The organism is Parafrankia elaeagni, assembly GCF_000374165.1.
GTDB lineage: Bacteria > Actinomycetota > Actinomycetes > Frankiales > Frankiaceae > Parafrankia > Parafrankia elaeagni.
This window is the reverse complement of sequence record NZ_KB893794.1, coordinates 113,334-171,004: the sequence shown is the minus strand read 5'-3', so window position 1 is coordinate 171,004 and position 57,671 is coordinate 113,334. Positions and strand designations below refer to the sequence as shown.

The 57,671-nt window shown below is 72.6% G+C and carries 44 protein-coding genes (1 of these 44 only partly in view); 1 reads left to right on the top strand and 43 read right to left on the bottom strand.

Translation table 11 applies throughout. The features are described from left to right. From B207_RS0131460 to rimP, 27 genes are all read right to left on the bottom strand, one after another. A protein-coding gene (locus tag B207_RS0131460) for a competence/damage-inducible protein A (protein ID WP_018640673.1) crosses the window boundary here: on the bottom strand, positions 1 to 65 show its beginning. Its footprint begins 1,231 nt before the window's first position; only the first 65 of its 1,296 coding nucleotides appear in the window; the start codon lies at positions 63 to 65; the stop codon falls past the left edge of the window. A gap of 53 nt (positions 66 to 118) precedes the next feature. After that, positions 119 to 829 (bottom strand): CDP-alcohol phosphatidyltransferase family protein, encoded by a 711-nt coding sequence (locus B207_RS0131455; protein WP_018640672.1) that lies wholly within the window; start codon positions 827 to 829, stop codon positions 119 to 121. Beyond that, positions 826 to 2,505 carry a MiaB/RimO family radical SAM methylthiotransferase gene (locus tag B207_RS36520; RefSeq protein WP_051102731.1) on the bottom strand — a complete coding sequence of 560 codons (1,680 nt, stop codon included), beginning with the start codon at positions 2,503 to 2,505 and terminating at the stop codon, positions 826 to 828. The genes B207_RS0131455 and B207_RS36520 overlap by 4 nt, the downstream gene beginning before the upstream one ends. Before the next feature lie 70 nt (positions 2,506 to 2,575). Next, complete coding sequence (locus B207_RS0131445) at positions 2,576 to 3,394, bottom strand: helix-turn-helix domain-containing protein (RefSeq protein ID WP_230205336.1); 819 nt, start codon at positions 3,392 to 3,394, stop codon at positions 2,576 to 2,578. Positions 3,395 to 3,795: 401 nt separating this feature from the next. Next, positions 3,796 to 6,606, bottom strand: a complete 2,811-nt coding sequence (locus B207_RS0131440; protein ID WP_026311646.1) for an FtsK/SpoIIIE family DNA translocase — start codon at positions 6,604 to 6,606, stop codon at positions 3,796 to 3,798. Positions 6,607 to 6,778: 172 nt separating this feature from the next. Then, complete coding sequence (locus B207_RS0131435) at positions 6,779 to 8,464, bottom strand: ribonuclease J (RefSeq protein ID WP_018640668.1); 1,686 nt, start codon at positions 8,462 to 8,464, stop codon at positions 6,779 to 6,781. Further along, positions 8,461 to 9,486 (bottom strand): 4-hydroxy-tetrahydrodipicolinate synthase, encoded by a 1,026-nt coding sequence (gene dapA, locus B207_RS36515; RefSeq protein ID WP_035743202.1) that lies wholly within the window; start codon positions 9,484 to 9,486, stop codon positions 8,461 to 8,463. The genes B207_RS0131435 and dapA overlap by 4 nt, the downstream gene beginning before the upstream one ends. Before the next feature lie 466 nt (positions 9,487 to 9,952). After that, positions 9,953 to 11,641 (bottom strand): hypothetical protein, encoded by a 1,689-nt coding sequence (locus B207_RS0131425; RefSeq protein ID WP_018640666.1) that lies wholly within the window; start codon positions 11,639 to 11,641, stop codon positions 9,953 to 9,955. 155 nt (positions 11,642 to 11,796) lie between these two features. Next, positions 11,797 to 12,987, bottom strand: a complete 1,191-nt coding sequence (locus B207_RS0131420) for an acetate/propionate family kinase (protein WP_018640665.1) — start codon at positions 12,985 to 12,987, stop codon at positions 11,797 to 11,799. A gap of 14 nt (positions 12,988 to 13,001) precedes the next feature. After that, the gene (locus B207_RS0131415) at positions 13,002 to 15,410 is read right to left on the bottom strand and encodes a phosphoketolase family protein (protein ID WP_018640664.1); all 2,409 of its coding nucleotides are present in this window, start codon (positions 15,408 to 15,410) and stop codon (positions 13,002 to 13,004) included. 204 nt (positions 15,411 to 15,614) lie between these two features. Continuing rightward, positions 15,615 to 16,349 carry an FAD-dependent thymidylate synthase gene (gene thyX / locus B207_RS0131410; protein WP_026311644.1) on the bottom strand — a complete coding sequence of 245 codons (735 nt, stop codon included), beginning with the start codon at positions 16,347 to 16,349 and terminating at the stop codon, positions 15,615 to 15,617. 692 nt (positions 16,350 to 17,041) lie between these two features. Next, complete coding sequence (hisS, locus tag B207_RS0131405; protein ID WP_018640661.1) at positions 17,042 to 18,385, bottom strand: histidine--tRNA ligase; 1,344 nt, start codon at positions 18,383 to 18,385, stop codon at positions 17,042 to 17,044. A gap of 132 nt (positions 18,386 to 18,517) precedes the next feature. Further along, a complete protein-coding gene (locus B207_RS0131400; RefSeq protein ID WP_018640660.1) occupies positions 18,518 to 21,223 on the bottom strand; it encodes a hypothetical protein in 2,706 nt (901 codons plus the stop codon). 102 nt (positions 21,224 to 21,325) lie between these two features. Then, the gene (locus B207_RS0131395; protein ID WP_018640659.1) at positions 21,326 to 23,146 is read right to left on the bottom strand and encodes an Hsp70 family protein; all 1,821 of its coding nucleotides are present in this window, start codon (positions 23,144 to 23,146) and stop codon (positions 21,326 to 21,328) included. Between the two features lie 103 nt (positions 23,147 to 23,249). Then, a complete protein-coding gene (gene dapB, locus B207_RS0131390; protein WP_026311643.1) occupies positions 23,250 to 23,993 on the bottom strand; it encodes a 4-hydroxy-tetrahydrodipicolinate reductase in 744 nt (247 codons plus the stop codon). Between the two features lie 109 nt (positions 23,994 to 24,102). Then, positions 24,103 to 25,512, bottom strand: a complete 1,410-nt coding sequence (locus B207_RS0131385) for a M16 family metallopeptidase (RefSeq protein WP_018640657.1) — start codon at positions 25,510 to 25,512, stop codon at positions 24,103 to 24,105. A gap of 43 nt (positions 25,513 to 25,555) precedes the next feature. Continuing rightward, positions 25,556 to 27,745, bottom strand: a complete 2,190-nt coding sequence (locus B207_RS0131380) for a polyribonucleotide nucleotidyltransferase (protein ID WP_018640656.1) — start codon at positions 27,743 to 27,745, stop codon at positions 25,556 to 25,558. A 249-nt stretch (positions 27,746 to 27,994) separates the two neighbouring features. Continuing rightward, positions 27,995 to 28,264, bottom strand: coding sequence for a 30S ribosomal protein S15 (rpsO, locus tag B207_RS0131375; protein ID WP_018640655.1), 270 nt, complete (start codon positions 28,262 to 28,264; stop codon positions 27,995 to 27,997). A gap of 412 nt (positions 28,265 to 28,676) precedes the next feature. Continuing rightward, positions 28,677 to 29,606: a bifunctional riboflavin kinase/FAD synthetase gene (locus B207_RS0131370; RefSeq protein WP_018640654.1), complete on the bottom strand. Its 930-nt coding sequence runs from the start codon at positions 29,604 to 29,606 to the stop codon at positions 28,677 to 28,679. A gap of 115 nt (positions 29,607 to 29,721) precedes the next feature. After that, the gene (truB, locus tag B207_RS0131365) at positions 29,722 to 30,585 is read right to left on the bottom strand and encodes a tRNA pseudouridine(55) synthase TruB (protein WP_018640653.1); all 864 of its coding nucleotides are present in this window, start codon (positions 30,583 to 30,585) and stop codon (positions 29,722 to 29,724) included. A gap of 88 nt (positions 30,586 to 30,673) precedes the next feature. Continuing rightward, the gene (locus tag B207_RS0131360; protein WP_026311642.1) at positions 30,674 to 31,762 is read right to left on the bottom strand and encodes a DHH family phosphoesterase; all 1,089 of its coding nucleotides are present in this window, start codon (positions 31,760 to 31,762) and stop codon (positions 30,674 to 30,676) included. Further along, on the bottom strand, positions 31,759 to 32,310 hold the full coding sequence (gene rbfA, locus B207_RS0131355) for a 30S ribosome-binding factor RbfA (RefSeq protein ID WP_018640651.1): 552 nt from the start codon (positions 32,308 to 32,310) through the stop codon (positions 31,759 to 31,761). Before rbfA ends, B207_RS0131360 begins: the two co-directional genes overlap by 4 nt. Before the next feature lie 202 nt (positions 32,311 to 32,512). Continuing rightward, positions 32,513 to 32,854 (bottom strand): DUF503 domain-containing protein, encoded by a 342-nt coding sequence (locus B207_RS36510; RefSeq protein WP_018640650.1) that lies wholly within the window; start codon positions 32,852 to 32,854, stop codon positions 32,513 to 32,515. A gap of 77 nt (positions 32,855 to 32,931) precedes the next feature. Beyond that, complete coding sequence (gene infB, locus B207_RS0131345; RefSeq protein WP_026311641.1) at positions 32,932 to 36,048, bottom strand: translation initiation factor IF-2; 3,117 nt, start codon at positions 36,046 to 36,048, stop codon at positions 32,932 to 32,934. A gap of 228 nt (positions 36,049 to 36,276) precedes the next feature. Next, the gene (locus B207_RS42495) at positions 36,277 to 36,534 is read right to left on the bottom strand and encodes a YlxR family protein (protein ID WP_407671492.1); all 258 of its coding nucleotides are present in this window, start codon (positions 36,532 to 36,534) and stop codon (positions 36,277 to 36,279) included. Positions 36,535 to 36,664: 130 nt separating this feature from the next. Further along, positions 36,665 to 37,753, bottom strand: a complete 1,089-nt coding sequence (gene nusA, locus B207_RS0131335) for a transcription termination factor NusA (RefSeq protein ID WP_018640647.1) — start codon at positions 37,751 to 37,753, stop codon at positions 36,665 to 36,667. Further along, a complete protein-coding gene (gene rimP / locus B207_RS0131330) occupies positions 37,750 to 38,709 on the bottom strand; it encodes a ribosome maturation factor RimP (RefSeq protein ID WP_026311640.1) in 960 nt (319 codons plus the stop codon). The genes nusA and rimP overlap by 4 nt, the downstream gene beginning before the upstream one ends. Positions 38,710 to 38,985: 276 nt before the next feature. Between rimP and B207_RS42220 the strand changes: the two genes are divergently transcribed. Next, on the top strand, positions 38,986 to 40,131 hold the full coding sequence (locus tag B207_RS42220) for a DUF4439 domain-containing protein (RefSeq protein WP_018640645.1): 1,146 nt from the start codon (positions 38,986 to 38,988) through the stop codon (positions 40,129 to 40,131). A 38-nt stretch (positions 40,132 to 40,169) separates the two neighbouring features. Here the strand turns inward: B207_RS42220 and B207_RS0131315 are convergent, their stop codons facing one another. The 16 genes from B207_RS0131315 to rpsB form a co-directional block, all read right to left on the bottom strand. Beyond that, entirely contained in the window at positions 40,170 to 41,111 is a 942-nt protein-coding gene (locus B207_RS0131315; RefSeq protein WP_018640644.1) for an HAD family hydrolase, read from the bottom strand. A 20-nt stretch (positions 41,112 to 41,131) separates the two neighbouring features. Next, positions 41,132 to 41,587: an RrF2 family transcriptional regulator gene (locus B207_RS0131310; protein WP_018640643.1), complete on the bottom strand. Its 456-nt coding sequence runs from the start codon at positions 41,585 to 41,587 to the stop codon at positions 41,132 to 41,134. A 148-nt stretch (positions 41,588 to 41,735) separates the two neighbouring features. Then, positions 41,736 to 42,809 (bottom strand): ABC transporter permease, encoded by a 1,074-nt coding sequence (locus tag B207_RS0131305; protein ID WP_018640642.1) that lies wholly within the window; start codon positions 42,807 to 42,809, stop codon positions 41,736 to 41,738. Beyond that, the gene (locus B207_RS0131300; RefSeq protein ID WP_018640641.1) at positions 42,799 to 43,560 is read right to left on the bottom strand and encodes an ABC transporter ATP-binding protein; all 762 of its coding nucleotides are present in this window, start codon (positions 43,558 to 43,560) and stop codon (positions 42,799 to 42,801) included. The genes B207_RS0131305 and B207_RS0131300 overlap by 11 nt, the downstream gene beginning before the upstream one ends. Before the next feature lie 145 nt (positions 43,561 to 43,705). Then, on the bottom strand, positions 43,706 to 44,779 hold the full coding sequence (locus tag B207_RS0131295; RefSeq protein ID WP_026311639.1) for an ABC transporter substrate-binding protein: 1,074 nt from the start codon (positions 44,777 to 44,779) through the stop codon (positions 43,706 to 43,708). 297 nt (positions 44,780 to 45,076) lie between these two features. After that, positions 45,077 to 45,928 (bottom strand): GNAT family N-acetyltransferase, encoded by an 852-nt coding sequence (locus B207_RS0131290; protein WP_018640639.1) that lies wholly within the window; start codon positions 45,926 to 45,928, stop codon positions 45,077 to 45,079. Positions 45,929 to 45,945: 17 nt separating this feature from the next. Next, on the bottom strand, positions 45,946 to 47,103 hold the full coding sequence (gene ispG / locus B207_RS0131285) for a flavodoxin-dependent (E)-4-hydroxy-3-methylbut-2-enyl-diphosphate synthase (protein WP_026311638.1): 1,158 nt from the start codon (positions 47,101 to 47,103) through the stop codon (positions 45,946 to 45,948). A 222-nt stretch (positions 47,104 to 47,325) separates the two neighbouring features. Continuing rightward, positions 47,326 to 48,507 (bottom strand): M50 family metallopeptidase, encoded by a 1,182-nt coding sequence (locus B207_RS0131280; RefSeq protein ID WP_018640637.1) that lies wholly within the window; start codon positions 48,505 to 48,507, stop codon positions 47,326 to 47,328. Beyond that, the gene (gene dxr, locus B207_RS0131275) at positions 48,507 to 49,757 is read right to left on the bottom strand and encodes a 1-deoxy-D-xylulose-5-phosphate reductoisomerase (RefSeq protein ID WP_018640636.1); all 1,251 of its coding nucleotides are present in this window, start codon (positions 49,755 to 49,757) and stop codon (positions 48,507 to 48,509) included. The genes B207_RS0131280 and dxr overlap by 1 nt, the downstream gene beginning before the upstream one ends. Positions 49,758 to 49,895: 138 nt before the next feature. Further along, positions 49,896 to 51,368: an alpha/beta hydrolase family esterase gene (locus B207_RS0131270; protein ID WP_018640635.1), complete on the bottom strand. Its 1,473-nt coding sequence runs from the start codon at positions 51,366 to 51,368 to the stop codon at positions 49,896 to 49,898. A gap of 2 nt (positions 51,369 to 51,370) precedes the next feature. Beyond that, positions 51,371 to 52,513, bottom strand: coding sequence for a 23S rRNA (adenine(2503)-C(2))-methyltransferase RlmN (rlmN, locus tag B207_RS0131265; RefSeq protein WP_018640634.1), 1,143 nt, complete (start codon positions 52,511 to 52,513; stop codon positions 51,371 to 51,373). Positions 52,514 to 52,641: 128 nt separating this feature from the next. After that, positions 52,642 to 53,847 carry a phosphatidate cytidylyltransferase gene (locus B207_RS0131260; protein ID WP_035743226.1) on the bottom strand — a complete coding sequence of 402 codons (1,206 nt, stop codon included), beginning with the start codon at positions 53,845 to 53,847 and terminating at the stop codon, positions 52,642 to 52,644. Positions 53,848 to 53,957: 110 nt separating this feature from the next. Next, positions 53,958 to 54,515: a ribosome recycling factor gene (frr, locus tag B207_RS0131255; protein ID WP_018640632.1), complete on the bottom strand. Its 558-nt coding sequence runs from the start codon at positions 54,513 to 54,515 to the stop codon at positions 53,958 to 53,960. Continuing rightward, complete coding sequence (pyrH, locus tag B207_RS0131250) at positions 54,512 to 55,267, bottom strand: UMP kinase (RefSeq protein ID WP_195905385.1); 756 nt, start codon at positions 55,265 to 55,267, stop codon at positions 54,512 to 54,514. Before pyrH ends, frr begins: the two co-directional genes overlap by 4 nt. Before the next feature lie 399 nt (positions 55,268 to 55,666). After that, on the bottom strand, positions 55,667 to 56,281 hold the full coding sequence (gene tsf, locus B207_RS0131245) for a translation elongation factor Ts (RefSeq protein WP_018640630.1): 615 nt from the start codon (positions 56,279 to 56,281) through the stop codon (positions 55,667 to 55,669). A 233-nt stretch (positions 56,282 to 56,514) separates the two neighbouring features. Further along, a complete protein-coding gene (gene rpsB / locus B207_RS0131240; RefSeq protein WP_018640629.1) occupies positions 56,515 to 57,474 on the bottom strand; it encodes a 30S ribosomal protein S2 in 960 nt (319 codons plus the stop codon). Between the last annotated feature and the right edge of the window lie 197 nt (positions 57,475 to 57,671).

Below are 57,671 nucleotides of genomic sequence, written 5' to 3'. Positions count from 1 at the left end.
GCGTTGCCGTTCACGATGTCGCCGTAGAGAAGCTCGTCCCCCACGGCCAGCAGCTCAGCGCGCATCGGTCTCCCCCGTTCCGGGCCCGACGGCGGGCCCATCCACCCCTCGGACCAGCTCACCCACCGGTGCTCTGCACGGGCGCGGCACCGGCCTGACGGCGCAGTGCCAGGGCCCGGTAGACGTAGTCCGCCCCGGTCACGACCGCGACGACGACGCCACAACCGAGGATGGCTGCCCGCCCCGTCGCGGCGATCCCGTCGAGCGGGAGCACATAGAGGCCCAGCGAGATGTTGAGCAGCAGTGTCTTCGCCTTGCCTCCACGGCTGGCGGCGATCACGCCGAACCGGATCACCCACAGCCGCAGCAGGGTCACGCCGACCTCCCGGACGGCGACGACGACCGTGACCGCCCAGGGCAGCTCGTCCAGCAGCGACAGGGAGACGAGGGCGGCGCCGGTGAGGGCCTTGTCCGCGATGGGATCGACGAGGATCCCGAAATCGGTGATCAACCCGCGCCGACGGGCGACCGTGCCGTCGATCTGGTCGGTGACGGCGGCTATCGCGTAGGCGGCGAAGGCCGCGTAGCGCCAGCCGTCGGTGTCCGGGCCGGCGAAGAGGAGGGCGACGAACACCGGCACCAGCGCCAGCCTCATGATCGTGAGGGCGTTGGCGATGTTGAGCAGCGGAGGCTTCGGCTCCGCGCGAGGCGGCAGCGGCCCGGCGGCGGGCGCGGGATCCGCCCGCGGCGGACCGGCACTGGCGAGAGCGGCCTGCTCTGCCCACGCGGCGGAGTCGCCGGATGATGTGCCCGCACCCGGTCCGGTCACGCCGGACCCGGGAGCCGGCCCACCACACCCGCCAGATCACGTGACCGCGGGACGGGCTCCACCGCGACGGCACCGGCAGGACCGGCATCGGTGCCACCGGTGCCGGTAGCGCTGGTAGTGCCGGTAGTGGTACCGGGCGGCGCGGCGCCGGCCCGGTCGAGGACGTCGGTGAACTCGGCGACGAGATCGACACCCTCCGCCGCCACCACCCGGGCTGTGACGAGATCGCCGACGGCGACCCCGCCGGTCACCCCACCCGCGGGAAGCCGCACGGTGCAGGCGCCGTCGGCGTCGGCCTGCTGGTGGCCCGCGCAGCCGAACACCAGCCCGCCGGCCACCTCCTCGACCAGCACCTCCACCGTGGTGCCGACACGGCGCTCGGCGCGGGCCTCCGTCAGCTGCTCGACGAGGTTGGTGACGTCGACGCGGCGGCGCTCGATCTCGTCGGGGTCCAGGTGGCCGTCCATCCCGGCGGCCTCGGTCCCCTCCTCGTCGGAGTAGCCGAACACGCCGACGGCATCCAGGTCGGCGCGTTCGAGGAAGTCCATGAGGATCTCGACGTCCTCCTCGGTCTCGCCGGGGAAGCCGACGATGACGTTCGAGCGCGCGCCGAGGTCACCCAGCAGGGCGCGGCCCCGCCGCAGGAGGTCGAGGAAGTCGTCGGTGCCGCCGAAACGGCGCATCCGGCGCAGCACGGCCGGGCTCGCGTGCTGGAACGAGAGGTCGAGATACGGCGCCAGCCCTGGCGTCGTCAGCAGCGTCTCCAGCAGCGACGGGCGCAGCTCCGCCGGCTGGAGGTACACCGTCCGGACACGCACGATGCCGGGGACCGCGGCGAGCCGGGGCAGCAGCTTCTCCAGCGCCCGCAGATCACCCAGATCCTTGCCGTAGGACGTCGAGTTCTCGCTGACCAGCACGAGCTCCCGTGCGCCCTGCCCGGCCAGCCACTCGGCCTCGGCCAGCACCTGCTCCGGCGGGCGGGAGACGTGCGACCCGCGGAACGACGGGATGGCGCAGAAGGCGCAGCGCCGGTCACACCCGCTCGACAGCTTGACCGGAACGACGGGGCCGGCGGTGAGCCGCCGCCGGCCGGCACCACTCAAGCCCACCGGCTCGGCCCGCGCCGCCGAGGCCGCCCCCGCGGGCGGCAACTGGATGTGGCCGGGCAGATGGGGGGCGTGCGCGGCACCCGCGGCGCCCGCCCGCTCGACCGGCGTGATCGGCAGCAGCGCGCGCCGGTCCCGCGGAGTGTGCGCGGACGGCCGCTCACCGGCGAGGACCGCGTCGAGATGGGCCGAGATCTCCGGGTAGGCGTCGAAGCCGAGAACGGCGTCCGCCTCCGGCAGGCTCTCGGCCAGATCCCGGCCGTACCGCTCAGCCATGCAACCGACGGCGACCACCGCCCGCGGGCCGCCCGCCGGCCCGTCGGGCTCGGCCGCCCCGTCACCGTCAGCCTCGCGCAGGGAGTCCGCCGCGAGCAGGGCGTCGATCGAGTCCTTCTTCGCCGCCTCGACGAAACCACAGGTGTTCACCAGTACCGCGTCGGCGTCGGCGGCGTCGTCGACGAGCTCCCAGCCGTCGCCGGCGAGCCGGGCGGCGAGCTCCTCCGAATCCACCTCGTTACGCGAACAGCCGAGTGTGACGACAGCTACCCGGCGGGTCGGACGAGAGGACACGGGACCCAGGCTACCGGGACAGCCCCGGCGGACGCGCCGACGGGCCGGGCGGAGCCGACGTGCCGGCCGGTCAGCGGCCCGGCCGACCGGCCGGCGAGCGCAGGTTCGGCGCGGCCAGACCGGTCGCCTGGTCATCGCCGACGGTGCAGCCGCCACCGGACGCGGCGAGCGTCAGCCGGACGGTGACCACCTGGCCCGGCGCCCCGGCCGGGCCGAGATTCCGCCCGTTGCACGAGAGATCCACCGCGCCCGCGTTACCCATCCTGATCTCCAGCGCGCCCTCGGACGACACCTCACGGCTGTCGCCCTGCTCGAGGAGCTGCTGGAGGAGCACCCGCTCGCTCTCGTCGCGCACCTCCAGCCAGCTCTGCGCATCGCGGGCCTCGACCCGGACGTTCACACCGGGCGGCTGGGAGGTGGCCGGGGCCGGCGACGGTGTGGGCGGAGCGGCGACGGGGGCGGTGCTCGGCGGTGTGCTCGGGCGCTGGGCGACCGTGTCCTCGTCGTCGCCGCCGGACGGCAGCAGCAGGGCGACGAGTGCGAACAGGCAGACCACCACCAGCGACGCGATCATCGCGGGGGCCCAGCGGAACCCGCCCCGCCGTCGCCCGCCGCCGCCACCGCCACCACCGTGCAGCGGGTCGAACTCCGGCGAGGCGACCACGACCGGGGACGGAACCCGCTCGTAGCCGGCGTCGTAGGCCGCGAGCAGCGGCACCGGGTCCAGGCCGAGCGTGGTCGCGATGGTCCGCAGGTGCCCGCGGGCGTAGAAAGCACCACCGCAGTTGCTGTAGTCGTTGCGCTCGATCTGCCCGATCAGCGCCGCGCGGATTCTCGTCCGGTCGCTGACGTCGTCGATGGTGAGACCCGCAGCGTGACGCGCCGCCACCAGGGTCTGCCCGACCAAGTCCGGGGTCAACGGGCGGGGGGGCGGCGTTTCCGGGCCCGGCTGCTCAGGCCGGCCCGCGTCCGGGGTGCCGGCGGCACGCGGGGTGCCGGCGGCACGCGGCGCGGCGGCGGCACGCGGCGCGGCGGCGGCAGGTGGAAACGCTGCGTCCTGTGCCGGGACGTCCTGTGTCAGGACGTCCCGCTCTGGTGCGCCCGGCTCCGTCGCAGACGGCTCGGTCGCATCCGGTTCTGCGGCACCCGACCGAGGGGCCGCAGGTTCGTCCGCGGACTGCATGAGCGAACCTCCGCACCCGATATCCCGCTGGCGCCGTGGCGGCGCCTGCCGATATTACGGTTGGCCGCCGACGTCCGACAGCCGGCAACGGACCTGTCCAGACTTTCTTATCCGTTGCGGAGCGTCGTGAGAAGTCCCTCCAGCTCGTCCGGCATCACCAGCACGTCCCGCGCCTTGGAGCCCTCGCTCGGCCCGACTATGCCGCGGCTCTCCATCAGGTCCATCAGTCGCCCGGCCTTGGCGAACCCGACGCGCAGCTTGCGCTGCAACATCGACGTCGAGCCGAAGTGGGTGCTCACGACGAGCTCGACGGCCTGGAGGAACAGCGCCATGTCGTCGCCGATCTCCTCGTCGATCTCCTTGCGTGCCTCACCGCCGCCGTCGAAGACATCCGGCACGAAGGTGGGCTGGGCCTGCTCCTTCGTGTGATCGACGATCGCGGAGATCTCGTCCTCGGAGACGAACGCGCCCTGGATACGGGCCGGCTTGCTCGCGCCCATCGGCAGGAAGAGCGCGTCGCCGAGCCCGACCAGCTTCTCCGCGCCCGCCTGGTCGAGGATGGTCCGGCTGTCCGCCAGCGACGCTGTCGCAAACGCCAGCCGGGACGGCACGTTGGCCTTGATCAGACCGGTGACGACGTCGACGGAGGGCCGCTGGGTCGCCAGCACGAGGTGGATGCCGACCGCACGGGCCATCGCCGTGATCCGGCAGATCGCGTCCTCGACGTCACGTGGCGCGACCATCATCAGGTCGGCCAGCTCGTCGACGATCGTGAGGATGTACGGGTAGGGCGTGTAGACCCGTTCCGACCCCGGCGGGGCCACGATCTCGCCGTTGCGGACCTTGCGGTTGAAGTCGTCGACGTGGCGCACCCCGCAGGCGGCGAGGTCCTCGTACCGGTTCTCCATCTCCTTCACCACCCACTGCAGCGCGTCCGCCGCTTTCTTGGGATTGGTGATGATGGGCGTGATGAGATGAGGGATGCCCTGGTAGTTCGTCAGTTCGACCCGTTTCGGGTCGACCAGGACCATGCGGACCTGATCCGGGGTGGCCCGCGCCAGCACGCTGGTGATGAGCGTGTTGATACAGGTCGACTTTCCCGCTCCGGTCGCGCCCGCGATGAGGATGTGCGGCATTTTCGCGAGGTTGGCCAGCACATAGCCGCCCTCGATGTCCTTGCCGAGGCCCACCAGCAGCGGATGCGGGTTTCCCGTCGCCTCCCCGCTGCGCAGGACGTCGCCGAGAGACACCAGTTCGCGGTCGGTGTTCGGGATCTCGATACCCACGGCGCTCTTGCCCGGGATCGGGCTGATGATCCGCACGTCCGGGCTCTTGACGGCGTAGGCGATGTTCTTCCCGAGCTGGGTGATGCGCTCGACCTTCACCGCCGAGCCCAGCTCCACCTCGTACCGGGTCACCGTCGGCCCCCGGGTGAAACCGGTGACCTTCGCGTCCACCTTGAACTGTGTGAACACGTCGGTCAGTGAGGCGATGACACCGTCGGTGGCCGCCGAGCGGACCTTCGGCGGGGTCCCCGACCGCAGCAGCGTCGGCGACGGCAGCCGGTAGGCGCCATCCGTCGGCGGGACGAGGTACTCGATCTCGTTCGGACCGGGCGGCGAGTCGCCGGCCAGGTCGGACCCCCCGGCTCCGGCTCCGGCTCCGGCTGCGCCTGCGCCCGCGGCCGCGGGCGTGCCGGCCGCCGCGCGGGCCCGCTGGCGCCGTGCTGCCGGGCCGGCCGCACCGTTCTCGCCGGCGAGAAGGCCGGCGACGCCCTCGCTGTCCTCCCCGTCATCCAGGCCCGCGACGTCGGCGAACAGGTCGGCCGGGTCGGTGCCGTCACCCGCCGCCGCAGGGGGCCGCGAGCGGCCGGCAGCCGACCCGCGCCCCACACCCGCCTCCGTGCCCGGCGCGCCCGCGCCACCGGCGTCCAGGTCGTACACGCCCTCACGCGGGGACCGGGAGGCACCGCGCCGGCGTCGCGGCCGCGGCGGCTCCTCGTCGAGCAGCTCGTCGAGCGCGGTGTCCTCGGGGACGGCACCGTCCACGTCCGCACCCGACTCGTAGTCGTCGAACTCGTCGTCCTCGTCGGCGTAGCCACCCGGCTCGCGGATCGGGACGGTGAGCCGCTCGGCGAACTCGCGGAGCTTCTCCGGCACCTGGCGGATCGGCGTCGCGGTCACCACCAGGAAACCGAAGAGCGACATGATCAGCAGCAGCGGGACGGCCACGTAGACGGTCACCGCGCTCGCCAGCGGCGCGCCGCTGAGCAGCCCGAACAGGCCCCCGGCCGCGCGTATCCCGTCAACGCCCTGGGCGAGGTCCGGCTCGCCACGCGCGATGTGCAGCACGCCCAGGATGCCCAGCGCGACAGCGGCCCAGCCGATGACCACCCGCCCGCGGCTCTCCGGGTCCGACGGCGACCGGACGAGCCGCCAGGAAGCCCCGAGACAGAACAGCGGGACGGCCAGCGCCCCGGCCCCGACGAACAGCTCGATCGCCGCGGCGACGAAGGCCCCGACCGGGCCACCGGCGCCACCCCACAGAGCCGCGCCGAGCAGGATCGCGGCGCCGAAGGCGGCAAGCCCCAGGCCGTCGCGCCGGTGCTCGGCCTGGATCCGCAGATCCCGCGTGTTGCGGCCGAATCGGCGCAGCGCGCTGCCGAGCAGCCCGGCCGCGGCCATCCACGCGTGGTAGACCGCCTTGACGGCGATCTGCGCGATCAGCAGCTGGATCGGCGGCTTCGGCGGCCCTGACCGCCGGCGCGCGCTCGCGCCGCGGGTCGCGGCGCCACGGGTGGGCGCCGCGGTCTGCCTGCGCGCGGGAGCCCGCCCGGAGCCGCCCGCACCGGACCGCGCCGTGGCCGCTCGTGGTTTGGTCTGCGCCTGCGTACGGGCGCCGGACGTGCGTGTGGCCACGCGGAGAAGGTACCCGGGAAGCGACGCGAGTCGCTGCAACCCAGACTATCCGGGCGTGCCATGACGGTACCGACGGCATTCTTCCCCGCCTGAGCGGGCCACTCGACACATGGAAGAAAGCCCTGGGCCAGAGATTGACCCAGGGCTTTCGGAGCAGATCCGCGGAGCGCGCTCAGACTTCCAGGACGACCGGAAGGATCATGGGACGGCGCCGGTAACGCTCGTTCACCCATCGGCCGACCGTGCGCCGAACGAGCTGCTGCAGCGCGTTCGTGTCGGTCATCCCCGAACGCATCGCGTCGTTCAGGGCGTCGGCGAGCCGGTTCTGGACCTCGTCGAACGCACTCCGGACGTCGGAGAAGCCGCGGGCCGACAGGTCCGGGCCGACGACGACCTTCCCGGCGGCGGCGTCCACCACGACCGTGATCGTGATGAAGCCCTCCTCGCCGAGGATCCGCCTGTCCTTCAGGCTGGACTCGCCGACGTCGCCGACGGCGAGACCGTCGACGAAGACCATGCCGCACGGCACCGCGCCGGTGATGCTGGCCTGGCCGTCGATCAGGTCGATGACCATGCCGTCCTCGGCGAGGATCACGCGGTCCGGCGGGACGCCGGTCGCCTCCGCCAGGGCACCGTGGGCACGCAGGTGCCGCCACTCGCCGTGCACCGGCATCATGTTCGACGGCCGCGTCGCGTTCAGCACGTACAGCAGCTCGCCGGCCGGGGCGTGCCCGGAGGTGTGCACCATCGCCACGCCCTTGTGGACGACCTTCGCACCCCACCGGGTCAGACCGTTGATCACCCGGTAGATCGCGGTCTCGTTGCCGGGGATCAGGCTGGAGGCGAGGACGACCGTGTCACCCTCCTCGATCCGGATCGCGTGGTCCCGGTTGGCCATCCGGGACAGCGCCGACAGCGGCTCGCCCTGGGAACCGGTCGAGACCAGACAGATGTTGCGGTCCGGCAGGGAGTCGACGTCCCGGCTGTCGATCACCAGACCGGGCGGGACGCGCAGCAGGCCCAGGTCACGGGCGACGCCCATGTTGCGGACCATGGAACGGCCGACGAAGCAGACGGATCTGCCGTGCGTCTCCGCGGCGTCGAGAACCTGCTGCACCCGGTGGACGTGGCTGGCGAAGCAGGCCACGACGATGCGCCGGTCGGCCTCACGGAAGACCTTGTCGAGCACGGGTGCGATCTGCCGCTCCGAGGCCACGAAGCCGGGCACCTCGGCGTTGGTGGAGTCCGACATCAGCAGGTCGACGCCCTCCCGGCCGAGGCGTGCGAAGCCACCCAGGTCGGTCAGCCGCCCGTCGAGCGGGAGCTGGTCCATCTTGAAGTCACCGGTGTGCAGGACCAGGCCCGCGTCGGTGCGGATGGCGACCGCCACCGCGTCCGGAATCGAGTGGTTCACCGCGAGGAACTCGCACTCGAACGGCCCGAACGTATGGTGCTCCTCCTCGCGGATCTGCATCGTCACCGGCTTGATGCGGTGCTCGGCGAGCTTCGCGACCATGAGCGCGAGGGTCAGCCGGGTGCCGATCAGCGGGATGTCGCGGCGTTCGCGCAGGAGGTAGGGAACCGCCCCGATGTGGTCCTCGTGGGCGTGGGTCAGGATGACCGCCTCGATGTCGTGCAGGCGATCCCGGATGGCGGTGAAGTCGGGCAGGATCAGGTCGACGCCGGGCTGGTCGGTCTCCGGGAACAGGACGCCGCAGTCCACGATGAGCAGCCGGCCGGCGTGCTCGAACACGGTCATGTTCCGGCCGATCTCACCGAGCCCGCCCAGCGGGATGATCCGCAGGCCGTCGGCACGCAGCGGCGGCGGTGGCCCCAGTTCGGGGTGCGGGTGCGTCATGAAGCCGCCGTCCCGGCGGCAGCCGTGGCGGTGCCCGGTCTCGCGGCGCCTGGTCTCCCGGGGGCGGACGCCGACGGCGCCACCGACGGCCCACCCGCGGCGGGCTCCAGGACGGCCGCGGCGAGGTCGGCGCGCAGCCGCGCGCGCTCGGCCTCGGTGGCGTCGACCAGCGGGGCACGTACCGGCCCCGCCGGCAGGCCGGCCATCGCCAGCGCCGCCTTCGTCGTGATCACACCCTGAGTGCGGAAAACTCCCTCGTATGCGGGCAGCAAGCCCTTGTGTAGCGTGATCGCCCGACCCACCTCACCGGCCCCGAAGGCCTCGATCATCGCCCGGATGGCGGGGGCGGCCAGGTGACCGACAACACTGACCACACCACACGCACCAACGGACAGCAGCGGAAGATTGAGCACGTCCGTGCCCGAGTAGTAGGCGAGGCCCGAGTTGGCCAGCACCCATGACGACGCGGAAAGATCGTCCTTGGCGTCCTTCACCGCGACGATGCGCGGGTGGTCGGCCAGCTGCAGAAGCGTCTCCGTCGTGACGGGCACCCCGGACCTGCCAGGAATATCGTAGATCATGACAGGTAGGCACGTCGCGTCGGCGACGGCCCGGAAGTGCGCGAGCAGCCCGGCCTGCGGGGGCTTGTTGTAGTACGGAGCGACGACCAGCAGGCCGTCGGCGCCCGCCTTCTCGGCCGCGCCGGCCAGTTCCAGCGTGTGCCGGGTGTCGTTCGTGCCGACACCCGCGATGACACGCGCCCTGCCGCCGACCGCCTCGCGGACCACGCGCAGCAACGTGTCCTTCTCCGCGTCGGAGGTGGTCGGGGACTCCCCGGTCGTGCCGTTGACGACCAGCGCCTCGTTCCCGGCGTCGACGAGGTGCTCCGCGAGCGCCGCGGCACCCGGGACGTCGAGCCCGCCGTCCGGGGTGAACGGCGTGATCATCGCCGTGATCATCCGCCCGAACGGGGCCGGGGGCAATGCTGACATACCTGCCACGCTAGCGGGCACCTCCGACATCTCCTCCGACGGTCACCGACCGGCGGAGTCGGCGTCCCCCACCACGCACCCGTAGTTCCGCGGCGTGCCGGACGGAACCGACCGGACCGTCTCGTCCGGGCGTCCGCGGCACCGGCGGGCCGGGCAGGGAACGAAGAACTACTTCCAAGCGGCTTTCAGGACCCTGACACCAGCCCCGACGGCCCCGACGGACCCGCGGGCGGACGCCCTGCGGGCTCTCGACGGCCCCCGGCGATCATGTTCCGGTCAAGCCGCATCCACAGCTCACGACGGCCGAGACGGACGAACGACCGCAGGCCACCCACGCGCGCCGCGCCGTCGGCGACCCCCGCGCCGTAGTTTTTCGGCATGCTCACCGTCCCGTCTCGCACGACAGTGGGTTCAGGGTACCGCCACCGCCCCGGCGGCGGTCGCCGTTCGCCGGCACGGGAGGCGTCCCGCCCCTGCCAGCAGGCCTGATGGTCCGCTAAGGCCACAGTGCGGCCACAGCAGTCAGGGGTGTCGGCCCGGCCTGGGGCTGCCCACCCGCACCGGGAGTGATCGACGTGACCGGCTCGTCCGGCGGCCGGTGCCAGCCCAGCGCCCGCAGCCCGGACAGCACCGCCAGCACGACCAGCAACGCGAGCAGCGCCTGCTTCGCCGGGCCGAGCACCCAGGCCGCCAGGCTCGACCGCTCCCGGGTGAGCAGCACTGTCGCGGCGAACGACGACGGCACCGCCACCACCGCCACCGCGTCGGCGCCGAGCTCGAACGGCAGCGCCGACAGCGCCACGGTGAGCACCATGAGGATCATGATCGCGGCGGCGACCCGGCCGACATCCGGCGAGACGCTCAGGCCGACGACCAGCTTCGCGCGTGCCGCCCGCCGCGCGTCGGTGCTGTAGAACGCGTACACCTCGCGGTTCTGGTGGACGTCCTCCACATAGGTCCGGGCGATCCGCCGATGCTCCAGGTCGACCGTGATCGGGGTGCTCAGCTCGATGCTGGAGTCGTCGGTGCCGATGCTGACGTGGTAGCTGCCCGGACCGCCCGGGTCGATGTCCACCAGGGCGACCGGCATCAGCCACCGCCGGCGCAGCGAGGCGTCGTCGTCCCGCACCGGGCACCGGCGGGCGAGCACCGTCCGGCGCTCCTCCTTCATCTTGATCAGACACGGCCGGTAGGGGTCCGTGGTGACGGCGGCGAGCGCCTCCCAGCGCCGCCCGTACTCGGCGACCGTGCTCAGCACCGGTGTCGCGGTCTCGCCCACCAGGCTCAGCTCGTCCACCCAGCCGGTGAACTCGCGCAGGTAGTAGCCGATGTGCCCGATCTCCAGCGGGGTCGGGACATCCGGATCCCGCCACAGTTCGCCGACCGCGAGCAGCAGGGTGTCCGCGCTGCTCAGCGGGTCGAACGGCTCGGCGAGCGCCTCACCCAGCGCGATCTGGGCCGGTTCGAGCAGTGCGTGCCACGACCGCAGGGTCGCCGCGGGCACCGCCAGGTCCGCCTCGCGCTCGAGGTAGGTGCGCACCGCTTCGAGGCTGAGCGGACGGCCCGGCCGGGGCCTCAGCCGCGGCATGTTGCCGGTGAGCCGGCCTGGCCGGAAGCGGGAGATCGCGTCCACGACCCGGCGGGCCGGCCCCGGCAGCGGGCAGCCGGCGGCCTCGGCGAGCAGCGCGATCAGGTTGCCCTGAATCGCGACCGACGTTCCGTACGGCATCAGGTGCGCGTCCGAGCCGCTCGGGCCGACGAGGTCGAAACCGACCAGCGCCCGCTTCTGCAGGGTGGAGACCGGAAGCAGCAGGCACACCTCGGGCGGCAGCCTACCGGCTGTGTCGAGACGGCCGGTGCCCGGAACGATGCTGGTCAGCAGCCCGTCCAGCGGACCCCAGTTGACGGACCGGGCAAGCTGGCAGCGGTTGGCGCTGACGATCGTGAACTGGTCGACGACCCGGCGACGCAGCCCCTGGTACTCGGCCGGCGGGGCCAGCAGCATGGTGGTGACCTCGTCGACGTCGGTGAGGTCGAGGACCGGTGCGCTGTCGGCGTCGTCCCGCCGGCTCCAGCGCCGGAGCCGCCCGCCTGGCCATCCACCGCCTGGCCATCCACCGCCGGGCCCGCCCGGACCGCCGGCACCGCCGGCGCCTCCAGCCGCGCCTCCGTTTCCTGGCGCCACGCGCGTTACCCCAGCCCTGCGGCGGCCGCCGTGGCCACGCAGACCACAGTCACCGGCGGCCGAAACCGGTCAGATCCATACAGATGCCGCGTCACATCCGGGCAGAGTAGCAGCATCCTCACGGATCGGATGCCGCTCCTTACGGCGGAAGGCCGCTACCCTCCGGCGCGGGCCGGCAGGCAGGCGCGCGCGGCGCGGGCGATCTCGATGTCCTCGCGAGCCTCGATGACCAGGGTGCGCACAGGTGCACCGGGAGCGCTGATCTCCAGGTCTCCGCGCTGGTAGGAGTCGCTGCGCGCCTCGTCGATCGCGACTCCCAGGAAGCCGAGCCCGGCCGCCGCGCCGGACCGCACCGGGGCGGCGTGCTCGCCCACCCCGCCGGTGAGGACCAGCGCGTCCATCCCCCCGAGGGCGGCGGCCATCGCGGCCGTCTCCGCACGCAGCCGGTGCAGGTACACGGCGAGACCCAGCGCCTCCGGGCTGCCCGGGCGCCGGGCTCCTTCGAGCACGGCCCGCATGTCCGCCGAGCCGACCAGGCCGGTCATGCCACTGTGGTGGAACAGCGCGTCGGTGAGTTCCTCGGCGGACATCCCCTGCTCGGTCTGCAGCCACAGCAGCAGGCCGGGGTCCACCGTCCCGGACCGGGTGGCCATCACCATGCCCTCCAGCGGGGTGAAGCCCATGGTCGTGTCCACGCTCACACCGTCACGGACGGCGGCCAGCGAGGCGCCCGAGCCCAGGTGGGCGGTGACCACCCGGCGGGCGCCGGTCAGCTCGGCGGCGCGACGCGAGGCGTAGGCGTGGGAGAGGCCGTGGAAGCCGTAGCGGCGCACCCCGTACTCCTCCCGCCAGCGCGCCGGCACCGCGTAGGTGACGGCCTCGGGTGGCATCCGCGCGTGGAACGCGGTGTCGAAGCAGGCGACCCGCGGCACCCCGGGGAGCACCGCCGAGACGTCGGCGAGCGCGGCCAGCGCCGCGGGCTGGTGCAGCGGCGCCAACGGGACGAGCGCCCGCAGCTGCCCCTCCACCTCGTCGTCGACCAGGACGGGGTCGGTGAAGACCGACCCGCCGTGCACGACCCGGTGACCGGTGATCGCGACCTCACCGGCGTGCGCGAGCTCCTCGACCGCCCGCTCCAGCTCGTCGGGGTCCGGGCGGCCGGCGGCAGCCCGCAGGTCGTGTGCGGCCAGCACCTGGTCGTCCGGGGCCAGCAGGCGCAGTTTCACGCTGGACGACCCCGCGTTGACAACCAGGACGTTCCCCGGCCCGTCGGGAGACACCGCCGACGCGGGGGCGGACGGCGCTCCCGCCGTCGCGACGCCTGCCTGATCCGTGGCCCTGGTCATTTCCGGATCCGCTCTCAGTACGGCCAGACCCAGTCGCGGATGCGTGGGTCGTCCACTCCGTGGTCACGGGTGTAGGCGCGGGCGGCGAGGCGGGCGTCGACCATCCGCTGCCGGACGTGCGCGGCCCGCGCGCCCAGGCTCTCCACCCGGTCGATCACATCCACGACCAGGTGGAACCGGTCGAGGTTGTTCATCATCACCATGTCGAAGGGCGTGGTGGTCGTGCCCTCCTCGATGTAGCCCCGCACATGCAGGTTGTTGTGGTTGCGGCGGCGGTAGGTGAGCCGGTGGATCAGCCACGGGTAGCCGTGGTAGGCGAAGATGACCGGCCGGTCCTCGGTGAACAGCGCGTCGAACCGGGCGTCGGAGATGCCGTGCGGGTGCTCCGCCTCGTCCTGCAGGCACATCAGGTCGACGACGTTGACGACGCGGACCTTCAGATCCGGAAAGTGCTGGCGCAGGATGTCGACCGCGGCCAGCGTCTCCAGGGTCGGGATGTCGCCGGCACAGGCCATCACGACGTCCGGATTGCCGTCGCCGTGCTCGGCGTGGTCGTTGCTCGCCCAGTCCCAGATGCCCAGCCCGCGGGTGCAGTGGGCGATCGCGTCCGGCATCGGCAGGTAGTTCAGGGCTGACTGCTTGCCGGCGACGATCACGTTGATGTAGTGCCGGCTGCGCAGGCAGTGGTCGGCGACCGAGAGCAGCGTGTTCGCGTCCGGCGGCAGATAGACGCGGATGATCTCCGCCTTCTTGTTGACCACATGGTCGATGAAGCCCGGGTCCTGGTGCGAGAAACCATTGTGGTCCTGGCGCCAGACGTGGCTCGTGAGCAGGTAGTTCAGCGACGCGATCGGCCGGCGCCAGGGGATGTTCAGCGTCGTCTTCAACCACTTGGCGTGCTGGTTCACCATCGAGTCGACGATGTGGATGAACGCCTCGTAGCAGGAGAAGAACCCGTGCCGGCCGGTGAGCAGGTACCCCTCGAGCCAGCCCTGGCACAGGTGCTCGGAGAGCACCTCCATCACCCGGCCGTCGGGCGCGAGATCCTCGTCGGTCGGGACGACCTGGGCGTTCCAGGCGCGTGCGGTGGTCTCGAACAGCGCGCCCAGCCGGTTCGACGCGGTCTCGTCCGGCCCCATGACCCGGAACGTGTTCGGGTTGGCGCGCATGACGTCACGCAGGAAACCACCGAGGACCCGGGTCGCCTCGCTCCAGCCGATCCCCGGCGACGGGAAGTCGACGGCGTAGTCGCGGAAGTCGGGCAGGGTCAGGTCGCGCAGCAGCTCGCCGCCGTTGGCGTGCGGATTGGCACTCATTCGGCGGGTGCCCACCGGCGCCAGTGCCGCGAGTTCCGGCCAGAGCCGCCCGTCGGCCTCGAACAGCTCCCACGGCCGGTAGCTGCGCAACCAGGCCTCGAGCTGGGCGAGGTGCGCCGGGTCGTTCTTCGGATCGGAAAGCGGAACCTGATGGGAGCGCCAGTTCCCCTCGACCGGCTTGCCGTCCACGTTCGCCGGGCCCGTCCAGCCCTTCGGCGTGCGCAGAATGATCATCGGCCAGGCCGGGCGGGACGGATCACCAAGCCGGCGCGCCCGGTCCTGGATGTCGTGGATCCGCGCGATCGCGGTGTCGAGCACGTGGGCGAACTGCTGGTGGACCTCGGCCGGGTCGTCCCCGGTCACGTACAGCGGCTCGTGGCCGTAACCGCGCATCAACGCGTCAAGCTCGGTCTCCGGGATCCGGGCCAGGACCGTCGGCTGGGCGATCTTGTAGCCGTTGAGGTGCAGGATCGGCAGCACCACCCCGTCACGGACGGGGTCGAGGAACTTGTTCGAGTGCCAGCTCGCCGCGAGCGGCCCCGTCTCGGCCTCGCCGTCGCCGACGACCGCGGCCACCAGCAGGTGCGGGTTGTCGAACGCGGCCCCGTAGGCGTGGGTGAGGGCGTAGCCGAGCTCACCGCCCTCGTGGATGGAGCCGGGCACCTCCGGGGCGACATGGCTGGGGATCCCGCCCGGGAAGGAGAACTGGCGGAACAGCCGGCGCATCCCGGCCAGGTCCTGGGTGATGGACGGGTAGGTCTCGCTGTAGGTGCCCTCGAGGTAGGTGTTCGCCACGATGGCCGGCCCGCCGTGGCCCGGGCCGATCACGTAGATCGCGTCCAGGTCGTGGTGACGGATGACCCGGTTGAGGTGGGTGTAGATCAGGTTCAGGCCGGGTGTGGTGCCCCAGTGGCCCAGCAGACGCGGCTTGATGTGCTCGGCCCGCAGCGGCTCGGCCAGCAACGGGTTGTCCAGCAGGTAGATCTGCCCCACCGCCAGGTAGTTGGCGGCCCGCCAGTACGCGTCGAGCAGGCGCAGTTCGTCGGCCGCCAGCGGCTTCGGTGTTACCACCTCGGACCCCGCGCCGATCTCGGCAACGTCGACCATGCCTGCCCTCCCCTGCCCGGCCCGCTCCGGCGCCGTTGCCCGCGCGCTCGTCCCACCGCTCGACCCCATCATCGTGCGCCGCGCTCCTGCCCGAACACTGATCCATTGTGAGGACGAATCTGGTTATCTCCGCCCGCGCACCGGCGAGGCGAACGTCGGCGGTCTCCGGGCCTAAGGGCCCTTGCGGCGGGCCGGGGCGTCGGTTCAGCCTTCGCCGACGAGCGGGCTGGACGCCACCTCGGTGCCGTCATCCAGCGCACTGACCCGGAAGTCGGCGAACACGTTCGGTGCCACACCCTGCAGCGCACGGAGCACCGCGACCGCCAGGCCGCGGATCTCGACATCGGCGTGCTCACTGGCACGCATGCCGATGAAGTGCCGCCAGGCGCGGTAGTTGCCGGTCACGACGATCCTGGTCTCGGTGGCGTTCATCAGCACCGACCGAGCCGCCTGCCGGGCCTGCTTGCGCCGTGACGTCGGTGCGGAGACGTCGGCGAAGCGCTTCTCGAGGCCCTCCAGCAGCCGGGCGTACGCCTCCATCGAGGCGGCTGCCGCCTCGGTGAAGAGCTCGTGCAGCTCCGGGTCCTCGGCGATCACCGCCGGTTCGACCAGGGCCGCGTCGTGCTCGGGGACGTAGCGCTGCGACAGCTGGCTGTAGGAGAAGTGCCGGTGCCGCACCAGCTCGTGGGTGAGGCTGCGCGACACCCCGGTGATGTACAGCGACACCGTCCCGTGCTCCAGCACCGACAGATGCCCGACGTCGAGGATGTGCCGGAGGTAGCCGGCGTTCGTCGCCGTCGCCGGATTCGGCTTGTTCCAGCTCTGGTAGCAGGCCCGCCCGGCGAACTCGGCCAGTGCCTGGCCGCCGTCGGCGTCGGTGCTCCACGGGACGTCGTCCGGCGGGAGGAACTCGGTGCGGGCGATCACCTGGACCCGCAGGCCGGCCTGCGCCGGACCGCTCCCGGGCCCGGGTCCGGCTCCACTCCCACCGGCTTCGCCCGACACTCCGACATCCACCACAGCGACCTCCACCCCGTTGCCCCGACGGTCCTGACGATTTCCCGTTGGTCTGACGGTTTCCCCCGACGGTCTGACGGCCGGAACCAGCGCCCGGCGGGCACCGGCGACCGGCATCCCACGGTATCCGCTCTCCGCAGCCCGTCAGGAACCGGAGCCGAACGGGGACAAGGGGACCACCACTCCCGGCCCGCCGGTGGCGATCTCCTGCGGGGCGGCATCGGCATGCACCGGACCGGTTACGTTCGAACCGCCCAACCGACCCGTGTCGCCACCCACTTACCCGTCCGGTGACCCGTACGGAACACCGCGGTGGAGGCGGCGGCGCACCGTGGTACACCGGATGTGGGCGCCTCGCCGCGGTCGGCGGGGGGTCCGGTGCTCGCCCGGCAGGCGCTGCGCGGCCAGGGGTCTCCGCCCCCGTCAGCTCCTGGTCGAGCTCGACGCCGGCGGCGCGGGCACCGCGTCTGCCACGCGGCCGCGACCGCCGGTCGGCCCGTCTCCCGCGCCGCCGACCGGCGCCGCGGTCGCGTGGAAGGCCACCGTCGCACGGGCGGTCACCACCCGTGCCGAAGGACCTGCCGGATGGCAGGACCACGCCGGCCAGCCACGTGTCACGAGGCCGCGGCCGGGCCCGTCTCAGGAGCGGGCGACCACACCGCCGGGTCCGCCGAGCTCTGCTCCCCGGTCGCCATGTTCTTCACCTCGTGCGGCCGGTCGTCCCCGAACGGCGGGAACCAGACATGCCCGATGCCCTTGCGGGAGGCGTAACGGATCTGCTTGGCGAGCTTGTCCGCCTGGTGGTAGGTCTCGACGTTGAGGCCGCGGGCCCGCAGCTGTCGGGCGGTGGCCAGCGCGTCCGCCCGCCGCTCGTCGCTCGGGATCACCACCAGAACCTGGGCCGGGCTCGCCGGCCCGCCGCCGACGAGGCCGTCCGCCACCAGCTTGGCGAAGATGCGGGTGAGGCCGATCGAGATGCCGACCCCGGGCAGGTGGCGGCGGATGAAGGTCCCCGCGAGATCGTCGTAACGCCCGCCGGAACAGATGCTGCCGTAGCCCGGGGCGTCGACGAACTTCGCCTCGTAGACGGTGCCCGTGTAGTAGTCCAGCCCGCGGGCGATCGACAGATCGGCGACCACGCTGCCGGACGGCAGGTCCGCCAGATCGTCGAGCACCCGTGCCAGCTCGTCGAGGCCCTCGGTGAGCAGGTCGGACTTCACCCCGAGCCGGCCGACCGCCTCGACGACCCCGGAGTCGGACCCCCTCACGTGAGCCAGGTCCAGGCAGGCCCGGGCCTGGTCCGCGGTGAGCCCGACCGGGCCGGTGAGCAGCGCCTCGACTCCGGCGGACCCGATCTTGTCAATCTTGTCGGCGGCCCGGATGACGGCCAGCGGGTCGCCGATTCCCAGCCCCTCGTAGAACCCCTGCAGCACCTTGCGGTTGTTGATGTTCAGCGTCCACGCGGGCACGCCCAGCGTGGTGAGGACCTCGTGCACGATCCGGGGAAGCTCGGCATCGAAGTGCAGCGGCACCTGGTCGACGTTGATGACATCGATGTCGCACTGGGTGAACTCCCGGAACCGCCCCTCCTGGGGGCGCTCCCCGCGCCACACCCGCTGGATCTGGTAGCGCTTGAAGGGGAAGACCAGGTCGTTGAAATGCGCCGCGACGTAACGGGCGAACGGAACGGTCAGGTCGAAGTGCAGACCGAGCCGCGAGCTGTCGCCGTCGTCCTCCGCCTGCAGCCGGCGCAGGGTGTAGACCTCCTGCGAGGTCTCGCCCTTGGCCATCAGGGCGTCCAGCGCCTCCACCGACGGGGTCTCGACCGAGCAGAACCCGTACCGCTCGAAGGTGGCGCGGATGGTGTCCAGCCAGCGGAGCTCGACCATCCGCACGTCGGGCAGCCATTCGGGAAATCCGCTGATCGGGGTGGGACGGACCACGGGCGCATCGGCCATCGCCGGAACAACTCCTCTTTCTCGACACTGCGGGCGCGCGTGGCCTCCACACACGCTCATCGGACCCTGAAAGCGCGGCGATCACCGATGTCGAGACGAGAAAAGCACGATCGGAACCTTACACGCCGACGGCTAGGCGGTCCGGGAGCCTCCTGACGCGCCCGTGGCGGGAGCGGCGGGAGCGGCGACACCGGGCGTCACCGCGATGACGGCCAGGGCGCCGGCGGCGTCCACCAGGCACCGCCCGGCCGCCGCGCCCGCGACCACCAGCTCACCACGCTCGCGAACGCAGGCGAAGAGCGCCACGTGCAGCGGGCGCACCTCCGGCAGGACGAAGCCGCCGTCGATGTCGTACCGCGTATTGGTGATCTTGCGGGTGATGGAGCCGAGCTCCTGCGCGCCGGCGGGCGGCAGGTCCGCACGCGCCGTCACCATCATCTCCGTGCAGCCGGACGGCCAGGTCCAGCACAGCCGCCCCGCTACCAGCCGCAGGTCAGACGCCTGGTCGAGCTCATCGGCAGCAGTCCTCGGCCCCGGCGGCGGGACCCGCACGTCTGCCGGGCCGGGCACCGCGTCGGGCACCGGCACCGCGTCTGCCATCGGCACCGCGTCGGGCACCGGCACCGCGTCTGCCATCGGCACCGCGTCGGGCACCGGCACCGCGTCTGCCATCGGCACCGCGTCTGCCATCGGCACCGTGCCTGCCGCCTCGGCCGGCACCTGCGTCCCGCCACACTCCTCGACGGCACCGGACGCCGCCCGCTCCGGCTCGGGCACCCGTTCCTGGCCACGCGCGGGTTCCTCGCCGGGCACCGGTTCCGGCCACCGGGCCGGCGCCGACCAGACGCCACCGATGCCGGCGATCACCTCGTATTCGGGAATCGACGACCCGCGGTACACGCCGCCGTCCTCGATCGTGGTGGCGGCGGTGACACCCACCGCACGGGCGTTACCGTCCGCGGTGATCCGCCGGATGCGGTACCGGACATCACCTGGAGTGATCGTCGGACGCCAGCTGACAACCACGGAGGCGCCGTCCCAGCGGGCGGACACCCCACTCGGCGCCGCCACGACCCGTGCCTCGGTGGCGGATGGCACGGCGGCGGACGGAACGACGGCAGGGGCCGGACGGCCGTCCGCCGACGCCCGCTCCTGCTCCGGGACCCGGGCCTGCCCACGCTCCGGCTCCGGCCGGCCGCCCGAGCCCTCACCCGAGCCCTCACCCGGGCCTTCCCCCGAGCCTTCGCCTGGGGCGGTGCCCGGTCGCTGCCGGGCCGGCCGCGGCGGGGCATCGGCGTCCGGGCTGTCCGCGAGCAGGGCGCGCGCCTCCTCGTGATCCGCCACCGTGGCCAGCGCCTCCCGCGCCAGCCGGATCCGCTCCGGTCCGGGCGCCTCACGCGCATGGCGGACCAGCTCGTCCGCCTGGGCGCAGCGCGCCTGTGCCGTCGCGCGTACCTCGTCGAGCACCTGGCCGCCTGGACCAGGGACGTCCGCCGCGACCCGGGCGAGGTCCTCGGTGAGGCGGGCAACCGCGCGGTGTCGGTCAGCGCCGGCCTCGGCGACGATGACCCGCCAGCTCTCCCCCGCGGCCCGGATGACCCGCTCGACCTCGTCCCCGAGCGCCCGGATGGGTGGCAGGGTCTCCCCTGCTGCCTCACGCGCCCGGGAGATCTCGTCACTGGCCTCGATCGGCCGTCCGGCCCGGAGCGCGGCCCGGGCCCGGGAAAGCAGGGCCTGCCAGTCACGCGTACGGCCGGGGGCGGGAGCCGGCGCGGCCCGCCCGGGCGGCACCACGCCGCCGCCGGCACCGGCAGCACCAGCACCAGCACCAGCACCACCGGACCGGCGTGACGTGTACGCCACCTCGGGTGCTTCCACGCCGTTCTCACGCGCGAGGTCGGCGACGACCGTCCGGGCCCGGGCCGGGTCGAGGCCCTCCGCCTCGGCGTGGGCGACGAACTCGGCGGCGGCCGACGCGAGCAGACGGTCCTCGATGAGGACGGCGGTGGCGACCCGCGGTCGCAGCGCCGCCCTGACCGGCTCGACCAGCGCGTCGAGGTAGGCCTCCGGATCACCGTCGACGAGGAGCGAACGGACGGCCGTCAGCAGGTCGTCCAACAGCGCACGCCGCCGGTCCGGCCGGCGCTCGCGGTTGCGGGCGGCGGCCGCGTCACGGACGGCCCGGATCTCCTCTCGGGGGCTTCCCGGGAAGACCCCGAGCAGGTCGAACAGACTGCGCGGCGGGGTGGTCCCGGCGATCCGCCCGAGCTCGTCGAGATCGGCGCGGATCTGGCGGATCACCTCCGCGGGCACGGCCCGGCGGGCCTGCCCGGATCTGGCCCGCTCCGGCGCGCCCGCGGGGAGCAGCCGGTACCGGCGGATGCGCTGCGCGAACGCCGCCTCGTCGACGCCCTGCGCGGCGGCCAGGGCGCGCAGTCCCGCGACCTTGTCCTCGGGCAGGCCACCGAAGCGGCTCACCAGGCGGCGGACGGCGGCGTCGAGCTCGGCGAAGCGCTCGCTGTCCCGGACCGCGCGGGCGGCGGTGACCCGTTCGGCGAGGTCGGCGCGGGACGCCGCGGTGGCCAGGGCCGACGACATCTCGTCGTGCAGACCCAGCAGGGCGATGATCACGCCACGGTAACGGGGATGGTCCCGGCTGCGCTGCCAGAAGGCCCAGACCTCGTCCAGGCGGGCACGGACCTCCGCGTCACCGAGCCGGGGCGCCTCCACGACCGGGATGTCGTAGATCTCGAAGGGATCGCTCTGCTCGGCCCCGCCGCGGGCGTGGAGCGCCGCGAGCACCCGCCGCCGGTAGTCGTTCGAGTCGAAGGGCAGCACGGTGGTCTCCCTCTCTGGCGTCGCGCTCTCCGGCCGTTCTGTCGGGCGCTCTTCCGGGCGCTCTGCCGGCTGGCACCCGGGCCCGGCTGGCACCAGGCCCAGCTACACCCAGCCGGGCGGGCCGCCGAGCCCGCCCGGCTCCGCGTCCGGCGGCTTCTTGCGCAGCGGGTCGTCACCGGCGCCCGGATCCGTGCCCCGCTCACGGCGGGCCCGAGCGACCTGCTCCCGCTCGCGCGCGACGTCCGCCTGGCTCAGTGCGGCGGACGTCTCGACGCGAACCGTGAGCGGCCGGTCGGCGAGCCCCTCGTGGCGTGCCGTCACTTCCAGGATGCCGTCGAACCCCATCCGAAACATGATTTCTATCTGAGTGCCGGCCGGATAGCCCGGTGGAATGCCCGTGATCTCCGCGTTGGCGATGATCTTGTTGTCGTCGACGCGGGCGGACTCGACGCCCCCGGCCTGCTCCACGACGTGGACGGTCACCGCGTCCTGGTCGTCGCGCACGGTGCCGAACAGCCGGCGGACGGCCACCGGCAACCGGTCGTTGCGGTGAACGAGGAACACCGCCCGCTGATCGCCGAAACGGTCCAGCGCCAGCACGCCGAAGCCCCGGGAGACGACGTTGACGACCTGCACCTCGACGGTCCGCCGCACCCGGTCCGCGGGAAGCCCCAGGGCCTCGGCGAGGCGCCGGCACGCGGCGTCCAGGTCGGCGGGGGCCGCCGTGTCCACCGCGGCGCCGTCCACCAGCTGGCCTCGGGTGACGAGGTCGGCGGCGACCAGGCGCTCGAGCGCCTTCTTCTCCCCGTAGATCGCGGCACCGCGGGCGACGGCCAGGTCCGGATCGCTGAGCTCCACCGGCACGGACAGTTCGGCGGCCAGCCGCCGGGCCACGGCCGGCATCCGTGAGGCACCGCCGACCAGCAGGACCCGGTCGACGCCGCGCACCCCGCGCTCGCGGGCGGCCTCGATCGCCGATCGGGTCAGCTCGAGGGTGCGGTCGAGCAGGACCCCGGTGAGGTTCTCCACCTCGTCCCGGGTCAGGGTGACGTCCAGAACCCTCCCGCCGTGACTGACTGTGATCACGGTCGAGTCCGCCTCGGTCAGCTCACGCCGCGCACGCTCGGCGGCGAGCTGCAGCACCTGCGCGGCCTCGCCGTCGTCGAGCGGGTCGTCGGCGCCCGGGTGGGCGGCGAGGAAGCGGTCGGTGAGGAACAGGACGATCTTCTCGTCCCAGTCGGCCCCGCCCAGCTGGTGGTCGCCGTCGGTGGCGACGACGGAGACCCGGCGGTCGGCGAGCTCGACGATGGTGACGTCGAAGGTTCCACCGCCCAGGTCGTAGACGAGGGCGACCTCCTCGGTGAGGACGCCGGGGCCGGCGAGGGTGCGCCGGCCCGCGACCTCGAACCGGGCGAACCCGTAGGACAGCGCGGCGGCGGTGGGTTCGTTGATGACGTCGACGACGTTCAGCCCGGCGTACTCGCCGGCCAGCACGGTGGCCCGGCGCTCCTCGTCACCGAAGTAGGCCGGCACGGTGATGACGGCGTCCCGGACGGGCTCCCCGGCGGTCATCCCGGCGTCCGAGACGAGCGCCTTGAGGATCAGCCCGCTGACCGCCGGCGCCGACCAGGCCGCCCCGTGGGTGACGAACCGCCAGTCGCGGTCGCCCATCCGGCGCTTGACGAGCGAGCAGACGTCGTCGGGTCGGGCCCGGGCGAGGCGCCGGGCGGTCTCACCGGTGATGTAGTCGTCACGGCCGACGAACAGCACCACGCTGGGCAGTGTCGTCGACCCGTCCATCAGCGGGATGACCTCGGGGTCGCCGGAGGCGGACACCCTGGCCAGGCAGCTGAAGGTCGTCCCGAGGTCGATACCGAAGACAGTCCCCGTGTTGGCCGGCCGGCCACCCGTTTGTCGCGCCACACCCGAAACCTATCCATCCGCGTGGGCGGCGGCGGACAGCGGACCGGGTGACGGCCTGGCGACACCCGGTCCCGCGCCGGCACGGGCCCCGGCCCAGCCTGGCTCAGCCGAGGTCGAGAAGGCTCTCCAGGCCCACGGTCAGCCCTGGATGCGCGGCCACCTGACGCACCGCGAGCAGGACGCCGGGCATGAACGAGGCGCGGTCGAACGAGTCGTGGCGGATCGTGAGGGTTTCTCCGGCACCGCCGAGAACCACCTCCTGGTGCGCGACCAGCCCGGCGAGCCGGATGGCGTGCACCGGCACGCCGGCAACGCGGGCGCCGCGGGCCCCGTCGAGCGCCGAGGTCGTCGCGTCCGGGCCGGCCGGGTCGAGCCCGGCGGACCTCCGGGCGGCGGCGATGAGATCGGCGGTGCGCCGGGCCGTGCCGCTGGGCGCGTCCGCCTTGCCGGGATGGTGCAGCTCGACGATCTCCACCGATTCGAAGTACGGTGCCGCCCGGGCGGCGAAGAGCATCATCAACACGGCGGCGATGCCGAAGTTGGGTGCCACGAACACCCCGACCGACGGCTCGGTGCCCAGCCAGCCGCGCACGGTGTCGAGCCGGTCGTCGTCGAGCCCGGTCGTGCCCACCACGGCGTGGACGCCGTGGTCGACCGCCCAGCGCAGGTTGTCCATGACCGCGTCGGGATGGGTGAAGTCGACGACCACGTCCGCCTTCGCGAGCGGACCGCGGTCGTCGCCGGCGTCCGCCTCGGCCACCAGCTCCAGGTCCGGCGCCTCCCGGACAGCCGAGCACACCGTGGCACCCATCCGGCCACGGGAGCCGAGCACCCCGACAGCAATCACTTCGTGCCCCTCACGTGTGCCGGCCCCGCGGCACAGGCCGCGGGGCCGGATGATCATCGAAGCTGACCGCTGACCGCTGGCCGCTGGCTGACAGTTGGCAGCCGACGGCTCAGCGGGCGACCGCGGCGCTGAAGTCGTGGTCGTCGAACGGGCCGATGACACCGAGCGACCACGGCTGGTCGACGAGCTCGCCGGCGAGGGCCCGCACATCGTCCAGAGTGACAGCCTCGACCCGGGCGAGCACCTCGTCGACCGGGAGGATCTCGCCGTGGACGAGCTCGGACTTGCCGAGCCGGGTCATCCGCGAGCCGGTGTCCTCGAGGTTGAGCACGAGGCCCCCGCGGTTCTGCCCGCGGGCCCGGTCGAGCTCCTCCTCGGTGATGCCGTGCTCGGCGATCTGGTGCACCTGCTCGCGGCAGATCTCCAGCACGTCGTCGGCCCGGCCCGGGGTGCAGCCCGCGTAGACCCCGAAGAGGCCGGCGTCGGCGAACTGGTTGTCGAACGAGTAGACCGAGTAGGCCAGGCCGCGCTTCTCCCGCACCTCCTGGAACAGCCGCGAGCTCATCCCGCCGCCCAGGGCCTGCGACAGCAGCCCGAGCGCGTAGCGGCGCGGGTCGTGCCGGGACAGACCGACCGTGCCGAGCACGACATGCGCCTGCTCGGTTGGCCGGTTGGCGACGATGATGCCGGGCGGCGGGGGGAACGGGTAGTCGCCCCGGCGGACCTCCTGCGCCCGCGCCGGCCCGCCGAGCCGGTCGGCGAACGCCCTCGTCACCCGATCAAGGGCGTGGTCGTGGTCGAGGTTGCCCGCGATCGAGATCACCAGTGCCGGTGGCGCGTAGTGCTCGCGGTAGTAGTCGAAGATCGTCTCCCGGCCGAGGGCCTGGATCGTCTCGACCGTGCCGAGCACCGGCCGGCCCAGCACCGACGACCCGAGGACGGCGTCCGCGAAGACGTCGTGCACGACGTCACCGGGGTCGTCCTCGTGCATGGCGATCTCCTCGAGGATCACGCCGCGCTCGGCCTCGACGTCGTCCGCGGTCACCAGCGAGTTGGCGACCATGTCGCAGACGACGTCGACGGCCAGACCCAGGTCATCGTCGAGGACCCGGGCGTAGTAGCAGGTGTACTCCTTGTTCGTGAAGGCGTTGAGATCCCCGCCGACCGCCTCGATGGCAGCGCTGATCGTCAGCGCGTCCCGGGTCGGGGTGCCCTTGAACAGCAGGTGCTCCAGGTAGTGCGAGCAGCCGCCGGTCAGAGGCGTCTCGTCACGGGACCCCACGCCGACCCAGATGCCGATGGCCACCGAGCGGACCCCGGGCACCTTCTCCGTGATGACCCGCAGGCCGCCCGGCAGGACGGTGCGACGCACCGTCCCGGCGAGCAGCTCCGCGGTGCCGGTGCCCGCCGCGAGCAGATCGGGCACACGGCCCGGACGCGGGCCGGAGGTGACCTCCGGCCCGCCCGTGGCCTGTGCGCCGTCACGCCCGTCAGAGGAGGACAGTTCCGTCTCCGTCACAGTGCTCCTGTCAGGAGGAGGACCCCCGCGTGCACGGGGCGGCTCAGGACTCGGCGGCAACCGCGTCGGCGGCCTCCGCCCCGGGCGCGAGGCTGATCTTGCCACGGGCGTCGATCTCAGTGATCTCCACCTGCAGCTTCTGGCCCACCGACAGGACGTCCTCCACCTTCTCCACCCGCTTGCCACCCGCGAGCTGCTTGAGCTTGCTCACGTGGAGCAGGCCGTCCTTGCCCGGGGTCAGCGACACGAAGGCGCCGAAGTTGGTGATCTTGACGATGGTGCCGAGGTAGCGCTCCCCCACCTCGGGCATCTGCGGGTTGGCGATCGCGTTGATCGCGGAGCGGGCGGTCTCCGCCGACGGACCGTCGGCGGCGCCGATGTAGATCGTGCCGTCGTCCTCGACCGTGATCTCGGCACCGGAGTCGGCCTGGATCTGGTTGATCATCTTGCCCTTGGGCCCGATGACCTCGCCGATCTTGTCGACCGGGATCTTCACCGAGATGACCCGCGGGGCGTGCGCGGACATCTCGTCCGGCTCGCCGATGGCCTCGGCCATCACTTCCAGGATCGTCAGCCGGGCCGCCCGCGCCTGCTGCAGGGCCGCCGCGAGCACCGACGCGGGGATGCCGTCGAGCTTGGTGTCGAGCTGCAGGGCGGTGACGAAGTCCCGGGTGCCGGCGACCTTGAAGTCCATGTCGCCGTAGGCGTCCTCGGCACCGAGGATGTCGGTGAGGGTGACGAAGGAGTCGCCCTCCTTGATCAGGCCCATCGCGATGCCGGCCACCGGCGCCCTCAGCGGCACGCCGGCGTTGAGCAGCGACAGCGTGCTCGCGCACACCGAGCCCATGCTGGTCGAGCCGTTCGAGCCCAGCGCCTCGGAGACCTGGCGGATCGCGTAGGGGAACTCCTCGCGGCTGGGCAGCACCGGCAGCAGCGCCCGCTCGGCGAGCGCGCCGTGGCCGATCTCGCGACGCTTGGGCGAGCCGACCCGGCCCGTCTCCCCGGTGGAGTACGGCGGGAAGTTGTAGTTGTGCATGTAACGCTTGGTGCGCTCCGGGTTGAGCGTGTCGACGTTCTGCTCCATCCGCAGCATCGCCAGGGTCGTGACGCCGAGGATCTGCGTCTCGCCCCGCTCGAACAGCGCCGAGCCGTGCACCCGCGGGATGTAGTCGACCTCGGCCGACAGCTCCCGGATCTCGGTCGTCGACCGGCCGTCGATGCGCACCCCGTCGGCGACGATCCGCGAGCGGACCAGCTTCTTGGTCAGCGCCCGGTAGGCCGGGCCGATCTCCTTGTCGCGGCCCTCGAACTGGCCGGAGACCTTCTCGACCGCCAGCGAGCGGACCCGCTCGAGCTCCGTCTCGCGCTCGGTCTTGCCCGCGATGCGCAGCGCCGCCGCGAGCTCCTCGCCCACGGCCGCGGTCATCGACTCCAGCACGTCGTCGTGGTAGTCGACGAAGACCGGGAACTCGCGCCGCGCCCTGGCCGCGCCGGCCGCGAGCTCGCTCTGCGCCCGGCACAGCTCGCGGATCGCGGGCTTCGCCGCCTCCAGGCCCGCCGCGACGACCTCCTCGGTCGGCGCCGCCGCACCGCCCGCGAGCAGGTTGACAGTGCCCGGGGTGGCCTCCGCCTCGACCATCATGATCGCGACGTCGGAGCCGTCCTCCAGGACACGGCCGGCCACGACCATGTCGAACGTGGCCCGCTCCAGCTCGGGGTGGGTCGGGAAGGCGATCCACTCACCGTCGACGAACCCGACCCGGGTCGCACCGATCGGGCCGCTGAACGGCAGGCCCGCCAGCATCGTCGACGCACTCGCCGCGTTGATCGCGACGACGTCGTAGAGGGTCTCCGGGTCCAGCGCCAGCACGGTCGCGACGACCTGGATCTCGTTGCGCAGCCCCTTCGCGAACGACGGGCGCAGCGGGCGGTCGATCAGCCGGCAGGTCAGGATCGCGTCCTCGCTGGGACGCCCCTCACGGCGGAAGAACGATCCGGGAATGCGCCCGGCCGCGTACATCCGCTCCTCGACGTCCACCGTGAGCGGGAAGAAGTCCAGCTGCTCCTTCGGCGAGCGGCTCACCGTCGTCGCCGACAGGACCATGGTGTCGCCCAGGTGAGCGACCACCGCACCGGCGGCCTGCCTGGCCAGCCGACCGGTCTCGAACCGCACCGTGCGGGTTCCGGCCGGTGTCGTGATGACCGCCTCGGCCGCCTGTGTCGAGTCGTCCACTCGAAACTCCATCCTCATCGTGGGCCGCGCCCGCGCCATCGAGGATGCCGGTGCTCAGTCGAAGTCTCCGGGGCCGGCGCCGGTGGGCACCGTCCAGGCGGCCACGACCGAGGACCGGCGGCTCATGCCGCGCGGACCCGGTCAGGTCCTGCGACCGCCGGGCGACCGAGTGCCGCCGACGGCCCGACGCCCCGGTATCTACCCCGGATGCGCCGGAGGGAGCGCCACCGGGGCGCTCCCTCTTGTTGACTATCGGCGCAGACCGAGTCGTTCGATCAGTGCGCGATAGCGGTTGATGTCTGTCTTCGACAGGTAGTTCAGCAGCCGGCGCCGACGCCCGACCAGCAGGAGCAGCCCGCGGCGGCTGTGGTGGTCGTGCTTGTGGACCTTCAGGTGCTCCGTCAGGTCACTGATACGACGGGTCAGCATCGCGACCTGGACCTCGGGCGAACCGGTGTCCCGTTCGACCGTGGCGTAGTCCGACATGATCTTCTGCTTGACGTCGCTGGAAAGCGGCACGTTCCACCTCGTTCCTCGTCCGGGGCGGCGCGCGCCCGGGGTCTTCTCCACCCGGACATCCCGCCGGTGTGAGCCACCGGATGTCGCACCGCCGCCGGCGGCCCCGGGCCCTCGGCACCACGCCGAAACCCGCCCCGACCACCGCCGAACCCCGGCGACCGCTGAACACCATCAGCTGCAAGTCACCAGCTGTACACCATCAGCAACCACCGCGAGTCGACCATCCGGCACGCCGTCACCGGACACACCGCTCCCGCCTGAGGGGGAAGCTTATCAACCTCGGGCGACCCGCCCGGACACCGACCATCGGCCCCCGCCCCAGCACCCTCTCCGCACCCCACCCGCAGGCTCCGCCGACCCCTGCCAGCCCCGCCGCGGATCAGGCCGCGAGACCGCCGGGCTCCGGCCCGGGTCAGACAAGAAGGGTGGCCGCCCTGGTCGCGTCGACATCCCGGCCCATCTGCTCGACGAGCTCGTCGACGGAGTCGAAACGCAGGGTCGGCCGCAGCAGGCGGGTGAACTCGTAGGTCATGTACTCGCCGTAGAGGTCGCCGTCGAAGTCGAGCAGGAACGCCTCGACCCTGCGCTCCCGCCCCTCGAACGTCGGGTTCGTACCGATCGAGATCGCGGCGGCCCGACGCTGGTCGGACCAGCTCGCGAACCCCGCGTAGACGCCGTCGTCGGGCACCGCCGACCACGGCGTGCACTGCAGGTTCGCCGTCGGGTAGCCGATCGTGCGGCCACGGGCGTCACCGTGCACCACCACGCCCTCGACCCGGTGCGGCCGACCGAGCGCCACCGCGGCGCCCTCGACGTCGCCCGCGGCGACCCGGCGGCGGATCTCGGTGGAGGACAGCACCTTCTCGTCCGCGCGCACCAGGCCGATCCCCTCCACCGAGAAGCCCTCCGCTGCCCCGCTGCGGGCCAGTGTCTGCACCGTGCCGGCCGCGCGGTGGCCGTAGGTGAAGTTCTCCCCCACGACCACGGTGGACGCCCGCAGCCGACCCACCAGCATCTGGCGGACGAACTCCTCCGGCGGGATCCGGCTGAACTCCAGGGTGAACGGGGCGACGCAGAGCGCGTCGACGCCGATGGCCGCGAGCAGCTCCGCCTTGTAGCGCAGGGTGGTCAGCTGTGCGGGGTGCGTACCGGGGCGCAGGACCTCGGCGGGATGTGGGTCGAACGTCAGCACTGTCGCCCGCTGCCCGCGTTCCCGGGCAAGCTCGACGGCCCGCCCGATGATCCGGCGGTGGCCCAGATGAACGCCGTCGAAGAAGCCAATGGTGACGACTCCGCCGGGCCAGTCGTCCGGGGTGTTCTCGACTCCGCGCCAACGTCGCACCTGCCGAAGCCTAGGGCATCACGAATCGATCTTCGATCCGCGGCGGGTCGCGCTTCGCGTTCCCGCGGCTGCCCCGGCCGGCGCGGTGCAGGCGCCGGGCGGGGGGACGCCGGCGCTACGCCGGCGCGAAGACCACGATCGGCCTGGCTGTTCCGTCCTGCTCCTCGAACAGGGCCAGAACGGCGCCCTCCGGGCCGAACACGCCGTAGGGGCCGGAACTGCCCACCGGAGGCAGTCTCCGGCCGTGAGCGACATCACGGGCCTCGGTCACGTCGACGTCCCGGCGCGGGAAGGCCGCCGCCACCGCCGCCCCGAGCGACAGCACCGCCGCCGGCCCACTCTCGGCCAGCTCGTCCAGCGTCACCGCCGCGGCGAGCCCGAACGGCCCGACCTCCCGCCGGCGCAGCGCGGTCAGGTGCCCCCCACAGCCGAGGGCGGCGCCCAGGTCGCGGGCGAGCGCGCGGATGTACGTCCCGCTGGAGCAGGCCACCACGACGTCCAGGTCGCACTCGCGCCGCGCGAGCAGGTCGAAACGGCTCACGGTGACCCGGCGGGCCGCCAGGGCGACCTCCTCGCCGGCCCGGACCCGGGCGTAGGCCCGCACCCCGTTGACCTTCACCGCGCTCACGCTGGACGGGACCTGGTCGATCTCCCCGGTCAGCGCCGCCATCCCCGCCGCCAGGCCAGCGGTGTCGACCTCGACCGGGCGGTCCTCGATCGGCTCGCCCTCGGCGTCGTCCGTCGTGGTGGTGCGGCCGAGCCGGATCGTCGCCTCGTACACCTTCGTGGTCAGCGCCAGCCGGCCGAGCAGCCTCGTACCGCGGCCGACGCCGAGGACCAGCACTCCGGTGGCCATCGGGTCGAGCGTCCCGGCATGACCGACGCGGCGCGTGCGCAGCAGGCGGCGGGAGCGGGCCACCACGTCGTGGGACGTCCACCCCGCCGGCTTGTCGACCACGACCAGGCCGTCCACGGCCACAGCCGACGGCCGAGCCGGAGAGGACGGCGACGGCGACGAGGCCGGGGATTCCGGGGATTCCGGGGATTCCGGCGGGCTCACCACGGCCTCACCCCGCGAGCCGGGGTGCGTGCACGATCTTCTCCCGGAACCGGGCCATCACCGTCTCGAGCGGCGCCGACGACGAGATCCCGGCGGCGAAGCGATGGCCGCCACCGCCCAGGGCGGTGCAGACGGCGCCGACGTCCACCGCGCCCTTGGAACGCACCGAAAGCTTCCAGACACCGCCGTCCTGCTTGCAGACGACAGCGACCTCGGCCTCGGACACCGTTCGCACCGTGTCGATGACGGCCTCGATCTCGTCGTACCCGATCCCGGCCGCGCGCAGGTCGGCCTCGGTGCACCAGGTCCAGATGAGATCGAACTCGGGCTCCAGCCGGGCCCGTTGCAGGGTCTCCCCCAGCAGCTTGAGATAGCCGAAGCGGTGGGTGTCCCAGAGCGTCCGGCCGATCAGGTCGTGCCGGACTCCGGTCGCCAGCAGGCGGGCGGCCAGCTCGTGGACGGACGGCGTCGTCGCCGCGTACCGGAAGGAACCAGTGTCCGTGACCAGCCCCGTGTACACCGCGGTGGCCATGTCCCGGTCGAGTTCCACGCCGAGGGCGTCGATCAGCCGTACCACCAGCACGCTGGTGGACGCCGCCGTGATGTCGACCAGGTTGATGTCGCCGAACAGGGTGTTGGACGCATGGTGGTCCACGACGAGCGAACGCGGGCCGGCGAGCCGCCGGGCCAGGGCACCGAGGCGCTCCTCGCTGCCCGCGTCCAGGGTCACCACCAGCTCCGCACCGCCGCGCCCGCCCAGGTCCTCCGGTGCGACCAGCAGGTCCTGACCGGGCAGGAAACCCAGCGTGCGCGGGACCACGAAGGGATCCGCGTCGAACGAGACGCGGGGACGCGCGCCAAGGCGGCGCAGGGCCAGGCCGAGCGCGACAGCCGAGCCGAGGCTGTCCCCGTCCGGGTTGACGTGGGCGAGCAGCAGCACTTCCGCACCGGCGTCCGCGGCGCCGCGCAGCGCCCGCACCGCCTCCTGCAGGGCCTGGGCGAATCCCGCACCGCCCGGCACGCCGAGCGTGGCGTCGCCGCCTGGGCCGGACGGTCCCGCGCCGGATCCCGGACCCGTCGCGGAGATGACCGTCATGACGCCGACTCCCGCCACCCGCTCCGGGCCTCGTCACCGCCCACAGCATCGGGGTCCGCCCAGTCGCGGCCCGGCTCCGGATCGACGTCGAGCTCGAGGTCGGCTTCGTCGACCTCGGCGGCATCGATCTCCCGGGGCCGCCGGTAGGGGTCCGGCTCCCCGGCGGGCGTGGCGTCCTGGCGTGCCCGGGCGATCTCCTCGTCCCGCCGCCGGGCGACGTCGAGCAGGGTCTCGAGGTGCTGGGTGTCCTCGGGCAGCCGGTCGTGGACGAAGGTCAGCGTCGGGGTGACCTTGACCCCGGTGGCGCGCCCGACCTGGCTGCGTAGCATCCCCTTCGCCGATTCCAGCGCGGCGGCCGAGGCCTCCCGCGCGTCGTCATCGCCGTACACCGTGTAGAAGATCGTCGCGTCGAGCAGGTCGGGGGTGACCCGAGCGTCCGTCACGGTCACCATTCCGAGACGGGGATCCTTCACACCGCGTTCCAGCGTGGACGCGACCACCTCACGGATGCGCACTGCCAGCCGGCGTGCGCGGGCCGGATCAGCCACCGCCCACCTCCCTCACTCACCCGGTCGACCTCGGCGGGCGGACACCACGTGCCCGGCCGGCTCACGGTCGACACCCACCAGATTCCTGCTGCCCTCGCGGTCCGGGACCGCACCCGGAACCGCCGGCCACGTGTGCCGCGCTCGCGACTGTGCCGCCCGCGCCCGTGTCCACAGCAGGGGCCGCCCCGTGGCACGGGACGGCCTAGGACACGCCCTGCGACGGAACCGCTCCGGGCCCGGGATGGCCGTCCACGTCCTCCCCGGACAGGAAGCGCGCTCGCGCCGAGAGGACCTCCAGCTCCGGGCGTCGCGCCACCAGGTCCTCGCAGGCACCTATGACCTCCACGCAGTGCGCGCGGTCCGCGGCCACGACAGCCACTCCGATCTCGACGCGACGGTGCAGGTCCAGACTGCCGGTCTCCGCGGTACTCACCGCGAAACGCCGCCGCAGCTCGGCCACGACCGGCCGGACGACCGACCGTTTCTCCTTCAGCGAATGGACGTCACCCAGAAGGATGTCCAGCGTCAGGGTCCCGATCCACATGATCTTCCCACATCCTGACTGAGCCGAGTGCCGGTGCCGGTCGGACCAGGGGTACGACCGGCACCGACACCGCCGGATCAGGTGCGGGCAACCTCCCGCTGCTCGAAGGTCTCGATCACGTCATCGACCTTGATGTCGTTGAACGACCCGAGACCGATACCGCACTCGTAGCCCTCGCGGACCTCCGTCGCGTCGTCCTTGAACCGCTTGAGCGAGTCGACGGTGAGATTGTCCGCGACCACCACACCGTCCCGGATGAGCCGGGCCTTGGTGTTGCGGCGGATGATGCCGGAGCGGACGAGCGAACCGGCGACGTTGCCGACCCGGGGCACCCGGAAGACCTCGCGGACCTCCGCGGTGCCGAGCTGGGCCTCTTCGTACACCGGCTTGAGCATGCCCTTGAGGGCGTTCTCGATGTCCTCGATGGCCTGGTAGATCACCGAGTAGTAGCGGACCTCCACGCCCTCGCGGTCGGCCAGCTCCGTCGCCTTGCCCTGCGGGCGGACGTTGAAGCCGATGATGACCGCGTCCGAGGCCGACGCCAGCATGACGTTGGTCTCGGTGATCGCGCCGACACCACGGTCGATGATCCGCAGGCCGACCTCGTCGCCGACGTCGATCTTGAGCAGGGCGTCCTCGAGGGCTTCGACCGAACCCGACACGTCGCCCTTGAGGATGAGGTTGAGCTGGGTCTTCTCGCCCTCCTTCATCCGCTCGAGGATGCTCTCCAGCGTCGGGCGGCCACGGCTCAGCGCCAGCTCGGCGTTGCGCTCACGGGCCTGCCTGCGCTCGGCGATCTGCCGGGCGACCCGGTCCTCGGGTACGACGAGGAAGTTGTCGCCGGCGTCGGGAACGCTGGTGAAACCGAGCACCTGCACGGGCCGCGCCGGGCCCGCCTCGGTGACCTGCGCGCCGTTCTCGTCGAGCATCGCGCGCACTCGACCGAACGCCTCGCCGGCCACGACCGAGTCACCGACGCGCAGGGTCCCGCGCTGGACCAGCACCGTCGCCACCGGGCCGCGGCCACGGTCGAGGCGGCCTTCGATCGCCACACCCTGAGCCTCGGTGCCGGTCGGCGCCTGCAGGTCGAGGGAGGCGTCGGCGGTCAGGATGACCGCCTCCAGCAGAGCGTCGATACCGGTCCGGTTGCGCGCGGAGACGTCGACGAACATCGTGTCGCCGCCGTACTCCTCGGCGACCAGGCCGTACTCGGTGAGCTGGCCGCGGACCTTCGCCGGGTCCGCGCCCTCCTTGTCGACCTTGTTCACCGCCACGACGACCGGCACACCGGCCGCCTGCGCGTGGTTGAGCGCCTCGACGGTCTGCGGCTTCACACCGTCGTCCGCCGCCACGACGAGGACCACGATGTCGGTCACCTGGGCACCACGGGCACGCATGGCCGTGAAGGTCTCGTGGCCCGGGGTGTCGATGAAGGTGATCGGCCGCTCGTCGCCGTCGACCACCGCCCGCACCTGGTAGGCGCCGATGTGCTGGGTGATCCCGCCGGCCTCGCCACCGACGACGTCCGTGGAGCGGACCGCGTCGAGCAGCTTCGTCTTTCCGTGGTCGACGTGACCCATGACCGTCACGACCGGCGGACGGGTACCCAGCTCGACGTCGTCGCCGTACTCACCGCCGAACGAGAGGTCGAAGCTCTCCAGGAGCTCCTTGTCCTCGTCCTCCGGGCTGACGATCTGGACCTCGTAGCCGAGCGTCACACCAAGCAGCTGCAACGTCTCGTCGGTGCAGGACTGGGTGGCCGTGACCATCTCACCCAGCTGGGTGAACACCACCTGGACGAGAGCGCCGGGGTTGGCGTCGATCTTGTCGGCGAAGTCCGCGAGCGACGCACCGCGGGGCAGTCGGATCGCCTGCCCGTTGCCGCGCGGGACCATCGCCCCCATGCGCGGCGCCTCGAGCCCGCTCTCCCATTCCTGCCGCTTCGCGCGCTTGGACTTGCGCTGCCGACCGGGACGCCCACGGCCACCGGGGCCGAAGGCACCCGCCGTGGTACCACCGCGACCGCGGCCACCAGCAGCCGGACGACCGCCACCACCGGGACCGCCACCACCGGGACGACCGGGAGCGCCACCGCCACCGCCGCCGGGACGACCGGGAGCGCCACCGCGGCCGGCGAATCCGCCGCCACCGCCTGGGCGCGGACCGCCGCCACCGCCGCCACCGGGACGGCCCGGCGCGCCACCCGGACGCCCGGGAGCGCCGCCGGCAGGCCGGGGCTGGAACATTCCCGCGTTGGGACGCGGGCCACCGGAGCCACCGGGACGCGGCGGCATCGAGCCCGGCGACGGACGCTGACCACCGGAACCGCCGGGACGCGGCGGCATCGAGCCCGGCGACGGACGCGGACCGCCCGGGCCACCGGGACGCGGGCCGCCGGGACGCGGGCCACCCGGACGCGGGGCGCCGGGCCGCGGCGGAGCCGACGGTGAGCCGCCCTGGCCGGAGCCGGCACGCGGACCGGCCGACGGGGAGGTGTACGGGTTGTTGCCGGCACCGGCCGGGCGGGGACCCGGCCTGGGGCCGGGACGCGGGCCGCTGCCGGGACCACCCTGGCCGGGGCCGCCGGGACGCGGCCGGCCCTGCTGGGCCGGGCCGGGACGCGGGCCACCCGCGGTCGGGCTCGCCGGGCCGGGACGCGGCCCGGAGCCACCCGGAGCGCCCGGAGCACCTGGAACGCCCGGAGCCGGAGCCGGCGGGGTTGCCGGCGCCGGGGGTGCGGGCGCGGTCGGTGCCGCCGAGGCAGCGATCGGACGGGGCGCCTGCGGCTGGGCCGCGGGCGGCGGGGCGATCGGAGACGGCGGAGCCACGGGGGGCTGCGGGGGGGCCGACGGGCCGGGACGCGCCGCAGCGGGCGCGGGGCCGGGACGGCCGGGCACGGGCCGGGCACCGGCAGGGCCGGGACGACCGGGCATGGGGCCGGGACGACCAGGCACAGGGCCTGGGCGAGGCGGCGGGGTGGGCCGGGCCCCGTTACCGGGACGGCCGCCGGAACGGCCCGCGCCGCCGGAGCCTTCCGCGGGGAAGGCCTCCTTGAGCTTGCGGACCACAGGTGCCTCGACAGTGGACGAGGCGGACTTCACGAACTCACCAAGATCCTTCAGCTTGGCGAGCACGGTCTTGCTGTCGACGCCGAGCTCTTTCGCGAGCTCATGTACGCGGGCCTTTCCTGCCACGGTGCTCCTTCGTTCGGCCCGCGGTCCATGCCCGCGTGACCTCGTTACCTGCTGGTGATCATGGTTGCGTTCTCACTGCGCGGTCATCGCTGTCTCGACCTGCTTCCATGTCGACGTCGATCTGGCGTCGCCTACCGGCGCGAACCACCCGAACCGATCCCCACCGGAACGGATACCGCACCGCTGTCTCACCTGGACACCGCCACTTCACGGCGCCCGCACTCTGTTCTACATGCTGCTGTTGCGCGTCCGCTGCTCCAGATGTGCTCTGACCTGTTTCAGCCCGAGCGGCCCGGAGACCCGCAGCGCCCGCGGGAACGCCTTGCGGCGCTCCGCGAGATCGACGCAGGTCGGGTCAGGGTGCACGTGGGCGCCCCGGCCCTGCATTCGGCGGCGGACATCCGGAAGGAGCTCGCCACCGACCACGACGATACGCAACAGGCTCGACCGCGCCACCCGGCTTCGACAACCGACACAGGTACGAATCGGTCCAGAGTCCCCCGGTGGCCCCTGCTCGGCATTCGACTTCTCGGCATCCGGGTTCGATGCACGGGCTTTCGATGCACGGGCGGGAGCCACCCGGGGAGCCGGCTCCGCACGGCGCGCCATGATAAGTCTATCCCGTTGCGCCCCGAGAGTGGCCGCCCATGGCGGAGGACCTCCGCGGGCCACCCCCGGATCCGTTGTGCCGGGGCGTGTTGTCCCCGGTCGGCCGCTCGGCACGCTCCCCGCCCCCCTCGGTGTCGGAGTGGATGTCGATCCGCCACCCGGTGAGCCTCGCGGCGAGCCGGGCGTTCTGGCCCTCCCGGCCGATCGCGAGCGACAGCTGGTAGTCGGGCACGACGACCCTTGCCGACCGACTCGCCAGGTCGGTGACCTCCACCCGCGACACCCGCGCCGGGGAGAGGGCACTACCGACGAAGGTCGCCGGGTCGCCCGACCAGTCGACGATGTCGATCTTCTCGCCGTGGAGCTCCGCCATGACCGCCCGGACCCGGCTGCCCATCGGGCCGATGCAGGCACCCTTCGGATTCACTCCGGACGCCTTCGAACGAACCGCGATCTTGGTGCGGTGGCCGGCCTCCCGGGCGATCGCCGCCAGCTCGACCGTGCCGTCGGCAACCTCGGGCACCTCGAGCCGAAACAGTCCCTTGACCAGCTCCGGATGGGTGCGGGAGAGCGTCACGGTCGGCCCGTGCGCACCACGGGAGACGTGCACGACGTAGCACTTGATCCGATCACCGTGCTCGAGCCGCTCGCCGGGAACCTGCTCGGCCGGCGGCAGGACACCTTCCACCGTGCCGAGATCGACCAGGACCACCCGGGAACCGGCCCGCTGCTCGTGGTGCTGGACCACGCCGGAGACCACCTCGTGCTCGCGGTCGGCGTACTGGCCGTAGGTCACCTCCTGCTGCGCCTCACGCAGGCGCTGCATGATGACCTGCTTGGCGGTCATGGTGGCGATCCGGCCGAAGTCGGCGGGCGTGTCGTCCCACTCCCTGGGGGTACCGTCCGGCCCGTTCTCCCGTGCGAAGACCGCGACCTCACCGCTGGTGCGGTCGATCACCACCCGGGCGTCCTCGGCGGAGCCACTGGTGTGTTTGTAGGCGGTCAGCAACGCGGTCTCGATCGCCTCGACAAGAGTGTCGAAGGCGATCTCCTTCTCGCGCTCGATTCCCCGCAGCGCAGCGACGTCGAGCTTCACCGGTTCATCTCCTTGCCGTCCCGGCCGCTCGGGCCCGCAACCGCGCCCACGGCACCATGATCCTGCACCAGCTCATCGGGGGGTGACGCGGTGTGCCCGGCCTCCGCCGCGACCGCGCCCTCCGCACCGCTCCCGGCGGTCGCCGACCCGCCGGCGTCGTCCGAGTCGTGGACGTCGTCGAAGTCGTCCGCGTCGTCAAAGTCGTCCGCGTCGTCGGAGTCGTCGGAGTCGTCGGAGTCGTCGGAGTCGTCGGAGTCGTCGAGATCCGTGTCGGTGACGTCCTCGGGGCCGACTGCCGGGTCTCCGCCCGCCTCCCTGTCGTGCTGGTCGGCATCCGCAGCCGACCCGAACTCGACCTGGACGGTCGCCCTGGTCACCGTGCCGTAGACGACCCGCTCCACCCGGGTGCGGGCAGGCCGGCCGCGACGGGCCGGCCCGGTGGGAACCGACAGATCAGCACCCTCGTCGTCGGCCGAAAGCACCCTGCCCTCGACGTCGCCGCCGTCAGAGCGTCGAACAAGCACCACCCGCCCGACGGCCCGGCGCCAGTGCCGCGGGGCCAGCAGGGGCCGGTCGACACCGGGCGAGGTCACCTCCAGCACGTACGGCCCGGCGAGTGGGCCGCCGGCGCCGCCCTCGGCCTCGTCGTCCAGGGCAGCGGAGACCAGCCGGCTGGCCGCGGCGACGGCGTCGAGATCGATCCCGCCCTCGCGGTCGACGGCGATCCGGACCACGCTGCGCGAACCCGCCCGTGAGACGGCGACGTCCTCGAGATCGAAACCCTGCGCGGCCAACGCCGGCTCCAGCCTGCGCCGCAGCTCCACCCGCGCGGCCTCGTTCGCCGCCGCCGCTGTCGCCCGGCTGCCTCCCGCGGAGGCCTGTGTCCTTCCGGTGCCCTGGGACGGCGCCGTCGGCCGACGGACCCCCGCCCGGCCGGAGTCTCCCGTCCTAGCCACCTCGCCTGTTCCTTCCCGCGCCGACTCGGCGCCCCTGACCGTGGCCGCATGCCGCCCGGCCTCGTCGGTGACCGGCCGTGGGAACAGCGCAGGGCGACAGGGCCGTCATCCCGGACAGGCAGCGCCCCCCACGTCAAGCGTCCAGCGTCACACCGCCGAGATCCTTAGCCTACGTCCGCCGGCACGGGTCTCCAATCGCGGGCTGTCCGCGCGGCGGTGACAGCAGGGCGGGCCACTCCGGCCGGGGGCCGCGGGCTGATGTGCGAAGCTCCAGCGGTGTCCACAGCAAGCGGCACCGGGCCGTCGCGCCGGGCCTTCCTGGCTGCCGTCCCGGTGGTCAGCGCCGGTGCGGCCGTCCTCGCCGCCGCTGCCGGCTGCACCGGGTCGGTACCCGCTGTCCCCGGGCCCACCGCCAGCCCGGCCGATGTGGCCGCGGCGGCCGACGCCCACGCCCGGGAGACCGCCCTGCTCGCGGCCTACGACACCGCGATCGGCGAGCATCCCGCCCTCTCCGGGACCCTGCGGGCGATCCGCGCGCACCACGCCGACCACGCCCGCGCACTGGTCGCGCTCGGCCTGCCCGGGGTGGGCGCGGGCGCGGTCGCCGGCAGCGGACGTCCGAGCAGCTCGGCGGGTTCGGGCAGCTCGGCGGGTTCGGGCAGCATCAGCCCGAGCACCACCACTGACCCGGCCTCCGTGGCCGCAGGCACCGGGCCGGCCGGCGACACCGTTGCGGCGCGGGCAGCCGCCCTCAGCGCCCTCTCCGGACTCGAGCGCACAACCGCCGCGGCACACCGGACCGGCACTCTGGCCGCCGGCTCCGCGCTCGCGTCGCTGCTGGCCAGCCTGTGCGCCGCCGAGTCCGGGCACGCCGAGCTGGTCGCAGCGGCTGGCGGGGCGCCCACCGGCGGGTCCGCCACCGGCGGGTCCGCCACCGGCGGGTCCGCCACGGCAGGCGATGGGCAGGCCGGCGGAGCCACCGCGGTCGCGGCGCTGGCGACGATGCTGTCGGCAGCGCATGCGGCCGTCTACGCGACGGCGGCGGCGGGCGGTGCACTCGCGCCGCTGGGCGCACCGGCCCAGCCCGCCCGCGCCCTTGCCCGAGCCGCCCATGATGATCATCGCGTGCTGCGGGACGCGCTCGTCGCGACGTTGCGGGCCCATGGCACGACGCCGCCGGCAGCGCTGCCCGCGTACCGCCTGCCGGTCGAGCCGGCCGGGGTCGAGGGGTCGGTCGACCTGCTCTCCCGCGTCGAGGACCAGTCCGCCGCCTCGGCCTGGGCCGCCGTCGGCGCGCTGACCGGCGCCGACCGCGAGCTGGCCATGGACGCCCTCGTCGCCATGGCGCTGCGCGGCCAGCGGGCACGACTGGCCGCGGGCCTGACCCCGGAGGCGGCGGCCCCGGCCTTCCCCGGCCGCTGACCTGCCATGCTCGGGCACCTGCCCGAGCGCGGTCGCGATCAGCGGGGCGGAGGGGTGCCCGGGCGGGCGGCGCCGAACGCGTCCAAGACCTCGAGCAGTTGTCCGAGCCGGCCGATCACCGCGTCCGCGGGTAGCTGTCCGGCATGGCCGGCCATCCCCGGATGCACCGCACCGGAGCCACCGTCACGGACGAGAACGGTCCGCATTCCGGCCGCCCGGGCCCCGCGGATGTCGGTCCGCACCCGGTCACCGACGAACAGCACCCGGGACGGATCACTGATCCCCAGCGCCTCGAGGACCGCCTGGAACGCGATCGGGTGGGGCTTGTCGAACGGAAGATCGCTGGTGTAGACCCTGGCGTGGAAGAGATCCAGCAGGCCGTCGCGCTGCAGCATGCGCTCGTGCCACAGCCGCGGCCACCGGGTGTTCGTCAGCAGGCCGATGAGCAGGCCCCGGGCCCTGACGAGGTGGACCAGCAGCAGTGCCTCGGGGTCGCACATCGTGTGCGGGGTCCAGGCCGTGAGGTCACGCCGGGACGCGGCCTGCACGACTGCCGCGGCCACGTCCACGCCCAGCCGGGCGGAGGCCGCCGCCAGCAGTTCGGCGATCGAGCCGGTCATTCCGCCCTCCGACCCGTTGCCGGCATGCCCGCCGGCGGCGTCGCGGGAGTGCCACCACGACGCCTCCAGCCCGGCCAGGATGGCGGTGATCTCGTCTGCCTGCGACGGCGAGATCTCCAGCGCCGCCAGTCGCCACAGGTCGAGCAGGTCCACGTCGTGGAAGGGGGTGAGCGTGCCTCCCCAGTCGAACACGACCGCGGCCAGCTGCCCGGGACCTCCGGTCGGGGCAGTACCACCGGTCGGGGTGGGACCGTCGGCCGGGACGGGACCGCCCGCCATCGGGCCGGCAGCCGTGTCCGCGCCGGCAGCGGCGTGCGTGCCGGGATCCCCGTCCGGGGCGAACCACGAGAAACCCACCATGCACCGCGCTATCTCTGTCGCTACCTCGTCGACCAGGCGTCCGGCTCCTCGCGCAGCTCACAGACGATGTCGGGAAGCTTCCCACTGGCGACGTCCGCGAGGGTGACTGATTCGAGCACTCTGCGCAGGTTGACGCGGACAGCGATCCAGACATCCTGCAGATGCTTCGCCGCACCCTCGTAGTGTGCGTTCTCCGGCGGCCGGCCGCGCACGCTGGCCAGCGGGCCGTCGGTGGCCCGGATCACGGTGGCGATCGTGATCTCCTCGGCTGGGCGGCACAGCTGGTAGCCACCGTCCGCCCCGCGGCGGCTCTGCACCAGACCGCTGCGGCGCAGGTCGGTGAGGATGTTCTCGAGGAAACGCAGGGGGAGGTCCTGAGCCGAGGCGAGCGTCTCCCCCTTGACGAGGTTGCCGTCCGAAGCGGCAAGCGTGAGCAGGGCCCGCAGTGCGTAGTCGGCCCGGGCGGAGATCTGCATAACACCATCTTGCCCGCCAGTGCCGCGGGCAGCCTTCCCCTGGGTTCCCCGGCAGGCACCTGGCCGCCCGCCGGCCGGCCTCCCGCCCGTTCCCTCGCCCGGTGCCGGGCGGCACCGGGCGAGGGAACGGGCGGAGGTCGGGTGGCTGTCAGACCACTGACGTGTCCACGCCGGAGTACGGTCCGACCGGGCCGGCCGGCCCCGTCGACCCGTCCTTCGGCCGGCTGTTCCGGGAGCCGCGGGCCGCCTTCACCGCGTTCGAGCCTTCGGCGATGAGACCCCGGCGCTCCCGCATCCGCCGGTCGAGAACGTTGAAGGCCGCGTCGACGGCGACACCGATCACGAAGATCGTCAACATCGAGACCATCACGCCGACGGTGTCGGAGAGGTCGCGGGCGTTCTGCAGGTTCGCGCCGATCGACGGGTGGCCGGGGACGATGACGATCAGCTCACCGGCCATCAGACTGCGCCAGGCGAACGCCCAGCCCTGCTTGAGGCCGGCGAGCACCGAGGGGAACGCGGCGGGCGCGACCACGTACCGGTACAGCGCGAAGCCGCGGGCGCCCATGCTGCGCCCGACCCGGACGAGCAGCGGCGGGACGTAGTCGACGCCGTAGATGACTCCGTTCGCCACGGAAGGCGCCGCGCCCAGCACCACGACGAACATGATCGCCGACTCGTCGAGCTGGAAGAGCAGGATCGCGAGCGGTACCCAGACCACCGACGGCATCGTCTGCAGCGCGGTGATGAACGAGCCCACGGCCGCTCGCAGCAGGCCGAACCGGGCGACCGCCAGGCCGACGATCCCGCCGAGGACGACGGCCACGGCGTAGCCCTGGCCGGCCCGGGTCAGCGTCCGGGCGAACGCGTCCCAGAACTCGGAGGTGCCGAGCTGCTCGAAGAACTCCGGCAGGGTGTCCCCGGGGCCGGGCAGCACGTAGGTGGGCTTCCACCCGGACCAGACGACGATCTGCCAGACGAGCAGGAACATCCCGAAGGCTGCGAGCTTCGGCCAGGTCGAGGCCCACGCCCGGCCCGCGCTGGGACGCTGGGAGCGCACCGGGATGTCGAGTGCGTCCAGCCCGGCGAGGGTCTCCTCCGACTCCCGCGGCGCCGGCGGGGCGCTGCCACGGGTGACCGCGGCCGACGAGGACGAGGACGAGCGATCCGTCCCGACCCCGTCATGGACCGAGATGACACTCGCGTCGACGTCAGTGGCCATGACGCGCGACCTCCTCCCGAAGCCGCGCCGTCACGACGGAGGCGAGCTCGGACACCTGGGGCTGATCGATGCGACGGGGCCGTTCGATCGGCACGTCGAAGATCTCCGCGACCCGGCCGGGGCGGGAGGAGAGCAGGACGATCCGGTCGCCGAGGCGCACGGCCTCCCGCACGTCATGCGTGACGAACAGGACGGTGATGCCGGTCTCGCGCCAGATGCGCTCGAGCTCGTCGTGGAGGAGGTCGCGGGTCATCGCGTCGAGGGCCCCGAACGGCTCGTCCATGCACAGGATGTCGGCCTCCTGCGCGAACGCCCGCGCAAGGCTCACCCGCTGACGCATCCCACCGGAAAGCTCATGGGGACGCCGGTTCGCCTGGCCGGCGAGCCGGACCATCGTCAGCAGCTCGTCGACCCGCTCCGCACGCCGGGCCTTCGGCACGCGCCGCAGCTTCAGCGGCACCTCCACGTTGCCGCCAGCGGTCAACCAGGGCAGCAGGGCCGAGTCCTGGAACATCATCCCGACCCGGCGGCCACCGGTGTCCACCGTCCCCGCAGTGGGCTGGTCGAGCCCGGTGACCAGGCTGAGCAGCGTCGACTTGCCGCAGCCCGAGGCTCCCAGCAGACAGACGAACTCACCGGGACGGACATCCAGGTGGATGTCGTCGAGGGCGTGGACCTGACCGGCACCGGAGCCGAAGACCCGGCTGGCGCCGTCGATCCGCAGTGCCGTGTCCGTCGCGAGCGCCGTCACGAGCTTGCTCCCCTCGGTTTTTCACGATCTTGCAGGGCCCCGCGCGACCGATCCCGGCGGGGCGGCCCGCCGGGATCGACTCCGCCTGTCCGCCGTGCCCGGCCGGCCGGTCGGCCGGTCGGCCGGGCACGGCGGACAGGCGGTCCTACTGGTCGGCGACCGCCGGCTCGCCGGCGTCGGCGAGAAGCCGGTTGAGGATGGTCAGGTCGAAGATCCCGTCGAGCTGCGGGTCCTCGATGAGGCCGAGCTCCTCCTGGTGTGCCGCCGAGGTGAACAGCGACTTCGCGACCGGGTCGGGGCCGAAGGTCAGGCCCTTCCAGGCAGAGGTGACCACGTCGTCGGCGAGGGGCTTGCCGGTGAGCGTCTCGAGCGCGTCGTTCGCGGCGGTCCGCCCGGCCGCCGGGTCGGCGTTGAGCTGGTCGATCACGGAGATGTTGGCCCCGATGAGACGCTCGACGATCCTCGGGTTCTTCTCCAGGTAGTCCGTGCGGACGAGCAGGACCGTGGTGACGAACTTCCCGTCCGTCTCAGGCCACTCGTCCGCCTCGTCGACGAGCACCGTGCCGCCCTCGGCCACCAGGCGGGACGCGACGGGCTCGGGCACCCAGGCACCGTCGATGGCGCCGGCCTTGAAGGCGTCGACCGTGACCGAGTTCTCCTGCGGGCGGATCGAGACGTCGCCGCCGCCCCTGGTGTCGGTCTTCAGCCCGTTCTTCTGGAGGAAGAAGCGCAGCGCCACGTCCTGGGTGTTGCCGAGGCTCGGCGTCGCCAGCGTCCTGCCGCGCAGCTGCTCCACCGAGGTGATCTCCGGCTTCACCACCAGCGCCGCACCGCCCGCGGTCACGCCGGAGACGATCCGGATCGCCTCGCCCTTCGACTTGATGAACGTGTTCACGGCCGGGTTCGGGCCGATGAAGCCCGCGTCGAGCGCGCCGGAAAGGATCGCCTCCGCCTCCTGGACCCCCGAGTTGAAGGTCTTGGGCTCCAGCTTCACGCCGGCGCCGAGTTCCCTGGCGAAGGTGCCCTGCTCAACGCCGACGAGCGCCGGGGCGTGGGTGAGGTTCGGGAAGTAGCCGAGGCGGAGGGTTCCCGTCACCTCCCCGCCGGCCGACACGGATTCTGATCCCCCGTCGTCGCCCGAGCAGGCGGTCACCGCCAGCGCAAGCGCACCGGCAGCAACCAGTGGCACGAACCGCTGCCACAGCCTCTTGGGCTTAATCACGTTCTGTTACCCTTTCAACACTCTCGGCGCACATCGTTTGTCGATCAAATGCGTCAAGTCGATTGGAGACATCGGGAATGTAAGGATGCCAGACAAGTACGCATCTCGCCATCCGAATTCACACGGATGACACCATGCTCCACCAAGAGTGAAATAATGGTCACGCATCGCGTTCCCAGGTCGCACGCAGCGAGACGGAAGCCTCCCCGCCGACGGTGGGACGCACACCGCGGACGCGTCAGAGCCCGCCCTGGTGACGGGCGGGCTCGACAGCGGCGGGAGCTGATCGAAAGATCAGAAGAGAATCGAGGCGAATGTGCCCACGCGCTCGAAACCGACACGCTCGTACGCGCGGCGCGCGGAGTGGTTGAAGTCGTTCACATAGAGGCTCACGATCGGCGCGAACATCGCGCGCGCCAGGGCGACGACACTGGCGGTCCCGGCGGCGCCGAGGCCTCGCCCGCGCAGGGCCGGGGCGACCCACACGCCCTGGATCTGGCAGACGTCGCCGGCGACCGCGCCGATCTCCGCCTTGAACAGCACCTGGCCGTGCTCGATGCGGGCGAACGACCGACGCTGCCCGACGAACTCGGCGACGCGGGAACGGTAGAGCGCGCCGCCGTCCGGCCCGACCGGCGACACGCCGATCTCCTCGGTGAACATGGCGATGCAGGCGGGAAGAAGCACGTCCAGCTCGTCCGGCCGGACCAGGCGGACCGAGTTGTCCGGCGCGATGCGCGGCGGAGCGTCGATGGCAAGTAAGGGCTGCTCACCGCGGATCTCGCGGGCCGGGCCCCAGGTCGGCTCAAGGTAACGCCACATCGCGGACACCGCCGAGCCGACCCCGACGATGGACGAGCAGCGGCGGCCCTGGCGGCGGGCCCGCTCGGCGAACAGCCTCGCCGAGTCCGGGCCCGCTGCCACGGGCCAGAGGTTCGCGCCGGAGTAACACAGGGCCGCGAGGCTGCCGTCCACCGTGTGTCCCCACACCTCGGCGCCGAGGCGCCAGGGATCCAGACCGCACGCAGCCACCCGGGACGCGACGAAGACATCCGCGATCGGGTTACGACTCAGCAGCTCGGTGACAGCAGGAAGATCCCTGTCGTCGAGCAGCCGGGTCGGTGCGGAACGCAGCGGCAGACCCATCCAGCCCTTCCAGGTTGCTAGGAGGCCACGGAGACCGAGGGCGAGCCGGAGGCCGCGCCGTTGGCCTCCATCTCCTCGGCCAGCCGCATGGCCTCCTCGATGAGAGTCTCCACGATCTGCGCCTCCGGCACCGTCTTAATGACCTTGCCCTTGACGAAGATCTGCCCCTTGCCGTTGCCGGAGGCGACACCGAGGTCCGCCTCCCGGGCCTCCCCCGGGCCGTTGACGACGCAGCCCATGACGGCCACCCGCAGCGGGACCTCCATGCCCTCCAGGCCGGCGCTGACCTCGTTGGCGAGGGTGTAGACGTCGACCTGGGCACGCCCACAGGCCGGGCAGGAGACGATCTCGAGCCGGCGCTCCTTGAGCCCGAGCGACTCCAGAATCGCCGCGCCGACCTTGATCTCCTCGATCGGAGGAGCCGACAACGAGACCCGGATCGTGTCCCCGATGCCCTCGGCCAGCAGCGCGCCGAAGGCGACCGCCGACTTCACGGTGCCCTGGAACGCCGGGCCGGCCTCGGTGACACCGAGGTGCAGCGGGTAGTCGCAGGCCTGGGCCAGCAGCCGGTAGGCCTGGATCATGATCACGGGGTCGTTGTGCTTCACCGAGATCTTGATGTCCCGGAAGTCGTGCTCCTCGAACAGCGAGGCCTCCCACAGCGCCGACTCGGCCAGCGCCTCCGGGGTGGCCTTCCCGTGCTTCTCCAGCAGGCGCTTGTCGAGCGACCCGGCGTTGACCCCGATCCGGATCGGGATGCCGGCCGCCTTGGCGGCGCGGGCGATCTCGCCGACCTTGTCGTCGAACTGCTTGATGTTGCCCGGGTTCACCCGCACAGCGGCGCAGCCCGCGTCGATCGCGGCGAACACGTACTTCGGCTGGAAGTGGATGTCGGCGATCACCGGGATCGGCGACTTGCGGGCGATCGCCGCGAGCGCGTCGGCGTCGTCCTGGCTGGGGACGGCCACCCGGACGATCTGGCAGCCGGCGGTGGTCAGCTCGGCGATCTGCTGCAGGGTGGCGTTGACGTCCGAGGTCAGCGTGGTGCACATCGACTGGATGGAGACCGGGGCGTCACCTCCGACCGGCACGTTGCCCACGTGGATCTGCCGGCTGACACGCCGGGTTCCGACCGGGCGGGGCGGAGCGGCGGGCATGCCCAGAGTAACGGTCACAATGTCCTCACTGGCGTGTCGGATGCTTTGATCGTCAGTTGGCGACCCGGCCCGGAATGATCCGTCACGGCGATGCCGTTCGGGTCGGTTCGGTCGACCGGGTCAGTCGGCCCCGTGCGGGGCGGCGCACTCACGACGGCCGGCGGGACGCCCCTGCCGGATCTACCGGCGACCAGGACACCCGCGGACCACCACCGCGCGCCACCGCGGGTACACGGCGACTCACTGGTTGATGCGGATGGGGTTGACGATGTCGGCGGACAAGATGATCAGACTGAACCCGACGAGAATGACGACCGTGGCGTACGTGGCTGGTAACAGCTTCGCGAAGTCCACCGGCTGTACCGGCCCGCGGTAGCCGCGCAGTCGCCGCAGGCCGTGCCGGGCCTGCTCGAAGCCGAGCACCGCGATGTGCCCACCGTCGAGCGGGAGCAGCGGCAACAGGTTGAAGATCCCGATGGCCAGGTTGATCGCGGCGACGAGGACCAGGAAGCTGGCGATCCGGTCGGACCAGTCGTCGTCCGCGGAGGCGACCTCGCCGCCGAGCCGGGCCGCTCCCACCACACTGATGAAACCGCTCTCGTCGCGGTCGTCACCGAAGATGCGGCTGATGTCGTCGATCCGTTCGGTGAACGTCTCGTACATCCCGGTGAAGCCCGAGCCGATGACCTCGAAGGTCTCCGGTACGGCCTCCAGCGGCCCGTAGTGCCGGGTCTCCCGGCCCGGGCGGACGCCCAGGGCGCCGACCGGATCCGTGCCCGCACCGCCGGTCTCGCGGTCCCGCAGGACCTGGACGAGGTCGGGCCGCAGGGTCAGGAGCTCGCCGTCCCGGGAGACGACGAGTTCCGCGGGGCCGGGCCCGTGCTCGCGCACGAGCCGGGTGAAGTCCGACCAGGCGGTGATGGCCGTGCCGTCGAAACTCACCACCCGGTCGCCCTCGAGCAGCCCGGCGGCGCCCGCCGGGCCGGGGCCGGTGCATTCGCCCGTGGTCGCGATACAGCTCGTCTGCCCGACGACCGTCTCGCTCGGCTGCTGGGTGCCGAACGACACCAGCACTCCGTAGATCAGCACGATCGCGATGACGAAGTGGACGAACGAGCCCGCGGACATCACGACCAGCCGCGCCCGCGCCCGCGCCTTGTAGAAGGCCCGCGGCTCGTCGGCCGGGTCGATCTCCTCGAGGGAGGTCATCCCCTCGATCTTGACGAACCCGCCGGCGGGGATCGCCTTGACGCCGTACTCGGTCTCCCCGCGCTGCTTCGACCACAGGGTCGGGCCGAAGCCGACGAAGAAGCGGGACGCCTTCATCCCGAAGTGCCGGGCCGTGACGAAGTGCCCGGCCTCGTGCAGGACGACCGAGACGAACAGGGCGAGGACGAACGCGCCGATGCCCAGGGCTGCCATCAAGCACGTCCTCCGGCCGCCACAGGACGCCCGCCGGCCTTCTCGATCAGGCGGTTCGCGGCGGCGCGCGCCTCGCGCTCGACAGCGAACACCTCGTCCAGCGTCGGACGGGCGATCACCTCGTGCGCTCCCACCACCTCGGCCACCAGGTCGACGATACGGACGAACGGCAGCCCGCCCGCGAGGAAGGCGGCGACGGCCTCCTCGTTCGCGGCGTTGAACACCGCCGGGGCCGTGCCACCGAGCCGACCAGCGGTGCGGGCCAGGTCGACCGCCGGGAACGCCACGGTGTCCAGCGGCTCGAAGGTGAGGCTCTGCGACCGCGACCAGTCCATCGGCGGCTGTGCCAACGGCACCCTGTCCGGCCAGCCCAGCGCCAGGGCGATGGGCAGCCGCATGTCCGGCGGGGAGACCTGCGCGATGGTCGACCCGTCCGTGAACTCCACCATCGAGTGCACCAGCGACTGCGGGTGGACCACGACCTCGATGTCGTCGTAGGGCACTCCGAAGAACAGGTGCGCCTCGATCAGCTCCAGGCCCTTGTTCATCAGGGTGGCCGAGTTGATCGTGACCAGCGGCCCCATCGCCCACGTCGGGTGCGCGAGGGCCTGCTCCCGGGTGACCTCTGTCAGCTCGTCCCTGCTCCGCCCGCGGAACGGACCACCGCTGGCGGTCAGGACCAGCTTGTGGACCTCCTCGCGCCGGCCACCACGCAGGCACTGCGCGAGCGCCGAGTGCTCGGAGTCCACCGGCACCAGCCGGTCCGGGTTGCCGCCCAGCGCGTCGAGCACCAGCGGACCACCCGCGACCAGCGATTCCTTGTTCGCCAGCGCCACTGTCGCGCCGGCCTTGAGCGCCGCCAGGGTGGGTGCGAGCCCTACCGAGCCCGACACCCCGTTGAGAACTATGTCCGCCGACCAGGACGCGATCTCACTGGCCGCGTCCGGCCCCGCGAGGATCTTCGGCACCGCGAACTCGCCGCGGCGGTACCCACGCCGGGACGCCTCCGCGAAGAACGCGAGCTGAAGATCCTGCGCCGACGAGGCCGCAGCCACACCGACCGCCTCGACCCCGAGATCGAGCGCCTGCTCGGCCAGCAGGTCGACCCGCGACCCGCCGCCCATCAGCGCCACCACCCGGAATCTGTCCGGGTTGCGGCGTACGACATCTATCGCCTGGGTTCCGATCGAGCCGGTAGACCCGAGCAGAACCACCTCACGCTGGACCGAAGCCTCCGCCACACCGCCCATTCTCGCAGGCCCTTCGACGCTTGGACCGAGGCCTGTTCGGTTCCTGACACGTGCCGCCCGAAGGTGCGCGTTGGGTGTAGCCGCGCCTACCGGGGGTCAACGCCGGATACGCCACCCGACCTGGCTGCTGGCCGGCCGTCACGTATCGCCGTCGGCCCCCTGGCCTGGCGTTGTCGTGCCCGCGGGCGGAGCGGGCGTGGTGGCCGGCACCACCGGAGTGGGGGATGCGCTCGTACCGGGCGTGGGCTCGGAGGTGCCACCCGGTGGTGCCGAGGGGGCCGGCGGTGCGCCGGGCGTTCCGGGCGCCGCCGGGGGCTGCGCCGGCCCGGCGCCGGTGGGCTGCGGCGCGGCACCGGATCCACCGGAGGCCCCGCCTGTCGATCCGCCGCCGCCTGAGCCGTTCCCGCCGCCCGTACCGCTTCCGCCCGTCACCGTCCGCCCGTCGGCCGGGTGACCGGCGAAGAACGCCATGGCCACCACGGTCGCGCTCAGGTTCGGCACGGTGCGCCCCAACTCCGGGCGATCCGCGGCACCAGGCCAGGTGTGCCCGCCGCCCTGCATCGCCAGCACGCCCACGTCCCGGCCCTGCGGGCAGGACGTCCAGGCCGTGCGGATCACGTTGGTGAAGTCCCGGGACTCCTGGTGCTCACCGCCGCAGCCCAGGCTCCGGGCATAGCGGTCGGCCCGGCTCACCACCGGCTGGGCGACCAGCCCCGCGTACGGCGCGGCGCGGGGGGGGCCGCCGCCGTCCCAGGGGGCGACCGGGTCCTCGGTGCCGTGTAGCTCCAGCAGACTCGCCCGGGGCGCGGGGCAGTCGTCCGGCAGTCGGCTCGACGCGACGGTGACGACCGCCGCGAACCGGTCCGGCAGCGCGCACGCGAGTCCAAGAGCCATGTCGGCGCCGTCGGAGAAGCCGCTGAGGAAGACCCGCTGGGGGTCCAGGCACATCCGGACGGTCAGATCGTTGAGCATCGTGCCGACGAACAGGACGTCGTCCGGACCCACCTCGGCCGAACGGGTGAAGTTCCACCGGCTGGCGGCGCCCACGGGCGAGACGACGGCGTAGCCCGCACGGGTCCCGCTGTCCGTCATCTGGGTGTACTGCTCCAGTTCCGGCGCTGACTGGGCCTGGTCGTGCAGGTTCAGGACCAGCGGCAACGGCGAGCCGGCGCCGCCGCCCTGCGGTACCGCCAGCACGTACTGCCGGTCAGCCCCGGACACCGGAACGGTCTCGGTCGTGACACCTGCCGGCAGGCTCCGGCCGGTGTCGCACCCGTTGCTCGGCGGCGGGGGCACGGTCGGCATCGCGGACGGCGCCGCGGCGCCCGGGCCGCCGGCCTCGCCGAGCGCCGACGCCACGGGAGCGGCGGACTCGGCATCCCCGGCCGGCGACTGCGACATCGCGTACCAGAGCAGCAGCAGGAGGACGCCCACCGCCGCGGTGATCGGCAGCCAGAGCGTGTTCGCGGGCCGGGCGCCGTGCCGCAGGGCGCTGAGACCCGCCAGCCGCCCGGAGGCGGCTGCTGACCGGCCGGCGCTGGCTGACCGGCCGGCGCCGGCTCCGGCCCGGCCGTGGCTCCGGCGCCGACCGGCGGGGGTACCGATGGCCACGGCTACCGCCCCGCCTGCCCGCGGGCAGGCGGCTCCGCGGCCAGCTGGCCGCAGGCGGCTGCGATCTCCCGGCCACGGGTGTCACGGACCGTCGCCGCGACACCGCGGGCGCGCAGCCGGTCGACGAACACCCGCTGCCCGCGGGGAGCGCTCGCCTGCCAGGACGAGCCGTCGGTCGGGTTCAGCGGGATGAGGTTCACATGCGCGAGCTGGCCGGCCAGCAGCGCGGCCAGGGCGTCCGCCCGCTCGGGCGAGTCGTTGACGCCGTCGATGAGGGCGTACTCGATGCTCACCCGTCGGCCGGTGATCCGTGCGTAATCCCAGGCGGCGGCGAGCACCTCGGCCACCGGCCAGCGGTTGTTGATCGGGACGAGCTCGTTACGCAGCTCGTCGTCCGGCGCGTGGAGGGACAACGCGAGGGTCACCGGAAGCCCTTCGTCGGCCAGCCGCCGGATTCCCGGCACGAGGCCCACCGTGCTCACCGTCACGCTCCGGGCCGACAGGCCGAGGCCGTCCGGCGCCGGATCGACGATCCGGCGGACCGCGGCGAGCAGGGCGCTGTAGTTCGCCAGCGGCTCACCCATGCCCATGAACACAACGTTCGACAGCCTGCCGGCACCGCCGGGCAGGCCGCCACGCGCCATCGTGCGAGCAGCGTCCACCACCTGTTCGACGATCTCGGCGGTGGAGAGGTTGCGGGTGAGTCCGCCCTGGCCGGTGGCGCAGAACGGGCAGGCCATCCCGCAGCCCGCCTGGCTGGACACGCAGACCGTCACGCGCTGCGGGTAGCGCATCAGTACCGATTCGATCTTCGCGCCGTCAACGGTGCGCCACACGGTCTTGCGGGTCTGCCCGCTGTCGCAGTCAAGAGTGGTGGCGGCGGTGAGCAGCCGCGGCAGCATCGCGTCGACCAGTGTCGAGCGGAGCGGCGCGGGCAGATCCGTCATCTCCGCGGCGTCGTCGGCCCGCAGGTGGCGCGCGAAGTAGTGCCGGGCCAGCTGGTCGGCACGAAAGGCCGGCAGGCCCAGCGAGGAGGCCACCGCGCGGCGCTCGTCGCGGGAGAGGTCCGCGAGGTGGCGTGGCGGACGGGACCGTCCTGTCACCAACGGCAGGAGGTCTCCGGATTCGGCGGTCGTGGCAGTCATCGCCCGCCCAGTCTGCCAGGCAGTCCGGCCTGGTGTTGACCGGGTGATCGAGTGATCGGAATGCGGTGGGGGCAGGCGGCGGCCCGGGCGGCGCGGCAGGGCCGCCCTGACGCACCGCCCGGCGGGCTTCAGCCGAGGAAAGCTGTGATCAGCAGCCAGGCGACGGGCGCGGTGCACAGCAGCGAGTCGAGCCGGTCCATGATCCCGCCGTGGCCGGGCAGCAGGCTGCCCATGTCCTTGATCCCGATATCACGCTTGAGGAGGGACTCCCCCAGGTCGCCGACGGTCGCCGTCGCCGCGACGGCGGCACCGAGCAGCGCTCCCTGCCAGATCTGCGCGCCCAGCGGCCAGGCCATCAGCACAGCGCCGACGATCACACAGGCCAGGACCGATCCGGCGAAACCCTCCCAGGACTTGCCCGGTGAGACCGTCGGCGCGAGCTTGTGGCGCCCGCCGGAGAGCACACCGGCCGTGTAGCCGCCGATGTCACTGGCCACGACCGTGCCGAGGAAGGCGATGGTGCGCCAGTGCCCGTCCGGCGCGGACGTCAGCAGGGTGGCGAAGCCCGCCGGGAAGCCCACGTACGCGGACGTGAAGGCACAGGCCACGATGTCCCGCAGCCGCGCGTCACCACCGATGTCGGCTGGGCCACCGATGCCGGCTGGGCCGGGCGGATCGGCCGGGCGGCCGGCAGGGTCACGGATGGCGCGGACACCGATGGACACGATGGTGGTGGCGGCGAGCGCCAGCACGAGCCCGTTGGTGCCCGCGGCGTAGGCCGCTATGGGCATCGCGACCGCTCCGGCAGCCAGCGGCACCAGCGGCACGGACATCCCCGCGACGTGGAGCGCGCGAACCACCTCGTAGGTGCCGACGGCCACTGCCGTGCTGACCACGGCGACCCAGATCGGGTACAGGGTGAACAGCGGAACGAGGATCACCGCGCCCAGAGCGATCCCGACCGCGATCGCAGCCGGCAGATCCCGTCCGGCCCGGATCACCCGCCGCCCGCCGTTCGGCCGGCCCCCGGCCGCGTCCGCGCCGGGCGGCACGGCGGCCGGCAGGTCGCCCTGCTCTCCCGGAGCGTCGACCTGCGCTGCTTCGTCTTCCTTTTCCTTCCCCGACCGGCGCTCGTCCGCCGCCGGAGTGCCGTCCACCGAAGTGCCGTCGGGCGCCGGAGTGCCGTCGGCCGTTGGAGGGACGTCGGGCGTTGGAGGGACGTCGCTCGCGGAGAAGTCGGCGCGTCCCGGCCCGCCGGCTGTCGCCGCACGGTCAACCACGGGAGCACCCTCGGACGACACGCCCAGCGCTGGGATACTCACGGACCCGCCCATCACGTCGTCCACAGGCGACCTCCGCACCGGCCGACGCGGATCGGTCGATCCGCACACGCCGGATCGGTCGCTTCGCACGGTGTCGCACGTGGCCGGACGCTGCTCGCAGTTCAGACCGACAGCAGGTCCGATTCCTTCACGCGAAGAAGTTCGTCGACCTGGGCGACGTACCGGTGGGTTGCCTCGTCCAGATCCTTCTCACCACGTCGGCCCTCGTCCTCGCCGGCCTCCCCGTCCCGGACGATCCGGTCGATGGCGTCCTTGGCGTGCCGGCGGACGTTCCGGATGCTGACCCGGGCCTCCTCCGCCTTCGTCCGGGCGACCTTCACCAGCTCGCGGCGGCGCTGCTCCGACAGCTCCGGAAAGACACAGCGGATGATCGTCCCGTCGTTGCTCGGGTTGACCCCCAGGTCGGAGTCACGGACGGCCTTCTCCACCGCACTCAGCGACGTCTTGTCGTAGGGGGTGATGATGACCATGCGCGGTTCGGGGATGTGGAAGGAGGCGAGCTGCTGTACCGGCGTCGGAGCGCCGTAGTAGTCCACCAGCACCTTGGAGAAGACCGCCGGAGTGATCCGCCCGGTGCGGATGTTGCCGAAGTCCTCCTTGGCGACCGAGACTGCCTTGTCCATCTTCTCCTCGGCCTCGAGGAGCGTGTCGTCGATCACCGCGTACCTTCCGTTCCGTACGTCTCGACACCGACCAGCGTGCCGATCTTCTCACCTCGGACAGCGCGGGAGATGTTTCCCTCGGTCAGAAGGTCGAAGACGACGATGGGCAGGTCGTTGTCCATGCACAGGCTGATCGCGGTCGCGTCCATGACCTTCAGACCGCGCGCGAGAACCTCACCGTAGGTGAGACTGTCGAACCGAACTGCGGTGGGATTGAGCGCCGGGTCGGAGTCGTACACCCCGTCGACCTTCGTCGCCTTGAGCACCGCCTGGGCCTTGACCTCCAGGGCACGTTGGGCCGCGGTGGTGTCCGTCGAGAAGAAGGGCGCTCCCAGACCGGCTCCGAAGATCACAACCCGCCCCTTCTCCAGGTGACGGATGGCACGCAGCGGCAGGTAGGGCTCGGCGACCTGGCCCATGGCGATCGCCGTCTGCACCCGCGTGACGATGCCCTCGCGCTCGAGGACGTCCTGCAGGGCGAGGCAGTTGATGACGGTGCCCAGCATGCCCATGTAGTCGGCGCGCGCCCGGTCCATGCCGCGCTCGGCGAGGGCCTGCCCGCGGAACATGTTCCCGGCGCCGACGACGATGGCGATCTCGATGCCGGAGCGGCTCACCTGGGCGATCTGACGGGCGATCGTCGCCAGGGTGGTGGGGTCGATACCCAGCGGCTCGCCCCCGGCGAAGGCCTCTCCGGAAAGCTTGAGCAGAACTCGGGTCCATCTCGGCGTGGAGTCCGCGTGGTCCATCGGATCCACACCACCCACGGCACTGTAGGCGTCATCGGTCACGGGCGGCTCCTTCGCCGGTGGCCGGGATCAGCGGCCAGGGACGTTCATGCTGACAGCAGTCTGCCGCACGCCTCCCGCACGGCTGCCCGTGGGCCCGCGTGGCGCGTCGGCGGGCGCGGACCGTGGCCGACCGGGCTGCCCCGGTGGGACCCATGCCCGACCCGGATCCCCCGCTCCCCGGCATCGTCGGGCATCGGCCTCGGCAGGGTCGATCACCGACCGTTCCGACCGCGGAAGGGACCGGCAGCGGAAGGTGCCCGTCGGCGGCGGAACCGACATCGGCCGGACACCCGCGGAGATGCTGTCCCCTCCGCCCGGTGCCCGGCCGTCTCGGTCCCGCCTGCCGCGTGGGTCCGCTCAGGCCTGCCGGACGTTGAAGCGGGCGAAACGGCCCACCTCGATCTTCTCGCCCAGTGCGGATCCGGCCTGCTCCAGCAACGCGCGGATGGTGAGCTTCCCATCCTTGACCCAGGGCTGGTCCAACAGGACGACGCTCTTGAGGTAGCCGTTGATCCGACCCTCGACGATCTTCGGAATCGCCTTCTCGTTCTTGCCCTCTTCGTGGGCGGCGGCCTCGTAGATCTTCCGCTCGGATTCCAGAACCTCGTTCGGGACCTGGTCCGCGGTCACGTACAGCGGATCGGCCGCAGCGATGTGCTGGGCGAGGTCACGAGCGAGCTGCTTGAAGTCCTCCGTCTTCGCGACGAAGTCCGTCTCGCAGCGCAGCTCCACGAGCACGCCCAGCGTGGGCGGAAGCTGCGGGTCGGTACGGTGCAGGTAGGACTCGACCAGGCCGTTCGCCGTGCTGCGTCCGGCGCGCTTGGCGACCTGTGCCAGCCCCTTCTCCCGCAGCCAGGACTTGGCCTTCTCGAAGTCGCCGTCGTGCTCGACGAGCGCCTTCTTGACGTCGCTCATCCCCGCGCCGGTCAGTTCCCGGAGCTTGCGGATGTCGGCGGCTGTGATGTCTGCCATGGTGCTCTTCTCGTCAGTTCCGAATGCTGGCGATGGTGGGCGTTGAAGTCTCGGCGTCGGGACATACGCGACGCCGCCGCGCGGCGCCTCCGGTACTGACCTCGGCCGCCGGTGAGCGGTCGACGTCTCCTACCGGACGGTCGCCTGGCCCTGCCGCGAGCGCAGGCCGCATGGCGGGGCCGACACGGGTTCTCCGGGACGCCGTGAGCGTCCCGGAGAACCTGAGGTCAAGGTCAGACCGCGGTGCCGACAGTGTCGGGCTGCGTCTGCTCCTGCTGCTCCTGGGGGGCCGGGGCCTCGTCCGCCGCGGGGACGGCCGGCTCAGCCGCTGACGCAGCGGCCTCCGGCGCCGCAGCCTCGGCCGCCGGCGCCGCAGCCTCCGCCACGGCGGCGGACGCGTCCGCCGCCGGCGCGGCATCCCCACGCAGCAGCGCCTGCTCCCACTCCGCCAGCGGCTCGTCGCCCGTGGACTGCTCGGGCTTCGCCTCGGCGTTGCTGGACGCGCCGGCACGGGACATCAGGCCCTCGGCGACCGCGTCCGCCACGACCCGGGTCAGCAGGGCCGCGCTGCGGATGGCGTCGTCGTTACCCGGAATCGGGTAGTCGACCTCGTCCGGGTCGCAGTTGGTGTCGAGGATCGCCACGACCGGGATGCCCAGCTTGCGGGCCTCACCGACGGCGATGTGCTCCTTCTTGGTGTCGACGACCCAGACCGCGCTCGGCACACGGCTCATGTCCCGGATGCCGCCAAGCGTGCGCTCGAGCTTCGTCTTCTCCCGGGTGAGGACGAGCTGCTCCTTCTTCGTGCGCACCTCGGTGCCACCGGTCAGCTCGATCTCCTCCAGCTCCTTGAGCCGCTGGAGTCGCTTGTAGACCGTGGAGAAGTTGGTGAGCATCCCGCCCAGCCAGCGCTCCTTGACGAAGGGCATGCCGACCCGCTGGGCCTGCTCCTCGATCGCTTCCTGGGCCTGCTTCTTCGTCCCGATGAACAGGACCGTCCCCCCGTGGGCGACCGTCTCCTTGACGAAGTCGTAGGCCCGGTCGATGTAGGACAGCGTCTGCTGCAGGTCGATGATGTAGATCCCGTTGCGCTCCGTGAAGATGTAGCGCTTCATCTTCGGGTTCCAGCGCTTCGTCTGGTGCCCGAAGTGAACGCCGCTCTCGAGGAGCTGCTTCATGGTGACGACGGCCATGATCCCGTCGCTCCCTTCCCGCCCGGCATGTCAACCGGGACGCCTCGGTTGTGACGGCTCCGGCGACAGCCGGAGCCCCTGACGCCTGAGCGGCCGTGGCCGCCGTGGAAGTCACGGCGGACCGAGGAGGCCCTCCCGGTCAACACCGGGAGCAGGCGTGCGAACTGAGCCCTTTGGTGGACGAGATCGGTCGCGAC

Excerpts from the sequence above, each read along its gene's own strand:
- dapA (WP_035743202.1), bottom strand. The coding sequence starts at position 9,486 with ATGTCGGAGGTGCCCGCTAGCGTGGCAGGTATGTCAGCATTGCCCCCG.
- rpsB (WP_018640629.1), bottom strand. The coding sequence starts at position 57,474 with ATGGCCGTCGTCACCATGAAGCAGCTCCTCGAGAGCGGCGTTCACTTC.
- tsf (WP_018640630.1), bottom strand. The coding sequence starts at position 56,281 with ATGGCAGACATCACAGCCGCCGACATCCGCAAGCTCCGGGAACTGACC.
- rlmN (WP_018640634.1), bottom strand. The coding sequence starts at position 52,513 with ATGACTGCCACGACCGCCGAATCCGGAGACCTCCTGCCGTTGGTGACA.
- B207_RS36510 (WP_018640650.1), bottom strand. The coding sequence starts at position 32,854 with ATGTGGATCGGGACCCTGACGCTGGACATCCTTCTGGGTGACGTCCAT.
- dxr (WP_018640636.1), bottom strand. The coding sequence starts at position 49,757 with ATGGGCGGTGTGGCGGAGGCTTCGGTCCAGCGTGAGGTGGTTCTGCTC.
- B207_RS0131260 (WP_035743226.1), bottom strand. The coding sequence starts at position 53,847 with ATGGGCGGGTCCGTGAGTATCCCAGCGCTGGGCGTGTCGTCCGAGGGT.
- B207_RS0131360 (WP_026311642.1), bottom strand. The coding sequence starts at position 31,762 with ATGACGGTCATCTCCGCGACGGGTCCGGGATCCGGCGCGGGACCGTCC.
- B207_RS0131435 (WP_018640668.1), bottom strand. The coding sequence starts at position 8,464 with ATGACGCACCCGCACCCCGAACTGGGGCCACCGCCGCCGCTGCGTGCC.
- B207_RS0131290 (WP_018640639.1), bottom strand. The coding sequence starts at position 45,928 with ATGGGTCTGCCGCTGCGTTCCGCACCGACCCGGCTGCTCGACGACAGG.
- B207_RS0131280 (WP_018640637.1), bottom strand. The coding sequence starts at position 48,507 with ATGGCAGCCCTGGGCATCGGCGCGTTCGTCCTCGCCCTGTTCGTCTCG.
- B207_RS0131305 (WP_018640642.1), bottom strand. The coding sequence starts at position 42,809 with ATGGCCACTGACGTCGACGCGAGTGTCATCTCGGTCCATGACGGGGTC.
- pyrH (WP_195905385.1), bottom strand. The coding sequence starts at position 55,267 with ATGGACCACGCGGACTCCACGCCGAGATGGACCCGAGTTCTGCTCAAG.
- hisS (WP_018640661.1), bottom strand. The coding sequence starts at position 18,385 with ATGGCCGATGCGCCCGTGGTCCGTCCCACCCCGATCAGCGGATTTCCC.
- B207_RS0131415 (WP_018640664.1), bottom strand. The coding sequence starts at position 15,410 with ATGGTCGACGTTGCCGAGATCGGCGCGGGGTCCGAGGTGGTAACACCG.
- B207_RS0131420 (WP_018640665.1), bottom strand. The coding sequence starts at position 12,987 with ATGACCAGGGCCACGGATCAGGCAGGCGTCGCGACGGCGGGAGCGCCG.
- B207_RS0131310 (WP_018640643.1), bottom strand. The coding sequence starts at position 41,587 with ATGCAGATCTCCGCCCGGGCCGACTACGCACTGCGGGCCCTGCTCACG.
- B207_RS0131315 (WP_018640644.1), bottom strand. The coding sequence starts at position 41,111 with ATGGTGGGTTTCTCGTGGTTCGCCCCGGACGGGGATCCCGGCACGCAC.